The sequence below is a fragment of the Paenibacillus sp. MER 99-2 genome (assembly GCF_023714095.1).
Taxonomy (GTDB): Bacteria; Bacillota; Bacilli; order Paenibacillales; family Paenibacillaceae; genus Paenibacillus.
The window spans coordinates 1-57,671 of record NZ_JAMAUZ010000012.1; the positions used below are offsets into that span (position 1 = coordinate 1).

Below are 57,671 nucleotides of genomic sequence, written 5' to 3' on the forward strand. Positions count from 1 at the left end.
AAGATGAGATTTCCCAGTATGTAAGACCCCTTGAAGACGACGAGGTAGATAGGCTGGGGGTGGAAGTGCAGTAATGCATGGAGCTGACCAGTACTAATCGGTCGAGGGCTTATCCAATTAGCACGTTCTAGTCGCAGACTTTCGTTTCGAATCTAGTTTTCAGAGAACAACACTCTGGATGTATTATATTCCCTGATAGCTCAGTTGGTAGAGCACTCGACTGTTAATCGAGTTGTCACAGGTTCGAGCCCTGTTCGGGGAGCCATATGGAGAGGTGTCCGAGCTGGCCGAAGGAGCACGATTGGAAATCGTGTAGGCGTCACAAGCGTCTCGAGGGTTCGAATCCCTCTCTCTCCGCCAGATAATTTTTTTAGCAAGGCCCGTTGGTCAAGGGGTTAAGACACCTCCCTTTCACGGAGGTAACAGGGGTTCGAATCCCCTACGGGTCATTCTTTTCTTCAAAAAAAGAAGTTGATTTTAATAGCGGTTTTATGTTAAGATCATAAATGTGTTATTCGGAGGCTTAGCTCAGCTGGGAGAGCATCTGCCTTACAAGCAGAGGGTCGGGGGTTCGATCCCCTCAGCCTCCACCATATATCTTTTATAACGACGCGGGGTGGAGCAGCCCGGTAGCTCGTCGGGCTCATAACCCGAAGGCCGCAGGTTCAAATCCTGCCCCCGCAATTATACTTTCTTACGAAAGTGATCTGGAACCGTGGTGTAGTTGGCCTAACATGCCTGCCTGTCACGCAGGAGATCGCGGGTTCGAATCCCGTCGGTTCCGCCATATTTCCCACATGAGGAAACTGTTCACTAGATCTGATATAAGGCACCGACGCCCAAGGTAAAGTGTAACATTTAAGTTTGAACTTTATTATGGCTCGGTAGCTCAGTCGGTAGAGCAGAGGACTGAAAATCCTCGTGTCGGCGGTTCGATTCCGTCCCGAGCCACCATTTATAACTTAATACGCCGGTGTAGCTCAACTGGTAGAGCAACTGACTTGTAATCAGTAGGTTGGGGGTTCAAGTCCTCTCGCCGGCACCACTTATGGAGGATTAGCGAAGTGGCCAAACGCATCAGACTGTAAATCTGCTCCCGTACGGGTTCGGTGGTTCGAATCCATCATCCTCCACCAGTTTTTAGGGGCATAGTTTAAAGGTAGAACAACGGTCTCCAAAACCGTTGGTGTGGGTTCAATTCCTGCTGCCCCTGCCAATTAATTTTAAAAGTATAGTATATATGGCGATCGTGGCGAAGTGGTTAACGCACCGGTTTGTGGATCCGGCATTCGGGGGTTCAATTCCCCTCGATCGCCCCTTTGTTTTGTCTATGGGGATTAGCCAAGCGGTAAGGCAACGGACTTTGACTCCGTCATGCATAGGTTCAAATCCTATATCCCCAGCCATTATGCGGAAGTGGCTCAGCGGTAGAGCATCGCCTTGCCAAGGCGAGGGTCGCGGGTTCGATTCCCGTCTTCCGCTCCAAATTAATACGGCGCCATAGCCAAGTGGTAAGGCACAGCTCTGCAAAAGCTTTATCCCCAGTTCGAATCTGGGTGGCGCCTCCAGTTATTTTCTCAGTATGTGAAAAGAATATGTGCCGGCGTGGCGGAATGGCAGACGCGCTCGACTCAAAATCGAGTGGGAAACCGTGGAGGTTCGAGTCCTCTCGCCGGTATAACGTAGAACCCTATGGATTGCACTTGCAATTCATAGGGTTCTTTTTGTAAAGAGAGAATACTTAATGTTCAATGATGTGTAAGTTGAAACTATATCCGTTCAGTCATTTCTGTTGTCTGTATATTGACGTAATCTGGCATTGGGTATATTATAGATAAGTAAAGTCCTTAATCAACTTGAATGCTCTACTTATATTAACTAATAATGATGTGGGTACAAAGGAGTTATCATTGATATGCTGCTGCATCTAATTAAAGATATAATGACTCCTTTATATTTGTATTTGTATTCATATTCATATTTATATTTATTAAAAAAAAACATCTGAGCTATAAGTAGGAAAGATGAAGTTAATTCGAAAAGTTTAAATATCATCAAGTTTCTAAGTCGTAGAGTCTCTACGTGGTAAAGCCTCGAAGCCATACAATATCAACTTCATGACGTCATGAAATCATGTCTGAGTTATTTCCTTATATGAATCCTTGTACAAATATGAGTTAAATCAATGAAGTGGATCTAATAATCTGAATGAAGAAATGGAGTGTGTAGAGATGACAGAAGTGATACCAAGCAAAGAATTAGATATTACCCAAGGATTATTTGACCTTTCTGTGTGGGAAGAGGCTTGGAAGAATAGACCGAGGAGTCCCAAATATAAAAAGCCAAGCGCCCCTTTTGATACAGCAGAAGCTTTTGAGAGATGGGCTAAAGAGTATCATCAGCAATCCTTTACAACAGAGGGGAAAGCACGCTCTGAGCGCATTATGGGATGGATCGAGAATCAAGGTGTAGATTTTGAAGGAATGTCGGTTTTAGATATTGGGGCAGCTTCTGGCATTTTCACAATCCCGTTCGCAGAGAAGGGTGCAAGCGTAACCGCGGTCGAACCTTCTGAGCTACTCGTTTCCTTGATGAAGGAGACAATTCCAGCAGCTTTGACATCCAAGATTGAAATCGTGTGCGAGCGGTTTGAAGAAATATCTATTGAGCAAAAAGGGTGGAGGAAAAAGTACGATGTTGCTTTTGCATCGATGTGTCCAGCTATGTCCGATTGGGAGACGATTGAGCAGGCCATTAATTCTGCCCGTAAGTATGTGTATATCAGTACGATGGCTGGACAACGGGAGCACACACTGATTGATGAACTAAGAAAAGTGCTTCAGGTGGAGACACCATTTAAACCAAGTGATATGGGATTCATTCAACAGTTGCTCTATCTGAGGGGTTACTCCTATACAACGCTAATTACCAAGGAAGTGAATACCATTGAACTGCCTGTGGAAGAAGTTGTACAGAAGCTACCTGAATGGCTGAATACGTATGGTCTACCAACGGACGAACAATCCCTTAGCTTGGCTGAGCAATACATTAGAGAGACATACAATAAAGGAACGGTGACGTTCTTAAGAGGAGGACGGTTTGGTAAAATTCTGATTCAGTTGGAGCAGCCAAACATGAAGGTTCTCACAAACAAATAAAATAAGTATCTCATAATAACAATGATTGTTATTGAAGAATATCAAGTAAGTAATGTTAATGAGTGTTATTAAAATAAAAAAGGAGCAGATGATCTGCTCCTTTGATCTGCTCCTTTTTGCTTTCATTTCCGACCCTTTCCGTCATCTCCGATCTCCAATAACGAACAGACGGTATACACGTATTGTGATGAGATAGATTAGATAGCCGCACCGAGTGTATCTCCTGACTGTCGCGTCGGTGTAATGATTTTGGCACCAATGCAAACTTATTTTCCTAATGAGCGGCTTTCTTGTACATAGCCAGCACGACGTTTACGTTCCCGGTATTGTCCAGGTGTGATACCCTCCCACTTACGGAAAGAACGAATAAAGTTCTGAGGGTTGTTATACCGGAGCCGAGCCGCAATATCCTTTACCGTTAAATCGGTCTCTTCTAACCACTTCTTCGCTATCGTAAATCGATGCTTGGTGAGGTACTCACTGAAGGAGCACCCTGTTTCCTTGCGAAATACACCACTTAGATAATTGGCATTATAGTGGAGAAGGGTAGCACACTCCTCTAATGTAAGATCTGTATCATAACTCTGCTGGATAAGAGCAATCATTTTCTCAGAAATATGTTGGTACTGCGCATACTGTCGTTCTTTGAGAATAGTTATAATTGGCATGATAATACGTTGAGTAAACCATTGTTCGACTTCAGCTGCAGACTGTAGTGTAAAGAGTTCTTTGAATATACTGCCCTGTCCGGTTGTAATCTGCCCGAGGGGTATGCCGACTTCCTGCATCATTAACAGAATACGTGTGAGCAATCGCATCAATATCAATTGATACTCATCTGGTGTCGATTCCATATGAAATACATACTCAAGTAGCTGATGGAGCATAGAATTAGCTTCAGCGTCATCTACGGAATGCATCGCTTGAATTAATTCATACTCGAATGACTCCGGGTAAGCCAGTGACCAATGAGAAATATGAGTCTTAACTGTTTCATATGGGATAATAACGCCAGTTCCTAATTTGAGACGATGCTGGAGAGCCTCCATAGCCTCATTGTAAGCTTGATGGACTTCCAATAGGGTAGAATAAGGCTGACTGATGCCGATGCTTACCTGTAGACTGAGTAGATCTTCAACTCGCCTTTGCAGTTGCTCAGTTTGAGCATATAGTTGCTTCGTAAACTCATCTGGATCAGATTCATAGGTTCCAATGGCGGTTACAACCGTCTGCTCGATTAAGATCGGAAGCAGTTGCATCTCGGGCAAGATGGTCTCCTCTAGCATGTTTTGAATAGCAAACAGGAGCAGTTCCCGGTCTTGTGGGCTATATTTTGTATGATTCACAAGATCTGCTTGTATCGTTATAACGGAAATATGTTGCCATTGCTTGAGCTGAGAGGCATATCCTTGTTCATTCAAGATGTGTTGTAGCTTAATGGGTGGATATTTTCCCAGAAATATATTCATTAAGAAATGGCTACGTGTCTGCATCACATAATGATTCAACTTGTGCTCAAGCTGAGAACGGGATGCGGATAATTGAGAGACCCCAGCTCTGATCTGTTCGAATTCATCCATGGAGAGCGCCGATTTCGCCCCTTGCAGTGAACCTGTAGCTGTTGCCGCTACTTGATCATGAATACCAATTTGAGAGAGAAGTCTACGAATAGGTGTGTGCATTCGCTTTGAACCTAGCCAGGAAAGCAGTAGAGAAAGAAGTAACATTCCCATACTGATATACATCGTGTGTAGTGCGACTTGAATATACTCACGGTTCAGGACATTCATTGGCGTAATCAGAATATAGCTCCATCCTTTTAATGGGGATTGGGCGTATACCATGGAATAGTGCTGATCTGACGTGCGCAGCTCACCGTAGGAGGAGGATGCTGGAAGCGAGGCAGGAGAGAGCTGCTCACTCAAGCTTACTCCAGTGTCACTATAAATTAAGCCAGTCGCTGCTAAAGGCTTACCCATGTAGCTTGGGTCTGGATGTGCAATGATACGTTGTTCACGATTAATTATGATTAGTCCTGAAGTGGATGAACTCGCATCCACTGACTCAATAGGCGTCTGTAGTGAACACGCAGGTATTCCAGCAATAAGCGCCGAGTTTGTTGAATCATTTTTCGTTTGGATCGATCTAGCTAGTGCAATGTGATAATTACAGCCAGAACTCTTCATCCGCTCTTGGTTGTTAAAGACAGAGGACGGGACAAGTTGCCAACCTGATGTGAGCGTATTTGACAATAAGTCTTTCATAGGTAGAGACAGTGGGAAATCCGTATTCAGATAAAGGCCTGCATGATCGATAAGCCAATCCTGAGTTTGGTTAACAAGTGTAATATCCATTAACGGCTCCCAGGATCTCATATGTTGAAACTCGGATTGCAATTTGTTCGCAATAGCCGGCTTTGGACTTAGTTGAGGTGAAGCCAGAGATTGTACAGTAAGTGGAGAGCGAGTTGCCTGATCCAACATATAACTTATAGTAGCCAGTTTGTGTTCTACGTTAGATTGCATTTGTGAAAGTAGCTGTTGATGCGCTTGAATACGATGTGACTCCATCTGATGCGAAGAATAGAGAAAAGCAGCAATTCCGGTTAAAAGAATGGGTAACGTGCTTAGCAGAACGCCATACACTATCATTTTATGTAAATAAGTTAAGGATCGCACAGGTCATCTCCTGACGTAAAGGGTGGTCATATTCCTATTTTAGTAAACGCTTACAATTAAAACAATCTAAATTTAGATTATATGGATAAAAAAGTAATATATAATGAGGGTTGCGTTGGATATTTCACTTCTAGGGCTATTACGTAGAAACGCAAACTCATCATAAACGTAACTCAGAGGTAAGGACTGGTATCTGTAAATGGAAGGTCATGTAGGGCTCGAGTACGGGTAATAAAGGGATAAGGAGGCTTGGGCGAACCTTGTCAGATTAAGGTCTGATATAGGTATAGCCAAAGGTCGAAGATGATCCCCGACCTGAGTCTAGGATGAAAAACCGTCCACAGTCTGTTTTGAAAAGTCTCAAATTCCCCTAGAATAAGGACATAAGGTTAAACAAGAAACAAACGCACTCGGAAAGGGCGGTGGAAAACATAATGAGATGGAATAAAGGAAACGGCTGGGCGATTGTACTGATTGCGCTAGGCGCACTCATCCTCTTCGGAAAGTTAACACCTTTTCTAGGATACATGATGGGATATCTGATTCCGATTCTGATGATTGCACTGGGGTACTACGGAGTGAAGCGTGGTAACACAACGCTAGGATGGATCGTACTGATCATAGGTATCTTTGCACTGATCGGTAAGTTATCTTGGTTGCTGGGACCAATTATCGCAATCGGGTTGATTATCTTAGGGGTATCGATGCTTGGGAACAAACGCAACAGTCATCGCCGTTACTAAGATTTCACGATTATGAGAAGGAGGACAGAATATAATGAGTGTATTTCGTCGAATGCGGGATATTACCGTAGCTACGTTGAATGAACATTTGGAGCAAAGTCAGGATCCAGTCAAACTGATTGACCAGTTTCTGATCTCGACCCGCCAAGACATCGGTGAAGCTGAGAAGCTTCGTCATCAATATGCAAGTCACACCAGACAGATGAAACAGCAAGCTGATCAGGCAGCATCGATGGTACACAAACGTGAAGAACAGGCTTCAATGGCCTTAAAAGCTGGTGAGGAGCATCTAGCCAAACTTGCTCTCCAAGAAAAAATTCTGCATGAAGAAAAAATGGATCAGTACAACGAATTGTACGCCCAAAGTAATGCGGCATTACAGGAGCTTGATGAACAGATTGATCAGCTCAAAGTAGAATATCAAAATGTCTACAGTAAGCGCCAATATTACTACGCACGGATGCAAACGATTCAGTTACAACAACGAATGAATCAGAGAAGTCACTATAATAACGGACAGAATGTCCCACGTATGTTCAATCGATTGGATGATCAAGTCTCTGATCTTGAATATGAAGCACAAAGTTTACGGGACATACGCCGTATGGGCCAGGATGGATCTGGATCAGCAGGAAGCATGTCTTCCGGAGCGCTGGATAAAGAGCTGGAAAGGCTAAAACAGAAGTTAAACAATGACAAAAAGGAGTAGTTAAAATGAGTAAATTATACCGCTCAACGCGTAATCGGATGCTGACAGGTTTGATCGGCGGCATCTCCGAGAATCTCGGACTCAGTACCACGCTGCTACGTCTCATCTTCTTCATCAGTATTTTCGCTACGGGAGGTACATCACTGCTCATCTACTTCATCGCTGCATTGGTGGTGCCGAAGGAACCCTACTACGCTGATCCATACGATCACGTAAGAGGACACAAGTAAACGAAAGGAGTAAGCACATGAGCAAATTATACCGCTCAACGCGTGACCGAATGTTAACCGGTTTGTGTGGCGGGATATCCGAATCCATTGGCATGGATTCCACACTACTTCGGATCATCTTCGTCATCAGTATATTCGTAACTGGCGGTACGTCGTTGTTAATTTACTTCATCGCAGCATTGGTAGTTCCCAAAGAACCCTATCCACCATATGATCCATACGGATACGGTTCAGGTCCTGGCAGAGGATACAACAACTATGATCATCAGCCGCCAAGAGGCCCATATCAAAATAACCCGAACCATTCAGGTCATGGAAGCTTCGGACCTGGCCCAGGGTATAACGGTAGACCGCAATCTGATCCACGTTCCTATGATAACAATGCCTACGGAGCTGGGGCACATCAAGAAAGTGATCTGGACTCCATGATGAAAGATATTGAGAAAAAAGCACTGAAAAAAGAAGTTGAAGAGCTTCGCCAAAAATTATCTCGTTACGAGAAGGGAGAAAAGTAAAATGGGAGTATTTAAACGGATTAAGGATATGACGAAAGCATCGGTTAATGATATGTTGGATAAAGTGGAAGACCCAATTGTAATGTTGAATCAGTATCTGCGTGATATGGAGGCTGAAATTCATGAGGCTGAGGTAACTGTTGCCAAACAAATGGCAAATGAGCGCCGCATGAAGCAACGTTTGGATGAAGCAGAGCGCACATCTGTACAACGTGAGTCTCAAGCTGAAGCTGCTTTGGCTAATGGTCAGGAAGAAGTAGCTCGCAAATTGCTGGAAGAGAAAATCTATTTTGATCAAAAAATTACGGAATACAGCGATCTTCATGCACAATCAGAAGCACAAGCCAAAGACTTGTTGCAACAGCTTCATGACATGAAAGATGAGTTCTACAAAATGCGTAACAAACGCAATGAACTGGTATCTCGTGCTCAGATGGCTAAAGCGAAAAAGCAAATGTCTCAAATCAACAGCTTGCACAGCATTGAAAGCGGAGGCGCATCACTTGGATTCCACCGCATGGAAGAAAAAATCATGCAAATGGAAGCTGAAGCTGACGTAATCCGTGCACCGTATCGCAACACACAATCCACGTACACTAATCCCGTGGATGCGGAAAAACAGTTCAAAGTTGATCAACAGCTGCAAGCTTTGAAAAACAAAATGGGCAATGGCGCAAAAAATGATGCAGGCAACACTTCAAAAGAATAACTGTTCGCTATGCAAACAATATGATATTCTATAAATCGTGAATAGAGAACGGTTTGTAGAGCAAAGGTTAAGCCATACGGGACCTCAGCGCCTGGTATGGCTTTTCCATCGAATAGAGAAGATTACGTTTACAGAGGAGGTGCGGTGGGGATGAATAAGAAAAATCAATGGCTTGCAGTGTTAATCATTGTGATTGGCGTCTTAATGTTATTGAATCAAAATATGAACTTTCTAACTCTTGCCGCACTGATCCTGCTGACGTATGGAATGGTTCAAGTTCAAAAAGGTGTTACACGTAAAGGGTATCGATGCTTGGGAATCGGTGCAGCACTATTGTTGCTCGATAATTTGATGATTGTATTTTTGATCGTACTTGCCTCACTCGCTTTTTTCTATTCCAAAACAAAGAAGATTCATCTGAACGAAAATGTTATGCGTAGACAAAATTTCTTGGCACGGTACTATTGGGATCAACAGGCTTGGCGGTTACAGAGTATGAGTCTGTGGCATGCCATGGGGGAAGTTAACGCAGATCTATCGCTATCTATTCCGGAAGAGAAACAAACCATTGTATTACTTCAGGGTGTCATGGGTAATGTTCGATTGACCTTGCCTGAAGATTATGGCGTTGAAATTGAAGCATTCGTATTGTTTGGCCGCGTTAATCTAAATGGCGAGCAGGACAGTGGGATGATGAATAAAATAATATGGAGAACTCCTGGCTATGAGTCCAGTGAACATAAAGCAAAATTCGTAATTTCTTATATTGTTGGCGACCTAAGCATCAGTAATCCGTAGTAATTAAAAAGAACAAAGGAGGAGACCTGTATGAACACAAAACGACATACTGACATGGTAACCCGAAGTATGCGTGAAGGGATCCTCCTTGTTTTCATTGTGCTCGCGGTTGTCTTGTATGTACTATATACATATGGTTATCTGGCTCCGTTTGCAGGCTGGAGACATCTGATCCAATCCGGTGTGGCATTGTTACTGTTGTTAATTGGAATTGGAGCTGCATTTGGTTTTTACCAGAGCTACCGGGTGAAGCGAAGGCTAGAATTGTTAAGGGAAACATTGCTGCAATGGGAAAAAGGTTCTCTCTCCCGCACGGTGCCTGATCTAGGTATGGACGACGTTGGGCGTCTAAGCGAGCAGCTTGGGCGGATCGGGAAGAAGTGGGAGGATCAGGTTACCTCACTACAGCGACTATCTACGAACAATGCACAGCTTGCTGAACAAGCAAGAGTTACGGCCATTGTGGAAGAACGGCAGCGTCTTGCAAGAGAATTGCATGATGCGGTATCTCAGCAGTTATTCGCCATTTCCATGACAGCAACAGCGGTTGGACGGAAAATGGAAAAGGATTTTGAACGTGCTCAGCGGCAGGTTGCTCTAATCGAAGAGATGGCTTCAGTGGCTCAGTCAGAGATGCGTGCTTTATTATTGCACCTGCGTCCAGTCTATCTGGAAGGCAAACAGCTAGAGCAGGGGTTGAATGATCTGGTCATGGAACTGAAGACGAAAGTGCCTATGGACATTGTTCTAGAAATCGATGAGGATATTGACCTGGTTAAAGGAATTGAAAATCATCTGTTCCGTATTGTTCAAGAAGCGATGTCTAATACATTACGTCATGCAAAGGCGGAGAAAATGGAAATTAGGCTACAGCGACGGACAGATGCAGTTAGAGTGTTAATTCGTGATGATGGTCAAGGCTTCGATCTGGATGAACAGAAGCAGGCTTCTTATGGTCTAGCGAACATGCGTGAACGTGTGACAGAGATCGGTGGAGCCATTCAATTTGTAACAGCACCTGGTAAAGGAACACGGATTGAAATTACGATACCTTTGATGAGCGATGAAAGTGAGGAAGGACATGTCAATGGAGGAGACGGAAGTGGACACACAGTCAGAAACGTCAATTAAGGTGCTGCTCGTGGATGATCATGAAATGGTTCGGATTGGTCTCGCCGCAGTTCTTGATACGGAGGATGGCATTGAAGTTGTTGGTGAAGCAGGAAGCGGGGAAGAAGGTATTCGGTTAGCACAGGAGTATAAGCCGGATGTTGTTCTGATGGATCTAGTCATGGAAGGTATGGACGGCATTGAAGCTACTAGACAATTGCTGAAAATGTATCCTGAATGCAAGGTTATCGTTCTGACGAGTTACTTGGATGATGAGAAGATGTATCCGGTTATTGAAGCTGGGGCGTTCAGTTACCTGCTCAAAACCTCCCGAGCTAACGAGGTGGCTGATGCCATTCGTGCTGCAGCACGTGGCCAATCCGTACTGGAGTCACAGGTAGCGTCCAAGATGATGAATCGCTTCCGTCAACCTCAAGCCGCAGCACCGGCTCATGAAGAACTGACGGATCGTGAAATGGATGTCCTTCGTTTGCTCGCCCAAGGGAAATCTAACCAGGATATTGCCGATGATCTGATTATCGGGATCAAGACGGTTAAATTTCATGTGACCAACCTGCTCGCGAAGTTAGGCGTAGATGACCGCACACAGGCAGCAATATATGCTTATAAGAATGGACTTGCTGAGTAAGGGCGTTGGAAATGTGATGATGGATAGAGATGAGGATCAGGTGGTTCTACTATTCAGGCTATCAGATCTACACGATAAGCTTAGCGAATTATAGAAGAGTTAGGTAAGAAAGTCCGATTAACCAGGAATATTGGTTGATGGGGCTTTTTTTGTATGCAATAAAGCGTTTAGTACGAAGAGAAAGCGGGCATGCTGTTGATAGATTCATAGAATAGAAAACGAGCGGGGGATTCAGCATGTTAAAACGGTGGATGATGACAGCTGTACTAGCAGTAGTAATCATTATGTTAATTGGTATTACTCAAGTATACGCAGAGAAAAGTGTATCTGAAGGTGAGAAGTTAGAGCAAATGCTGAACACGGCAGGTGCTGCTATAGAACAAGTCGATCGCTTAGTACTTAAATGGCAGGGTCAAGGTAAGGGAGATGCACAGGAGATAGCGTCGTTACTCGCTGATGAGCTACAGCTCGAGAAGCCTGAATTAGTACGTCAAACAGGGCATGATGTATATCGCAGTGAACTGAAGGTGTCAAACGAAGGCGTGGGCATTCTGGTCAACGTTGTTGTTACAGGGGAAGCGGAATATTATACGATTATCCAGTTATCTGGCGATGAAGAGAGTGATATGAGTGTGTATCTCCATCTGCATGAACAGGTGGAGCGTTTGCTTAAAGAGGTCGGTATTAAAGCAACGTGGAACTTTTCCGTACAAGGTACAGGGGAAGAGGCTATTGTAGGAGCAGAAAATCCTAACAACGTTCAAGTACAAGCGATTACAACAGTTAGACACATTGAAGGAGCATTATCAGATAAGCTGAAACTGAGTGCAGTGGAGCATTATGAAGATGCCAGCACAACTAGTGTATCTTATGTTGTTCCTGAGTTATCACTGGCTGTAAACAGTGGTTTGCATCAATTAAACATGCAGCTGGCAGTTCATCAAGATGATGTGTTAGGAACGAACCGCGTTACTATGGGTTTTCCTCTCATTACGATTGAGTACTGAGTATTTAGTATTGAAATGTATTGGAATGTGGAGTATTACGCTTTGAGTGCATTGAGGATATCGTTTGAACCACGGTGATCTTGGTTAAGGAGTATTCATACCATGAATGGAATATTTATAAATGAAGTTTTAATGATAAGTTTTTGAAAATAGTTGTACAAGACTGCCAGAAATTAGTGCATCGCCCTAGTTGATATGCTAAAATGGCATCACATCCATGAAGGAACATGCTGGTAATTGACGTTTGTATGTTGTGCATACTTAACACCATTACATAGCTCGGGGAGTTCTTTGGCGTGTGTTCTTCCCCGGAAGAAAGAGGAGCCTATGGTCGAAAAACGAATGCAAGATGAAGTGCAGACACCTGGCGCAGTATTTTTCATTTTTGGAGCAACGGGCGATTTGGCTCGCCGGAAGTTATTTCCGGCCATTTATAGTCTATACCGTGAGGGCAAGCTAGCCGATGACTTCGCGGTTATTGGTGTAGCACGGCGCCCGAGATCACCAGAACAATTCCGGGAAGACATCCATGAATCCATTCGAGAGTTCTGTCGTTATCCAGCTGGAGAGCCGGAGGAATGGGATGCTTTTGTCCAACATTTTGAATACAAATCACTTGATATTAATAATGTCGATGGTTTCAGGGAGCTGCGCGAGCAGACAGAGGCTCTGGAAGCCAAGTTCAACACGCCGGGGAATCGGTTATTCTATCTAGCACTTGCGCCAGAGCTATTCGGCAATGTGTCCTTCAGTCTGAGGGATGGCGGGATGCTGGAGAGTAAGGGCTGGAATCGGCTTGTGATCGAGAAGCCCTTCGGATATGATCTGCAATCAGCTGAACAGTTGAATGAGCAAATTCGTGAAGTATTCCGGGAAGAGGAAATCTATCGAATCGATCATTATTTAGGTAAGGAAATGGTACAAAATATTGAGGTTATCCGCTTCGGTAATGCCTTTTTTGAGCCACTCTGGAACAACAAGCATATTGCGAATGTTCAGATTACACTTGGTGAGACAGTTGGAGTGGAAGAGCGCGGAGGGTATTATGACCACTCTGGTGCGCTGCGTGATATGGGACAGAACCATATGCTGCAGATGTTAACGATGATTGCTATGGAGCCGCCAAGCCGGTTGTTCCCCGAGGACATTCGAGATGAGAAGGTTAAGGTACTGCGTTCACTGCGTGCTTTTGCCACAGATGAAGAGGTAAGCAGTAATGTGGTGCGTGGACAATATACGAAGGGAGAGTATCGAGGAAAGCAGCTTCCAGGGTATCGAGAGGAGGATAAGGTTGATTCAGATTCCACTACGGAAACTTATTTTGCAGCACGTGTGTTTGTTGATAATTTCCGCTGGGCTGGTGTACCGTTCTACATTCGGACAGGCAAGCGTCTTCCAGTGAAAACAACCGAAATCGTAGTTGAGTTCAAATCGATGCCAAACAACGTATATCTCGGCAAAAAATATAAACTAGAACCAAACTTGCTGGTCATTCGTGTGAACCCGATGGAAGGCATATATATCAAAATTAATGCCAAGAAACCGGGCTCGGATTCAGAAATTCAACCACTTGCGATGGACTTCTGTCAAAGCTGCATGATTGGCATCAATTCACCGGAAGCATACGAACGATTGCTACATGACGCGGCAGAAGGAGATTCGACGTATTTTACCCGTTGGGATGAAGTCGCAACAGCGTGGTCATTCGTGGATCGAATCGCTGCTGCATGGGCTGACAATCATGGGGAACTTCATACGTATCCAGCAGGCACCTGGGGGCCTGAAGCAACAGATAAGCTGCTTGAGCAGGACGGTTACCACTGGTGGCCAGTGAATGGTCAAGATGAAGACCGAGTGATTTGGCAAGTGAATAATTAATGAGCTAAAGCTTCATAAGCTGAGATTCAGGATGTTCGCTACTGTGCGAATGTCTTGAATCTTTTTTAGAGTGAAGAGAAAACATGTATGAATGTATGAAGTGGATCGATTTTAAATGACGGTATAGATTGTTAAGGTAGATGCTTTACTGAGAGAGGTATGGTATGCGTGAAAATGTGTGGCTTAGAAATAAGAGGCATATGTTGAATGGGGATATACGTATACTGGTGAGGAAGAGAAGGTGTAGGAAAGAGCAAAATGGTTGAAATATAATTACTTAAAATAATTTGTTGACAAAAAGTAAGTAGATAACTTATACTCAATTCAACAGATAAAGAAATTACGCAAAATAAAAACAAAGATGCGGCTTAACCATTGACGTTAGTCAGATGAAGCGCACATGAAACAGAATTGCAACGAGTAGGGGTACACGTTACATGAAGTTCATGAAAAAAAATTTGGCATAATATCTTTAATCTAAGAATACCAATTTGTAAATATTGAATGGAGGAAAAAGTAATGTTGGATGTAGGATTGTTGTTGATTCGTTTGGTGATTGGTTTGTCATTTATGGCGCACGGTGCTCAGAAGTTGTTTGGCTGGTTCGGTGGATATGGGATTAAAGGTACGGGCGGTTGGTTTGAATCCATGGGTATGAAGCCTGGTGTGTTGGTGGCATTGCTGGCAGGGCTCGCAGAATTCGGCGGTGGATTGCTGCTTGCACTTGGTCTGCTTACACCAGTTGGCGGTATTCTCATCGCGTTAACGATGGTGATTGCAATTGTGAAGGTTCACGGTGCTAACGGTTACTGGTCTACACAAAATGGATTCGAGTATAACCTCGCGATTCTGGTCGTTGGTGTAGCACTGGCACTGACAGGTGGCGGACAGTACGCCTTGGATGCTTTGATTTTCTAAATCGTATAAATGAAGAAGGAATGGAAGTACCTGGAGGCTAAACCGGCTGAAGGGTGCTTTTTTTCGATATGTAAAAGTGAGAAATCTGCGGAACGTAATCGGTTATTTTCACTACAGATTATGGTACAATAGGAGAGTTGGGTTTAGAATCAGTATTACCGTATAAAAGGGAACACAGATCTGGAGAGGATGAACTCCATTGTAATGGTGTAAAATGAATCTAATGTGCCGATGACGTTGCGGCAGAAGTTAATGTACAATCAACCGGCTTTGCCGGATTTGCATAAAGATTGAATGATAGACCGGCTCAGCCGGATTAAACGTGAATGAACGGATGAAAGGGATAGAAGCTATGAGCAAAGCTGCAGATAACATTCTTCAACAAGAAGTGGACAAACGCCGGACGTTTGCCATTATCTCTCACCCGGATGCGGGTAAAACAACTTTAACCGAGAAGCTACTGTTATTCGGGGGAGCGATTCGTCTCGCGGGTACAGTTAAGGCACGGAAAGCAAGCAAACATGCAACAAGTGACTGGATGGAAATTGAGAAACAGCGTGGTATCTCGGTAACTTCTTCCGTGATGCAGTTCGATTATTTGGATCACCGGGTTAACATTTTGGATACTCCTGGTCACCAGGACTTCAGTGAGGATACGTATCGTACCCTGACGGCTGCGGATAGTGCGGTCATGTTGATCGACGTGGCGAAGGGTGTCGAGGCACAGACGATTAAGTTGTTCCAAGTATGTGCGAAACGTGGCATTCCTATCTTCACATTTATTAACAAATTGGATCGTGAAGGACAAAGCCCGTTTGATCTGATGGAAGAGCTTGAGAATGTCCTTGGTATCCGTTCTGTGCCGATGAACTGGCCAATTGGCACAGGTCGTGATCTGTGTGGTGTATATGACCGTATGAAAAACCAAGTGGAATTGTTCCAAGGTGACGATCACTCGACGATCAAAGTGCAAAAAGTGGATGGATACAAAGATCCAATTATCCGCGAGATGGCGGGAGAGTACCTGCATGATCAGTTGTGCCAGGAGCTTGAGCTTTTGGATGTGGCTGGGGATCAGTTCGATATGGAAAAGGTACAACGTGGTGAATTGACACCGATCTTCTTCGGTAGTGCGATTAACAATTTCGGTGTGCAGACGTTCCTGGAGAACTTCCTTGAGCTGGCACCGAAACCTGAACCTCGCCGTAGTACAGCGGGTGATATTGAACCGACCAATGAGAAGTTCAGTGGTTATGTGTTCAAAATTCAAGCGAATATGAACCCGGCACACCGTGACCGGATTGCGTTCCTGCGGATCGTATCTGGTAAGTTCCAACGTGGAATGAGCGTGAAGCACAACCGTGTAGGGAAAGAGATCAAATTGTCTCAACCACAGCAATTCCTTGCGCAAGATCGAGATATCGTTGAAGAGGCATATGCTGGAGATATCATCGGTCTGTTCGATCCGGGAATCTTCCGAATTGGCGACTCGCTAAGCCAAGGCAGTGAAGTTGTGTTTGACGAATTGCCGACGTTCTCGCCAGAGATTTTCGCCAAAGTAACCGTTAAAAACGCACTTAAACATAAACAGTATCAAAAAGGGATCGACCAACTGACGGAAGAAGGAACCATTCAGGTCTTCAATACCGTTAGCTTCGACGAGACATTGCTCGGCGTAGTAGGTCAACTTCAATTTGAAGTATTTGAGTACCGGATGAAGGGTGAATATGGGGTAGATGTGCAGTTGCAGCGTATGCCGTATCAATTCGCACGTTGGATTGTGGACGAAAATCTTGATTCAAGCAAATTCCGTATTAACTCCACGCTGGTAAAAGATAAAAAAGGCAATTACGTTGTACTCTTCGAGAATGAATATGCGATGAGAACAGCGATGGACAAAAATCCGACGGCTAAATTCTTGGAAACTGCGCCTTAAGTTAAGCCTAACTGTGTAAATTTGTTTTATATCATGTAGTATAAGCAAGTGCGGTGTGTTAGCACTTGGCACAAAAGATTAAGATCCCTCCGCCGGTTGGTGGAGGGATCTATTGTTATCCGCTTACCTTAGGCAGGGATGACCTTGCCGATAAGGGAAAGCTTTCTTTTGCAGACAGAACAAACGTATTGATGGTTACCTTCCCTCATGGCCTCGATTATCGAAGCGGTTGTACGGGAATGGTGTGCAGATGCTCCTGCGCGATCTGAATCAGTTCCTCCTGTTTGGCAGGTTCTGTGTTCTTCCAGATCATTTCGAAAATGGCGCCAAGTCCAGGTAAAGCTGCCTCAGGTCCGTCAACGGAACCTTCAATCATCTCTCGGAGCTGATCATCACTTTTGTCATGAACCTTATGAACAATCGCGTCACGCAGGCTTAATGTAATTGGCATCGCAATTCCCTCCTCGTATATTCGGCTGCTCCTATATTGTTCCCTGGGAAGCGTGAGCGCATTCAAGTTTGTCAGGCTTTGTGGTATACTACGAAGGATTATTAAGAGGTTGTTCAACTGAAAACCGACCTTTTTGAACACATATACGAAGTAAGCATGGCATGTATTTTAGATCACAAGAAGGTTCAAAATAATGTGTAGTGCTGAAGTGCAGCGGGAGGTAAGATCCTAATGGCAAAGAAACAGTATGCTGTGATTGGCATGGGACGATTTGGATCAAGTGTAGCCAATGCATTAAGTGGAATGGGGTTCGATGTGCTGGCGATTGATGCAGATGAGCAACGGACACAGGAAATGTCTAATGTGGTGACCCATGCTGTCTCAGCTGATTCTACAGACGAAGAAGCGCTACGTGCGCTGGGCATACGGAATTTCGATGTTGTTGTGGTGGCAATTGGTGAAGATATTCAGGCAAGTATCCTGACTACGCTAATTCTGAAGGATATGGGTGTACCAGTTCTTATTGTAAAAGCGCAGAATGAGCTCCACGGTAAAGTATTGCAAAAAATTGGTGCGGACAAAGTTATATATCCTGAACGGGATATGGGTCTGCGTGTAGCGCATCATCTGACCTCGCCAAACATACTGGATTATATTGAGCTGTCTGAGGATTACAGTATCCTGGAGATGAGAGCCTCTGAGCAAATGATCGGGAAAAACCTGCTTGAGCTGAACATTCGGGCACGGTTCGGATGTAACGTGATGGCGATTCGTAGTGGCAATTCGATGAACATCTCCCCATATGCCGATGATCGGATTGAGGATGGGGATGTACTCGTCATTGTAGGGCATAAGGATCATCTGACGAAGATGGAACTGGCCTATCCGAAGTGAAGAGATGGGAAGGATGGAAAGATGGATATTGTATCACCGCAAAATGCACGTGTGAAGGAATGGGCTCAGTTGCTGGAGAAAAAGCATCGTACCCGTCAACATAAATATATCATTGAAGGCATTCATCTGGTTCAGGAGGCGCTGCGCGCTGGCGCTGATCTGGAGTGTATCGTCTATGATGGAGAGCAAGGCGTACCGTACGAACTTGCTGGATTCGAGAACCCTCTTCAGAAGGTTGAATGGGTTAGTGTAACGCCTGCCATTATCGCCAAATGTACGGATACAATGACCCCGCAACCCGTATTCGCGATTGTTCGGAAGTCGAAGGAACCGATGCAGAACCTGCTCTCTGAGACGAGGAATCTGGTCGTTGTATTGGATAATGTACAAGATCCGGGTAATGTGGGAACGATTATTCGTAGCGCAGATGCTGCAGGTGCGGCTGGTGTCGTACTGGGGACAGGCTGTGCGGACGTTTATAATCCGAAAACGATTCGTTCGACGATGGGCTCATTGTTCCATTTGCCGATTGTTGAAGGATCACTGGAGACGTTGTTGCCTGAAGCGAAGGCGGCTGGTGTGAAGCTTGTGAGCACGTCTTTGCAGGCAGAATACTCATGTTATAGTTACGATTTTACGCAGGCTGTGTGGCTTGTCATTGGCAATGAAGGCAAAGGCATCTCGGAGTCCACCGCACGTTTAGTGGATGATGCCATTACGATTCCAATGCAGGGACAAGCGGAGTCGCTGAATGCAGCGATGGCTGCTACCGTTCTATTGTTTGAGGCGATGAGGCAGAGGTTGGTGTAGGAAGTAGTTGCAGTATGAAGTTGTGTATATGCACATAATGCGTTTTTGATATTTAAAGATCAAAAAGCCGCCTAAAGGCGGCTTTTCTTGTGTTTATTTTTCCATTCCGTTTCCTAAACTATAGCTCAATTACTTTCGTTGCAATATTGGCGCAGAACTCACTGTCATGCTCGACAAAGAGAAGCGTTGGCGCAAACTCTAGCAGCAAATTTTCAATTTGCATACGCGATATAACATCCACGAAATTGAGTGGTTCATCCCAGATGTGCAGGTGAGCTTGCTCACTGAGACTTTTGGCAATGAGTACTTTCTTTTTCTGACCGGCGCTAAAGCTCGAAATATCCTTCTCCAATTGCAGTCTGGAAAAATCGAGTTTTCTCAGAATGGATTTAAACAGGCTCTCATCAATTCCTTGATTAGACGCATAATCAGATAAATTACCGCTAAGATCGGAAGTATCCTGCGACACATAGGAGATTTTGAGCTGAGGGTCTTTACGAGAAAGACCTGTATATGAAATATTCTCACCACAGATCAATTTAAGCAGGCTTGATTTACCCGATCCATTCTTACCGTATAGAGCAATACGATCTCCTCTTTCAATCGTAAAGCTTACATCGGTACACACCGTATTAGAGCCGTATGCGATCGTTACATTCTCTAATTCGACCAGTTCATTCTTGTGAAAATCGAGCTGATGAATCTGTAAACGTTCTGCGCTTTCCAGATTTTTAAGTAGTTTAGACTTTTCTTGGATGGCAGATTGCTGTCTCTGTTCGATGTTTTTGGAACGTTTCATCATCTTGGCAGCCTTGTGTCCGATATATCCTTTATCTACTTTGGAACCAGAATTTCTGGTGCCATTCTTGCTCTTCTCCACTTCATGCGACCATCCACCCGTCCGTTTGGCTGAGTCGGATAAACGCTTGATATCCTTCATTAGTTTCTCATTACTGGCGAGTTCGAACTGATCTTGTCTTCTTTTGTTCTCCCACCAGGCGGAGAAATTCCCCTTTTGAATCTCGATGTTTGTCTTGTTGATGGACAAGATATGATCTACACAGTGATCCAGAAAAGATCGATCGTGAGATACCAAGATAAACCCGCTTTTATTGCGGAGATACTCACTCACGATTTTCCGCGCATGTAGATCCAAATGGTTAGTGGGCTCATCGATAAGCAGAAATTGATTATCCTTCAGGAACAAGGCTGCAAGCATGACTTTGGTCTGTTCCCCCTGAGATAAGGAATCGAAAGTCCGATATAGAATATCTTCCGATACTTTCAACAGGTTAAGCTCACGCGCGAGTTGCCAATGTAGATAGTCAGGATAAATGTCCTCGACGATATCGAGGGTCATCATGCTCTTATCCTTTACCTGGAAAGGGAAGTATTCGAAGTCAACCTGCGCTGAGACCTGCCCACTGTACTCGTATTTACCAAGCAGCAATTGCAGAAAAGTTGTTTTGCCTCTCCCGTTCCTGCCGGTAAATCCTAATTTCCAATCGGTGTCTAGCTGAAAGCTTACATGTTCAAATATATTATCGTAACTGCCATCATAGGCGAAGGTAAGGTTAGTAACATTAATTAACGACATAAAGATCATCCTTTTTATGTGAAATATAAAAGTTAGTCCGGCAGAGTAGCTACCATGACATGGATTGCTTCACTTTTACATTTGAACATAATCAGAATTTCAGATTGTCTCTGAAATGAATGACTTTATCTAATGTTTGAGAAATTTTTAGGTTAGTCAAAATTTTCCGAATATCCTAAAGATGAAAAACACAAAAAAGGCCCATTCTCCGGTGCCTTTTTGCGTAACATCAGCCTAAATATACGTTGAAGATACATGACGACTAAAGTTTAGCGCCAGGTGTTCTCTATATATAGGAGGATAAAGTGCCGGATTCTGATTAGTTATGTTGTGAACCATGCCAATGTTGATGTTTGCTGACAGGTTCACATAAACATCTACGATTTCTAATTCAGTCATCACACGATCCCCCTTTAAAAGCTTAACAATTTAATACAGAGAACGTAACATGGATTATAACTACGGGTCAAGGTATGAGTGTCCTGCTACCGTAAGGGAGGACGAAAATTCTATCACTTGATCCTCCGAACTACTACAGATTGTAATGGTTATAAAATTTCAATCTGTAGTAGTTCGTCAGCAGTACAGGAACTTATCAACGTCAAATTATTTAATTTACGGCTGTTTAAAAGCAACAAATGAAATATAAAAGGCTGAAATAATTCTTTACTGTTCGTTCTAGAAATGATATGCTAACAGCAAGTTAGATCTAACTGTTTTTTTTGCACATTAAAGAACGATCGTTCTAAAAACTAAATTACACTAATCCAAAGAATAAGAGGGAGAGAATATCATGAAATACACTGTAATTACAGGAGCAAGTTCAGGCATTGGATATGAAACGGCGTTGGCATTTGCAGCACGTGGTAAAAACCTGATTTTGGTAGCCAGAAGATTAGATAAGCTGGAAGAGCTTCAATCAACCATTCAAGGTATTGATCCTAAAGTAAATGTTATCGTTCAACAAAGTGACCTGTCTGTAACCACAGAGGCGTACGCACTTTATAACAATTTGAAGCAATATGAAATTGAAACGTGGATCAACAATGCAGGGCTTGGAGAAGGATCAGTCATTGCTGAACAGAATTTGGATAAAGTGGAGACCATGCTGCGTGTTAATATCGAATCTTTGACCATTCTCTCTACATTGTATGTACGAGATTATGCGGATGTCGAAGGTACTCAATTGATTAACGTCTCTTCCGCACTCGGATATGCAATTGCAGTGGGCAGTGTTGCGTATTCTGCATCAAAATACTACGTTAGTGCCTTTACAGAAGGTCTTGCCAAAGAACTGGAGCTGAAAGGTGCAAAGCTAAAAGCGAAGATTTTGGCACCAGCGATCACGGAAACAGAGTTCGTGCAAAAATCAATAGATGCTGAAGCTTTTGATTACAAAGCAAATATGCCTAAGTATCACACAGCCAAAGAAATGGCTGGATTCATGATGGATCTCTATGAACATGATGACGTAGTCGTAGGAATTGTAGATCAGAACTATGATTTCCACTTGAGAGGCGCAATATATCCAGTTATTTCAGAATTAAGTTAATTATCATAAATGTAAATTCAATAAATTAGTAATAAAGAGGAGTGTTTTAATTGGAAAAGATCTGGAGTAAAACGAAAATTGGCAATATGGAACTGCCTCATCGACTAGCGATGGCACCCATGACACGCAGTCGAGCACAAGAAGATGGTACACCTGGAGAATTGGCGGCACTTTATTATGCTCAGCGTGCAACTATGGGACTCTTGATAACGGAAGGTGCACAGCCTTCTGATGACGGACAAGGTTATTTGTGGTCACCTGGTATCTATACGGATAAGCATATTGAAGGATGGAAAAAAGTAACGGACGCTGTGCATGAAGCTGGCGGATATGTATACATCCAATTAATGCATGCCGGCCGAATGTCACATCCGGACAATACCCCGCATCATCGTCAACCGGTCGCTCCATCTGCAATCGCACCGGGTGTAGAAATGTTTACGGCCACAGGCATGCAGGATATCCCTGTTCCCCGGAAATTGAGTCAAGAGGATATTCAAACCACCATCGAAGATTTCCGAAAAGCTGCAGCTGCGGCGATCAAAGCAGGGGCGGACGGTGTTGAAATTCATGGAGCTAATGGATATTTGATCAATCAATTTTTAGGAGAGAATTCGAACACACGCACAGATGAGTATGGTGGATCTATCGAAAATCGTGCTCGCTTCGCGATTGAAGTAACGAAGGCCATCGTGGAGGAAATAGGCGCAGCACGAACAGGATTCCGTATTTCGCCAGGGACACCGCTGGGTGGAATTCAGGATGGTGAACAGGGTCCTGATCTGTATCGCTACCTTGTGAAGGAATTAGCTCAATTGGATCTAGCGTACCTTCATATCATGCATCTTGGAAATGAGAATCTTCTGCATGACATTCGTTCGATCTGGCAAAATCCATTATTGGTCAATCGGGCTGGAAGAACGTTGGAGGATCTCAGTGTAGATTTAGATCGCGGTCTGGCTGATCTGGTTCCAGTGGGTGTATGGTCTTTGGCTAATCCAGATTTAGTGGCACGACTTCAACAAGTTGCGCCACTAAATGAAGCAGATTCAACAACATTCTTTGGTTCGGGAAGTAAGGGCTACACAGATTATCCTACGTTGGAAGAATTAAAGTCGCAAGAGGGGCTACACTAGCACAAAGCATGTAACGTGATGTGGCGTACAACTGAACATTGTGCGCCATGTTCCTACTCTATAAACAAAGGAAGAAGATGAAGGATGAGAGCAGCCCAAATACAGAAATACTCCAAAAAAATCCAAGTGAGAATCAATGATATTGACGTACCACAGATCCACGGCCATGAGGTTCTTATCAAAGTAAAAGCTGCGGGTGTAAATCCGCTGGATATTTTAAATATGAATGGCAGTGTTCGGATGATTGCCGACTATACGTTACCTTTAACTTTAGGGAATGAACTATCAGGTGTCATTGAAGCCGTTGGTGATGATGTGTTGAATTTTAAAGTGGGTGATTCGGTGTATACCCGGTTGCCTTTGAATAAAATTGGTGCTTTTGCAGAATATGCGGCTGTGCATGAGGATGCATTATCCTTAATGCCAGAAAATCTATCTTTTATCGAAGCTGCTGCCGTGCCCCTTACGGCCTTGACCGCGTATCAAGCATTGCATGATGTACTCCGGGCTGAACCGAACAAAAAACTGTTTATTCCTGGAGGAACCGGGGGATTCGGAGCGATGGCCATACCGATTGCCAAGTCCATGGGTTTAACGGTTATTACAAGTGGCAGCGAGAGAGGCAGAGCACGTACACTATCAATTGGAGCAGATCAATTCATTAATTATAAGACGGAGCATTATGCTGATATTCTGTCGGATATCGATTATGTAATTGATACCTTGGGTGCGAATGAAATCAAAGCCGAACTGAGCATTTTGAAGCCACAGGGCAAATTAGTTTCGTTGAAAGCGGGACCTAATTATCGTTTTGCAGTGGACAGTCATTTTCCGATGTGGAAAAAAGCATTGTTTGGTCTTGTAGGTGCACGTCTGGATTCTTTAGCGCGTAAGAATCAAAATGAATATCGCTTTATGTTCGTGCATTCCAGTGGCAGTCAGTTACAAGGAATCACAACCCTTATAGAAAAAGAAGTTATCAAGCCCTCCATTGATTCAACGTATACGTTTGATGACATTGAAAAGGCATTAATTAAAGTATCCACGGGTCACTCCCAGGGTAAAGTAATTCTGACCTTTTAAATACCCAACGAGAACATATTATTCCAGGTTTGTTTTCTGAACAGGAGGGAAGCTAATGGCGAGAAGCAAAGAGTTTGAAGAGTCTGTTGTACTAGATAAAGCGATGAGACTTTTTTGGGAACAAGGCTATGAGAATACGTCTATGACGGATTTGGTCAATCATATGGGAATTCATCGTAGAAGCTTGTATGACACATTTGGCGACAAACATACCTTGTTTCTAAAGTCAGTAGATCTGTATGATCAGAAAATGAGCTTCGCCCTTGCAACAGGCGTAAAGTATTCTCAGACCGCAACGGAAGCACTTCAGTTTATATTTTCTTCTTTAATTTATGGAGAAGAGCATGCAGCATCAGGCTGCTTGCTCGTTAATTCGACGGTAGAATTAGCCGCAAGGGATGACGATATGAACAACCGATCGATTGAGATGTTTGCAAATACAGAGAATCTAATCCAGGACATTATTTTGTGGGGACAACAAGAAGGTGAATTCACAGCGGAGTACAACGCCGAGGAATTGGCGGAATATCTGCATAATGTAGGCGTTGGGCTAAGGGTGATGGTCAAGACTTCGATGACCAAGGAGAAACTGCTTCGTATTGCTATTCTATCCATGGATCACATACTGAAGTAGTCTATATTTCATCTCTATATTAGAATGATTATTCTAATATTAGCATTTCATTTAAACACATTTGATAGAAAGAGAGGCAGGCAGCAAAATGAGAAAGACAGTTCTAATTACAGGGGTATCGGGTGGGATCGGTAAAGAGTTAGCAGATCGGTTTGCCAAAGGCGGACATCACATTGTGCTGGTAGCCCGCAGCGAAGATAAAATATTGGATCTTGCACAGGAGTATCGGAAAAAATATGGCATTCAGGCGACGGTTATTGCTAAAGATATAGCGGCACCTGGGGTACCTCAGGAGATCTTCAATGAACTAAAGGAAAAGGAAATTGTTGTTGACTATCTTGTCAACAATGCAGGTTTCGGTCTATTCGGGACATTTATGGAGACGGATATGGAACAAGAAGTGAATATGATTGATGTCAATATTAAGGCTTTAACGATCATGACGAAGCTGTTCCTGCCGGGTATGATCCAACGTGGATACGGCGGTGTGATGAATGTGGCTTCATTGGTAGGTTTTTTCCCTGGACCGATGATGTCGGTATATTATGCAACAAAGGCATACGTGCTATCATTCACCGAGGCATTGGAAAATGAAGTGAGCGGAACTGGTGTTACGGTGACCGCACTATGTCCTGGCCTGACATCCACCGGGTTTGTTGATCGTTCAGGTATGGGGGTTTCGAAGATGCTGCAGGATCCGATCATGGAAGCGGGACAGGTCGCGGAAGAAGGATATCAAGGCTTCTTGCGTGGCAAGACGTTAATTATGCCTGGTGCTCGGAATCGATTCATTGCCTTTATGCCACGCTTGTTACCGCGTAAGATGATGACTCGCGTGATTAGATCCTCACAAGACAAGACAGGACATTAAACTTTAAAAAAAGGAGCTGGTTGAGATGATTTTTTATGATTCCCCTCAGGAATGGACATATCCAATCCATCTCAAGAATTCCATGACATAGATGAGGCATTTCATTGGCTGGCAACCGTAAAATGAGAAGGTAACAAAACATCATATGCATAAGTCAATGGTGTGCTGTAGTAATAATGCAATCAGGTTTCCCCCGATTCTCTCGTTTCACTGTGTCCTTCCTCGTCCTTCTTACGACAAATATACACAAAAACAGGAGGGAAGCTGAAGGGCTCAAATTGGATTTTTTCAATCTCGAATAGTTCAGCTAATCGTTTCTTCATATGAAGTGAGTACTGGTATAACACGAACATACCTCCAGGTCGGAGCGCTGTATGGATTTGTGACAGGATGTTTTGTCTCATTTCTCTGGAAAAATTAAAAAAGGGCAGTCCGCAAATGATCCAATCCAACTGGTGCACATTTTCTTGCTGGATCCTTTTTAATAGATAGGATGCATTCGAATGGAACATGAATTCAGGATATGTTTTCTTCAGATTACTTCTCATTTTGGGGTCTCTCTCAAATAAAAACACGGTTGCAGATTGCGGCAATTGCTCTCTCATGAGACGTGTGATAGCTCCTGTTCCTGGCCCCAGCTCAGCAATGGTTCTAATCTCATCCCACCTTACAGACTGGACGATTTTGTGGGCTAGAAATTTGGAAGTGGGTAGGACACTTCCCACTCGTTTGGGGTTCTTTAAGAATCCTTGTAGGAAAAGAAGGGGTTCGGGTGTTTTCATCGCGGTATCCTCCATTGTTGAATTCATGATGTATCACTTGATGTTAGAAGGCAAGCTTAATTGGAACGTAAATAAGTTGTGGGTATGTTGAAGTGTCAAGGTGCCCTGATGTAACTCCGCAATATTTCTTGCAATCGAAAGACCCAGACCAGACCCTGTTTGAATGCCTTCGCTGCTTCGAGAGTAATCAACCTTATAAAAACGATCAAACAATTTATCTTTTTGCTCCGTTGTGAGCGGTGCACCTTTATTCTCGACTTGGATGGTAATCTGCTCATGATGCACACTCATTCGAATATGAATCACACCGGGTTTAAAGGAGTACTTCAGGGCGTTAATGAGAAGATTATCGATAGCGCGCGCAATCTTATCACTATCCACGTAGGCCATAATTGGGGCATTACCGATCTCTTTCTCGATATGAATACCATTCTCCTGAGCTAAAGGTTCGAATTCAAACAACAACTGGTCTAAGAGCTGATATAGGTCAACCTTTTTCAGATCCAATTGGGTATCTACTGAGGTCAGACGTGTGTATTCGAATAAATCATCAAGTAGCTTCTTTAAATGCGTTGCTTTGTTATAGGTGTTCTGAATGAAGCGGTCATACTCTGTTTTGTCTTGAAAGGATTCTGTTCTAAGAAGCTCAATATATCCGATTATGCTGGTAAGCGGTGTGCGTAGGTCATGAGAGATACCCGTAATCATGTCCATCTTGGATTTCTCCAACTCACGTTCTTTGATCATTTGTAGCTGCAACTGTTCAGTCATGTGATTAATGTTGGAAGCGACTCGACCCAGCTCATCTTGTCGATTAACGGGTACCCGGTAGTCCAGATTACCCTCAGATATGAATTGAAGTCCTTGCTCCAAGCGAATAATATCTTTAACCATTCGACGAGTTAATAACAGAAAGGTTAGGATGAAAGTCAATATAAAAATCGGAGTAATGACATACGGAAGCGAATTACGGAACCAAGCCTGCTCCCAAGCTTTAAAAACCTCGATAGAAAGGAAAATGAGCATATTATTAAAGCCAGCAGCAGCAATGGTACTCAAAATAACTCGAATCAAAATGTTGATTTGAATTTTTTTCTTTCGATTTCGATGTAAGGGGTTAGATCGTTTAATCAATTTTATAGCCCACTCCCCATACTGTTTTAATATACTGAGGTTCTCTCGGGTTCATTTCCAGCTTTTCTCTTAGATTACGAATATGAACCATCACCGTATTATCCGAATATCCGTAAGGTTCTTTCCACACGGTTTCGTAAATCTTCTCGGAGCTAAATACTTGTCCAGGATGGCTGGCAAGCAACACTAGAATGGAAAACTCCAGTGGAGTTAGTGAAATGTCATTCTCTTTGAGCTTCACAGAATGTTTACTTGTATCAATAACAAGATCCTTAATTAGGATAAGAGAATTGAATTCTGCTTTGCCAATCAGTGTTTGACGCCGAAGCTGAGCCTTAACACGAGCCAGTAATTCTAATGGATTAAACGGTTTGACCATGTAATCGTCAGCCCCGGTAGTCAGCCCCGTTATTTTATCAATGTCTTCTTCCTTGGCGGATAACATAATAATGGGAGTGGTGGATACTTCTCTTATTTTGAAGCAGGCTTTAATTCCGTCCATAACGGGCATCATAACATCCAGTATAACGAGCTGTACTGATGTTGTTTTGATAATATTCAGAGCTTCTTCACCATTGGCTGCTTCAATGACGTGATATCCTTCGTTACGTAAATAGACATGAATGACATCTCGGATATCGGGTTCATCATCAACAACGAGAACGGTACTCATACTTCAACACTCCTTTTATGACCTGTTATAAATAAAATCAATATTCCTTATAGAGAGGATAACACCAGTGTAAGCGATAGCCCAGGATGTTTAAATTGTTTCCTTTTTGCGACAGACATAAACGAACGCAGGAGGGATATTCATAGGCACTAATTCTATTTTTTCGATGATAAAGTGTTCGGATAATGTTTTTCTCATTTGAAGTGAATATTGAAAGGCGATGAATAACCCTCCAGGTTTGAGTACCTTATGGATCTGTTCTACCAACGTATTTCTTAATTCAGGCTCAAAGTTGAAGAAAGGCAACCCACTAAAAATATAATCCAGTTGCTGAACGCCTTCTTGATTCATGGACTCTACTAATCGAGCTGCATCTGGATAACAGGAGAATTCCGGGTATGTGGTGTGCAGATTATTCCTCATCGTTTCGTTCATCTCAAACAATAATACTTTGGTACGATCCTGCGCCTGTTGATGAATATAACGTGTGATGGCACCTGTACCTGATCCGAGTTCGGCGACTGCTTTTGCCTCTAGCCAAGAAGCTTGATTCACCATTTTTTTGGCGAGAAACCGGGAGCTGGGCATGATGCTGCCAACATGTTTAGGACTTTGAAGAAAGCTCTTCAAAAATAAAACAGGGTTATTAGAATTCAATTTGGGTTCCTCCATGCAAGTCATGATATGTGATTTAATCCGGTCAAAAATGAAATAATTGAAGCGTAGATAAGATGGGAGCGCCAAAGTAGGTTCCAGCCGTAAAATAGGTTATGCTCCAAAGCAAAGCACTGGAATATGAGATGAGAGCAAATTTTCTATACTGTACGCCGCTCAGTCCAATGACCAAAGGGAGAACATACCGTACGATTGGAATGAACAAACCAATACACATCGCCCAATTGCCGCGCTTATTCAGAATCAGTTCTGCCTTGACGAAGTGCTTGTTATGTTGAAATCTGTGTTTTATCTTGGATCCAAATAACTTTCCTGCAAAATAAGCGAAGGTAATGGCCGTTAATAGTCCTGATAAAATACAGAAGTATGTGATCCATGAATTGATAACACCCGTGTGGCTCAAAATGGCACCGCTGATAATTGTGATCTCATTCGGGATTGGAATGCCGAAAGGCCCTAACGAGAAGGCAAAATAAAAAATCAGATATCCATGCTGCTGAAGTAACTCTAAGATCGTATTACTGATCATTGTTTTGCCTCCTCTCTTGTCGATATAGCAATCATAGTGAAAAAAACTAAGGAATTAATGAGTATATTTCTGAAGAAAATCTAAAGAATACATAAGTAAAACCAAACAACTACACAGAAAAAAAGCCCTGCCAGGTACTGGCAAGACTTGATAGTGTGGATAGTCAGGAGCATTGATGAAGTGGCAAAGTCACAATCATAATGTTGTTCTCGTCATTTAATGTTAACGTGCCACCTTGCAATTTGATCATCGTTCTGGCGATATGAAGACCCATTGCAGTTCTGGTATATATATCTGATGCATTGCTAGATGATCTATGCTGCTGCGTATGATCTATATGCTCACTGTTTTCATTAGAATGGGAGTAGAGATTGCCTTCAATTCCAATGATGAGCTGCCTGTGATCTATTTTGAAGATTAGGCGAATGATGCCTGGATGAGCAGAGTGTTTGAGCACATGATACAGCAGATTATGGAGTGCCATTTCTATTTTTTCATGGTCGATACAGGCCATAACAGGAGAAGGCGGAAATTCTTTTTCCACCATAAAGTCATCCTCACGCGCTATCGATATGAAGTCAGCAGTGATTCGCTTCATAAGATGAACTACTTCGGTTTCTTTTAAATTCAACTGGTGATCATGAGAGGATAGTCGGGCATGTTGGATTAAATCATTCATTAGATTTCGAAATTGAAAGGCTGCTGTATGTGTTTCGTGTACAATTCGCATATAATCTTCTTGGTTCGGAACTGATTTAGATTTTAATAACTCCATGTTTTGAATTATTCCTTTTAGAGGTGCGTAAAGCTCATTGGATATGTCTTCAATCCATTCCCTTTTGGCGGTCTCGCGCTCACGTTCCCCGATCATTTGTTCCTGTAATTGCTCCACTATGGAATGAAGTTGAGACGAAATTTTTCTTAATTCAACAAGCTGAAATGGAGGCACCCGGTAGCTCAAGTCCCCTCCCGAGATGATGTGTATCGCGTTGTCCAAAGTGGCAATTTCTTTAACAATGCGATGGGTCAGAATAAAAAAGGATATGACAAAAAAAGTAGTAAATAGGATAGGAACAAGGTATGTCAGATGAAATTGGAACAGATACAGCTTGGCTAGATGATGAAATGCGGTAAGTGGCAGCAGGGATATGAAGGTCATGAGAAAGGCTATCAGAAAACTGAAACCAGAACGGATAAGGATATGGAATCGAATACTATGCTTGCGATAAATCCATGGAAATTCTGTCACCGTTCATCTCACTCCAATCGAATCGATTTAACACGGGTTGAGAGTGAATAGAGGGTTATTCCAGCCAATCGGAAACAAAGCTCTCCAACCAGGATTCCACCTGCAATATCTACGACGACATGTTGTTTCACCAGTACGGTAGACATCATAATAAGAATGGAGAGGGTGGAAGTCATCGTCCATATCACTCGTCCAAATACTTGGGTTCCTCTAAGGATCAGATAACTGGTGAGCACATGAATACTCGGAAAACAGTTGTAGGGTTGATCGTTAAGGTAGATGTAATTAACCATCATGTAAAGAAAGCCTTCTTCACCCTGGATGTTTGGGCGCTCAATCGCTGTCTGGAACAGAGCGAAGAAGACGTATGAGATCACCAGACCGCTGCAAAGTGCAATTAGCGTTTGAAAATAGGTTCGCTTGTCCTTGAATGCAAGTGCTATTAATGCACCTGTAATGAACGGGTACCATAATACATAAGGAATGATAAAAGATGGGACAAAGGGGATCATGGGATCGAGTGTTGTTGCAAGACTATAGACATGATCCCCCGGTCGATTTAGTATACCGTAGAAAATATTTAATAGTGGAACTGCTGCTAGCCAAAGCAGGGAAAGCCAGGTTGATTTAGTGGAGGACTGACTGAAACGGTTCAAGTGCTCAACTCCTATACAGATTTATCAATGTATCGGGTTCAAGAGAAATATCATTCTGGACAACGGGATACCAAGCGGACAAGATCAAGTGTAAGCATGGGAAGTGCCATCCCTGAAGGATAAGCTAAATATCGTGAGTGCCATTCCGGAGAGAATTTTTCTTTGTACCGACGCAATCCTTCAAATCCATACCAGTACCCACCATATTGGAAGACCAGACGAGCTAATTTTTCTTCACGATGTGAGTTCTGATTCTCACCGACGCTGGAGAGAGGGGACATTCCGAGATTAAAGTAAGAATAACCTTGTTCTTTGGCCCATTCGATCAATCGTACAAATAGCACATCCATCGTGCCGTTTGGTGTATCATTCAGATGGCGCATCAAGTCAATAGAGATGACCTGATTACGACTATAGGATGGAGCGAGTGTTGCAAAGGCCAGAATACGGCCTTGTGCATTACGAAGTAGTGTTAAGGGTGATCGCTGGATATAGGCTTCGTTGAACCACCCTAATGAGTACGTTTTTTCTTTACGATCGCCAAGCCACTCGTCCGAAATCTGACGCAATTCAGATAGTAACTCTGATGTATATGGCGGGGATAATACTTCAAAGATCTGTCCTTCGCGATCTGATTTATTTATAGCTGTGCGTAAGTTTTGTTTGCTTTTCCCACTTAATGTAAAGGTATCTAGAGGTACTAAAGCTTCTTCGCCTAATTTAAAAAATTTATAGCCATTCTCATGATAGATGGATAGATATTCAGGTGTGGCCTGATAAAAAACAATGGTCAATGCATAGTGATGCGCATAGTTCTGAAATTCTTGAATCGCAGCACCAACAAGGTTTTTATTGCCGATTGGATCACCAAGTACAATGAGTTTCTGACGTACTTGAGCGTAGGGAATCAGAACCTGATCATTTTGAGCCCAGTAAAAATTTTTGTCACCCAGATAGAGGAGATGCGTTAACAGATTACCCTCTTCTGTGGCGATAAACTGAGTGAATTTCTCGATATCTTCTTCAGCAGGGCGCATTTCTGTATAGACAGACGGACGCAATGTGAAGACAAAAGCCAGCACAATTAAAGCCCCCATTAACCCACCAAGCGCTGTTAATACATAATCATGAGGGTGCAGCACCCATTCTTGAGCCGGCAGAGGCAAATGTTGCAGAATAGCTGGATGTAGATGTGAACCTATAATGTAATACGACAACGATGAGACTAGAGCAAGAATCGTCCAGATCCAGAAGCTGCGTGCAGATATACGGACACTTTCTCGATTAAACTGAGTAGGGGATATCCACAGAATGAAAGCCACGGTCAGTAAAATAAGAGCTTCTTCGTAATCAAAGCCTTTGGCAAATGTGAAAATAGCTCCTGCTGATAACAAAGCTCCAGTCCATAAGTAAGCTCGGCGAATACGCATGGATATCCCTCGTGAGATGACGATAAGCATGATACCGATGGTTACGGACAATTGTTCAGATAAGCGCATCAGCGATAAAGGTAACAGATGTTCCATGAAGCGCAAGCGATTCATAAGGCCTGGTGTAACCGCAGAGAATAGTAGAAGGACACCGCTAGCAAATACGAGCTTGCCAAGCACCCATGCACCCAGATCACTAAGCAAATTGAAACGGGACGGCCAATTCCAGAATCTGTCCCAAATGTTACGTATAGCATTGAAACAAGTCTTCATCATTTCAAGCCATTGCTCACGGTTTGGGCTCATCTCAAGCCCAGCCAACAACAGACCGATGAGCCAAGGAATGACAAAGTAAAACATGCGGAACAACAACAAAATCATTAGTGCTCGTGAAGGCTCAACACCTAATGTTTGCAGCCCAAGCAGCGCGATCAGATCAAAGGCACCAATGCCGCCTGGAGCCATACTAATGATTCCCGCAATGGCGGCTACAACGTATACCCCGAATACTGGAGCGAACGGTAAGGGATGCATATCAGAAAAAGCAAACAACCAAAATAATGTTCCAGCACATGCCCATTCCAGAACAGAGCAACCGAGTGAAGCAATAACCATGTTCCAAGGTAGCTTTCCATTGCCTTTATTAAACCATTTTGCGAATAGGGAGGATCGTTGCATGAGTAAGAAAAATGGCAAGTATAATGCAACTCCCCATACGCCGAGCCGAAGCCAGGGATGTTGTTCAAGTAGTGGTTCTACAGGAAAAATACCGATTAGTGCAAGACCACCCAGCAAGGACAGACCTACTAATAAGATAGGTGATAAAAAAAGGACAGCAGCCCCCATTGTTTTCATCGGAATACCGCTTTTCTTATAAAGAAATGCACGTAATCCTACACCGGTAAGACCTGCGAACCCAACCATATTATTAAATGTATTAGCGATCCAGGCATAGCGATAAGTGGTTATCCAATGAATATCGAGCTTAAATTGTTTTCGAATTAGAAAATCATACGTGCTCATGACAGATACGGCTATAAACGAAGCAATGATCAGTTGAATGATGACATGAACTGGCTTCATATGTACTTCATGAATAATGCTAGCTATGTTAATACGCTGAATCTCATGTCTACCGTATACATAGATGATGACCAGAATCGTTACAGGAATGAGCACTCTGATTATTTTGGATTGATAACAAGCTTTTAGAAACTGAAATAATTTAAGGTTTTGAAGCAAATCTTTCATTGTGTCTTGGACTCCACCTTTATGAAAAAATAGAATTTTAACGTTTATAGGGCACGAGTCACGGATATTTTGCGAGCTTCCTGCCGTACAGGAATCATATTGAAAAAAACTAAGGATTTCATGGGTATATTTCTAAAGAAAATCTGAAGAATTGGAGGAGTAGATTGAAACCGTAAGTTATCTGGATGGAAAGTCGAATATCCGAATGGGAAATTAGTTGTATATTAAGGAGACTTTGAGATGAGCATAGAAGCATTCACGCGTGAGATGGATATGGAGAATCAGTTGAAGGCGGCCTATGATGAGCGCTGGTATAGGTTAATGGAGCTGATGGAGCAATTAGATTCGGATGACTTAGCAAAGTTATCTAACCCGTTCTTAGTTAAAGTATTGCCGGCCTACAGGAAGGCTAAGAGAAAGGTTCTTTTTGTAGGACAAGAAACGAATGGTTGGGATCCGTTCCAAACGACTTTACAGACTTTTGCTAATGATGACAAAGAGATACAACGAGAGAAAATAGTAAAGTTTCTGCAATGGATGTATGAGGATTTGCGATATCACCGTAAGTATGACCATACGCCATTCTGGAAAGGAATGAGAAGGCTCTACCGGGTGATCTCGCCAGGGGTGGGGGATGATGGATTTTTGCATACTGAATTAGTTCGGTTTGATTACGCCAATACAAGACCACCACATGCAATTGAAAGTTTGCTTCAACAGGAGTACAATGTCTTGCCCATGGAAATTTCAGCGCTTGCACCTGACGTTGTCATATTTTTGACGGGGCCGTATTACGATAATAGGCTGATAGAGACATTTAGTCGTGTGGGGAACATCGATGAGTCTTTGAGGTTCGAATCCATTGAGGATATTGGAGCCAATGTGTTGTCACGTGTAGTGCATTCGACATTGCCGTACCATACATACCGTACCTATCATCCCAATTATTCGTTGCACTATAAGGAGAAAACAATATTTGTATTGCTTGAAAAAGCGTTAAGCGAACGAATTCTTGATTAATAGTTTGAAGCATCAGAATTATTAAACAGAGATCGCGCGTGGACTCGCACTCATTATACTCGTAGTTGCTATTGTGGCTATTTATAACTGGAAAAGAACTTATCCAAGACAAAATGCAAGCTTATCCAACACAAATGGTGGGGTAATCCATCTTTGCTGTTACAGGGTAGGCTTTTTCCTATGTCTCATTAGCTAACGAAGCAACATGAATATGAATTCTAAAATATAAATCGAACGATATGGGCTCGTTATGCCAATATATAGTGAATAGAGGAGAGGGGCTGGCTGATGAGAGAGGAACATGAATACATAGAACTTGTAGCGTTAACACGGGCTGGTGATGATGAAGCCTATGGAGAGTTGTATGAGAGAACGGTAACAGATGTGTACCGGACTGTCCGGTTTCTGATTAATCATGTCTCTGATACGGAAGATTTGGTGCAGGATATTTATATTCATGCGTATCGGTCGTTGGATCGATATGATTCAGGGCGTGCTTTTCGTCCGTGGCTTATGGGTATAACGATGCGTCAGGTGAAAAATTATCGGCGGCGAAAGCTGACCCAATTTCGGTTCAATCAGCGGATCGAGAAATCAGACACGGGTATGGAGATTGATTTCTCTGTTGATCTGATCAGTAAATTGGCACATCAGCCTCTGCTTGAACAAGTACGTCGGTTGCCGTACAAATTGCAGCAGGTGGTGACCCTGCACTATTTAAACGAATACACCCAAGAAGAAATTGCCTGGATTCTAGATATTCCGATCGGCACCGTAAAATCTCGGATTCATGCTGCACTGACTAAGTTACGCCAGAAGAAGAGTATGATCTATTCATTTGAAAATAGGAAAGGTGGAGGATTGGCATGAAACTGGAGGATGAATTACGTTCGGCCTATCGCAAGGAGACAAGGAAGTGGTCTAACCCGTCGGAGGGAAAAGAAAAAATGCTGAAAGCGATCCGAAGTAAGTCCATGGGAAACAGGCGTCCACGTAAATGGATAGTCGCAGCCGTGATTGCGGCGGTGTTGATCATTCCTACTGGAGCATATGCAGGTTACACCTATCTTGCAGATGATATCTATGGTTCTGAACAAAACATAAGCGTGTTGGGAGGTACAGCGGCCGACTATAATCGTTTGGAAGCGAAGCTGCAGGAAGCCAAGGCGTATTTTAGTGACGATGAGTTCACGCAGTATATGAGTCTACTGAAACAGCTGGGTCAGATGGCTCTAACTCACGCTGACCCACAAGGAGACTTGCATCCGGAGCAATGGAGCACAGTGGATCAGGAGAAGTACAACCAACTGGCAGCAAGTTTGGAACCTTTCTTCGAACGGTTAGAAGGTGCGAGTGAAGAAAAGGAATTGATGGACCGTCAACAATTCCGTACTGAAACATACAAGGCGGCCGAGGAGATGCTTTCGAAGGAAGAGTTTATTGAATTTCAAGTCTTGTTCGAGAATATGGAGAAGTATGAAGCCATTGTTGTGGACGAGAATGGTAGCATTCATGAGGAACGATTATCAGCAGAACAGAAGCAGGATTTTGACCAAGTGCGAAAGCAATTTTATTCGTATTTAGATCAGATCGGTTATAGTGTGCGATAGGAAGAGGACAGCGTGAGATGAACGAAGAAGTGTAGCAGTTATATACAGACTGACTGGAGCCGGGCTGGTTATGCCTTCTGCTCCAGTTTTTTAAGTTGAAGTTTCTAATTTACACTTTGCTTTTATTTAACCAATAAACCCTTTAGACTTCGTGCATCTTAAAGTGAGCTTGATTTACATATATGCAACCTTGAATTGTTGGCACTCGTATTACAGTGGAATGAATTCTTCGAGGACGAACTCAGATGTTTCTGTGGCATGGATGTGTTTTGGGATGCGATAACGGGTTTAGTAGAGATGCCGCAATCATGAGAGAATTACTTCAGCAATTGAATGTTAAACACCCAACATGGGGGGGGGGATGTGGAGTATGGATCATTTATAAAAGATGACATGAGCAATGGTTGAAAGGGTGTAATCGTAATGAGCAATGATCATGTAAATTGGAATAAAGCATTCGAAAGAGTAAATGATTTTGCGAGTTTTCTTAAAGTAATTGAGAACTGGGGCAAATTATATGATGAGTGGGAGCAATATAATCCTTACGGTATGATCGCTATCTTATCTACTTGTCTAGAACATATCGGTCTTAACTTTTTAGATGATGAAATAGATGGATTGCATGAGCATTTACGTGATGAGCAGATTCAATTACTGATCAGGATCGGTAGAAGCTTAGAAAAAGCTCAGTCAGAAACGGAAGCTTAAACCTAACAAAGCGTCTAGACACAATATATAACGATGAGAAAGGGGGATCAGTATGAGTAGTCCAGAAGCAAATGATATGTCTAATATCTATGAGAATCTGGAGAAGATTGAGAATCGAGAAGATATAGTTCGATTTATTTCCTCTTTAGTAGATGATCTGAAGAACAATTCGAAGGATTGGGCGAACATTTCACTGGAGGATTATTTAAACGGAATGGCATCATGGATTGAGGATATGGATGGGCTGTACCCAGAATCCGAGAGAGAACAATTGGAACAATTAGATTGGAAGCTTATTGCAATGGTCTTATATACAGGAAGTCGATACGAGTAGACATTATGGTGGAGAACCAAGGTTAGAGAGAAAGAGGAGGTAACTTGAATGCACAGATCTAAACTGATCGTTGAGGAAGAAACTGAACTGCTTGCCCTCCATAGAGTATTACTTGAAGCGAAATTTAACCTAACTCCTTCTGATAACGATATACAGGCAAGTCCGTATACTGCCGAACTGGCTCAGCGTGTATTGAGAACGATTGTAGAGCTCCAGTCCGCTACAGATATAAATAAGATCGAACGTTGGTCAAACTGGTTAGAGCACAAGAAAGAGTGGATTTGGGAACGTTGCTTGTCTTACATGTTAAAAATCCAACCATCTCATTGGATAAGGATGGATTATTCGAAGAAATGTGACTATGTCCAGTGGTTGTTCAGCCCTTATGATCTTCATGAAGTAGATGTGGAACGATTTATAGGTGAAGTTGAGAAATATAGGCAAGCGATTGATAAAGGACATCCGATTTTTCTTAGAAGTTTCGACCACGCTACCAACGTGATGTTAGATGAGCTGGAACAAAAGTTAGATAGGAAGCTGCCTCAAGGCTACAGGACATATCTAAGAAATCATAATGGAGGTAAAGTGCTTGTTCATTACTGTACGTTTGCAGTGGAGGAATTAAATGAGGTTATCCCATTACACGTTATATTTGGTGTTCATGTAGAGAAACGATATGATCTTGCGTATTGGAATACGTTCAAGGATGAATTTCCGACTGGGCACATTCTCATTGGAGAAGCTGCTGCTGGAGGCAAGATTTTGATGGACGATCTGGAGAGAATTTATTATTGGAAGGATATGAACTATGATGATCCTACCCGTAATGAGGGGCTTTATAAAATTGCAGATAACTTCAACGCATTTCAAAGAACCTGGAAAAGAATGATCAAAACGATTTGAGCAACTAAGCAGGAAATGAGGCACTCCTTTATGCATCCTAAAGCGTTTATACAAACCATTTATCTTGGTGATCGTGGTTGTAAGCAAATCATTATGGATGGCTGGAACTCCGAAGTGAGAATACAGGTGACCACAGTATCTAGAGTTAGAACGACTACGTGGAATTATTACTCAGATGAAGACATTATTAATGGGCACATTGTGTTCTCTAATGTTGAGTCCATCCGGATGGAGCCGAGTGGCTATATTCCTAACGATAGCATTACTGAGTTGAAGGTGGAAGAGCTGGGCAATGGCATGTTTCTGTTCACTTTCTCAGCGTATTCAGCAAAGGGTCAAGATTCAATTGAAGTGATAACAAGTATAGTGGCTAGCGGAATTCATCTGGAAGACCCCATGAAACCAGGTGTGAAGACCTTAGAATGAAACGAGTTACATTGTAGAGAATTCAAAGTAAATATTGAGATAAGTATGTAAGGAGACAACACCATGATCGCAGATTATCTATACATAGCATGTGAGAGTGAATATTATACCAAACCTGATTGGCAGGATTGGGCAGATGGATGTAAACAGTTAGAACAATTGGAGTTGTATTCACATGAATGAAATACTTAAATATCTAACCAAAGATAAAGATACGATAGAATACCTGACATTTTTTGTTTTACTTGAGAAAATAAAATACATCCCGCCGATTCTAGAATATTGTGGTGATGATTTTGTGGAATATATGATGGAACTTCTCCCACGAATTGATGACAAATATGACCGAGCTACATTAATTGAGACGATCGTTCAATCGTATTATTGGGATGAGATCAGTGTTAAATATTCTGATGAACTTTTCAATGAATATATCCGATGTATACGTGATCATGCTACGAGTTTAGACGATATTATATCTTGCTTAAATGGATTTGTTCATGCTGGGGTGCGTAAACAAGAGATCGTGATTCAATTAATAAAACATGTGGATAAAGAAAAGACCATCACAATCCTTTCCCGATTTGAACTGGATGATGTGACCGGATCGCCAGGAAAGGAATCAAAACTACTCAATGAGGCCAAAGAAATCTCTAGTATAAGATGGCGTTCTGGGATCATTGCACAATTTCTGTTACTGGTGCATCCACATGTCAGAAAATATGCCGGCGTAAGCCAAATTACGTTCTTGTATGATACTTACCATGGCGTTTATGCGGATTGCTGGCCTAGAGGATTGCTTCCTAATCAAAAAGAACTCTTGCTGAAATCAAAGGTGCTGTCAGCAAGAGAAATAAGCGTTCTGGAAACATTGGAAGAGTTGATTAACTCGCAAGAGAAGGATTTGGATTCACCTGAAGTGAAGCAATTGTACGATGCATTTTTTGCAGGCAAAGATCCATTGGAGGTTATTTTTACATTACCAAAGTGAATGGTGTAATTGTATTATTTTTGAAAATAAGGGTTAGGAGCGAAATACCGAACGACGAATTAAACCTCGTCGATTCGATCTCGCTCCTGGTCATATAGTGTTAAGCATCAACATTAAAATTTCGCTATAATCCACATAACATAACAATGAAATTTCCACAAAATATAAATTAAATTTCAACCTAATATTAATACAGTTACTAGCTTAGCTCCATCTTAAAGCCACTTATCAGCCCATCGTTCCACGGCACTTAATGCCCTTCCGAGCTCTGTCCCTTTGCGAGACAACATATATTCTGTCCGAACCGGACGTTCTGTAACCACATGACGAACCACGAGTCCTTCTTCCTCAAGTTCCTTCATTCGTTCATTCAACACACGTTTGCTCAAGTCAGGGATATAAGCGTGAATTTCACTGAAACGTTTGGGTTCTTCCATCAACGCATGAATAATGAGGGCTACCCATTTGCGGCCAATGATCTGATAAGATTGTTCCACTTTTTCGCACATTTGCTTGGCATTCTTATCCTCGCTCATAATTGTACTCCTTTAGTTTGGTTATGCTTATTATAGCATTAGTATACTTATTGTAACCTTGGTGTCTAGTTGCTTTATGTATAAAAAGTCACATGCCAATTGTTATTAATGTTACCACATAAAGCGTTATCATCAAATAAAAACCCTGTAAACACTGGTGTTCACAGGTTCGACATGATTATTGACGAATTGTGACGACAGGTGTAATATGGGTAACGTTAATTCAAATGGTTACAATTTATAACCTACAAATGAGTTGTGGAGAGAAGGAATGTTCCATGTTAAATTCAGGCCGGATATGTAAACGGAGGCAAGGCGGGTAGCATGCCCACTTATTCCGTCTTTTGTCATGCTTGGATTTGAACATTTTGCAACATCATATACTATACTGCACAGAGCACAGGAGGCACTCCAATGGATGCAATGACATTTGTCCTGTTTGGGGCAACAGGCGATTTAGCAAAACGCAAGATTTACCCTGCATTATATAATTTGTACATGGATCAAAAAATGCCGAAATCCTTTTCCGTTATCGGTCTGGGTCGGCGTGAATTGTCAGATGCAGACTTTCAGGCAAATGTTGAAAAGTCATTGCATGAATTTTCACGTCAAACTCCGGAGGAAGCGTCCCAAGTACGTGATTTCATTGGGGCTTTCCGCTATTGTTCTCTAAACAATACGAAGCTTGAAGATTACACCAAACTGCTTGAATTGGTTCAGCAGCGTGAACAAGAGCTTAGCATTCCTGAGAATCGCATGTTCTACATGTCGGTAGCACCGGAATTCTTCGAGCCGATTGCACTGAATATCCAAGAAAGTGGACTCGGTAACACGAAAGGCTGGAAGAAACTGATTATTGAAAAACCATTTGGGCATGATCTGCAATCTGCACGTGAACTAAATGAAAAGCTTAGCAATACCTTTGCAGAAGAAGAAATTTATCGGATTGACCACTTCCTCGGTAAACCGATGGTTCAGAATATGGAGACGTTAACTTACGCGAATCCAGTGATTCAGGCTTTGTGGTCTAACCGCTATATTGCCAATGTACAAATCACAGCAAGTGAAACCGTTGGTGTTGAAGAGCGTGCTGCGTATTACGACCAAAGTGGTGCACTGCGTGACATGTTCCAAAACCACATGCTTCAGTTGCTGATGATGATCGGCTTGCATTTACCGAAGCGTTGTACACCAGAAGAAATTCAATTCAAGAAACGTAAGATTGCCGAGTCTCTTCGTCCACTGACGAAAGAGAATATCGCTACCGAGGTTGTTCGTGCTCAATATGCAGCAGGCAAATTGCAAGGTTCTTCTGTTGTTGGTTATCTGGACGAGCCTGGAATTCCAGCTGGTTCTCAGAATGAAACCTATGTAGCGGCAAGATTGTGGGTTGATGATCCATTCTGGAGTGAGGTTCCTTTCTATATCCGTACAGGTAAACGTATGGCTGAGAAATCCACTCGAATTGTCGTTGAATTCAAAGCTCCACTGAAAACAGGGCATGAATCCGAGAACACGATGGAGCCGAACCTGTTAACCATTGAAATTGGACCAGGAGAAAGCATCTCTCTTCAATTAAATGCGAAGAATCCATTGAACCATGGTGAAGTGGAACCAATGAGCATGACGTTCAGCTCAGGCAAACGCAATGTGCCGGAAGCTTATGAAAATTTGATCTTTGACGCTATGCGTGGAGACTCCACTTTCTTTGCACACTGGAATGAAGTTGAGCTGGCATGGCAATGGGTTCAACCAATTCAAGAAGCTTTCCAAGAAGGAAGTGTGCCACTGGATACGTATGCAGCAGGCTCACATGGCCCTGAGTCAGCAGATCGCCTGACCGCAGAGAACGGCTTCCGTTGGTGGTAAGGATAGCAGGTCTAAGGTCTGATCAATAACTTTTGCCCAAGCTAAAGCCAGAACAGCCTTTTAAGGCTTACTAAGCGTTATGACATAATACAACGCAATTTAACATTAATGATTTCAATTTCTATAGAAGAATGATTTCAAAGTTCCAATTTTGCGTAAGACCTTCCGCGTAACTTTACCTAGAAGGCAGTGAAAATTTTTGAATATAGATGTCTTCAGTTGAATTAACTTTTGGAGTATCGCCGTAGTGTAGGGAACGGAATTGATCGAAAGAACGATCCGTAACCGCAACGATTGATGCGGATTCAAACCTTAATTTTATACTGAGCGCAAAAGAAATTTAAACATAGTTCACATTACAGGAGGATTTATCATGAAACTTGGACTCGTTGGATTAGGTAAAATGGGATTGAACCTCGGAAGAAACTTGATTGATCACAAACATGAAGTCGTAGCTTTTGACTTGAACACTGAAGCTGTGAAAGAAATGTCAGAATACGGCGCACAAGGCGTATCTTCTTATGCAGACATGGTTGCATCTCTTGAATCTCCACGCGTATTGTGGATTATGGTTCCTCACAACGTCGTTGATGCAGTATTGGCTGAGATTAGCCCACTTCTCTCCAAAGGCGACATCATCATTGAAGCGGGTAACTCCCACTACAAAGAATCGATCCGTCGTTATGAAGAGTTGAAACCACAAGGCATCCATTACATGGACGCAGGTACTTCCGGTGGTATGGAAGGTGCACGTAACGGTGCATGTTACATGATCGGTGGCGACCCAGAAGCATGGGCAGTGGTTGAACCAGCATTCAAAGATACTTCCGTTGAGAACGGCTACCTGTATGCAGGTAAAGCGGGCAGCGGTCACTTCCTCAAAATGGTTCACAACGGTATCGAGTACGGTATGATGGCTTCCATCGGTGAAGGCTTCGACGTATTGGAGAAAAGCGGTTTTGACTTCGACTTCGAGCAAGTTGCACGTGTATGGAACAACGGTTCCGTTATTCGTTCATGGTTGATGGAATTGACAGAGCGTGCCTTCTCCAAAGATGCGAACCTGGATGAAATCAAAGGTGTTATGCACTCTTCTGGTGAAGGTCGTTGGACAGTTGAAACAGCATTTGACCTTCAAACGGCTACACCTGTTATTGCGCTGTCCTTGTTGATGCGTTATCGCTCCCTGGAGACAGATACGTTCACAGGTAAAGTGGTAGCTGCGCTGCGTAATGAGTTTGGCGGTCACGCTGTCGAAAAGAACTAATTCATATATTTTAGCCATGGTAGCCCATGGAAACCAAGTGTACTCTTCCACTGATGTAGTGGGAGGGTGCACTTTTTTTGTCGTTCATAAACGCGTTCATTTGCCAACTTATCATATCAGAGGTGCTGTCCTTCTTTTTCGGGACAACAGTGCATAAGGATAACATATACCTAGTCGTATTAAACAACCTCGTATAGCTCATCCCGCAGGGGAGGGACACTCAAATGATGAGAAGAAGATGGCGAAGCCGGAGACGCCGTAAGCCGCCAAGTGGCAGGCGTAAAATGTGGTTGATCATTTTATTAGTAACAGCTTTTTGTTTAATGCAGGGGTTTGCTTATGTGGATAAGAAAATGAAGCCCCCTATTATGCATCTAGCCAAGATTAGGGTGAAGCAGATCGCCACCGAAGCGATCAACAAAGCGATTACGGCACAGGTTGCCGAAGGCAAGACGACGGAAGGTTTGATCGATTGGAAGACCGATACTGCTGGAAAAGTGTCTGGTTTTATGCTGAACTACAACGAGCATATGCGAATCACCGCAAGTACCATGAACATTGTACAGTCCACCCTACAGAATGTGCATATGTTAAAGGAGAAAATACCACTGGGGCAAGCGTTAGGCAGCCCTGTGATGGCATCATTTGGCCCCAATATTCCCGTTCGTATTGAGCCTCAGGGAGCGGTAAAAGTAGACCTGAACACCCGTCAGCAAAATGCCGGTATCAATATGATCTTGGTCGAAGTATACATCCACATCATTGCAGAGGTTGCCGTGGTGGTGCCATTTGATATGGAACCTGAAACGGTGGATACGGAGATCCCGATCTCGTACCTGCTCGTTGTGGGCGATGTACCGATGTACTACTATGATAATCAAGGCAAGCCTGTAGGCAGCAATGGCAGCCAGGCTCCAGCTATCGCACTCCCATCAGGTCATTCAGGGGTGTCAAGTGGGGGAGGGGTCACATCCAATCCGGGGAATAGTCCATCGACGAACCCTTCAGCTCCTTCGCAGCAGCAAGCCCCATCTGGAGGCTCACAGGGAGGCGTGTTTGACCTGGAGCATGAGATGCCAGAGATTGATGGTACACAGCCTAATATGAATGGAAATCATTAAGTCTAAAAGAAAAGAATCAAACCCAAAAGAGCCTTAACATAAGGCTCTTTTGGGTTTGACTTGTAGTATTTCAACATTTGACTGTTTGGCGTGTTAATCATAACTCTATTTACTTTTATTTTTCTTTTGTTTACGCTCTTCTCGCTCCCAATGAGATAACGAGGGATAGGGGTCGAACGACCATTCCGTCAGACCACTATCCCGATAAATACCGTAATGGAGATGTGGAGGAAACTTGCCTTGGGTTCCTGGTTTTCCGTAACCGGAACTGCCTACCCAACCGACGACTTGACCTGGCGTTACGACTTCGCCGATATGGGCGTTCTTGTCAAAGCCAGATAGATGTGCGTAATAGTGGTAGTGATTATTCAAGTCCCGAATACCAATCCGCCAACCGCCGAATGGATTCCAGCCTTTGATCTCCACAACGCCATAGCAGGTGCTGCGAACAGGAAGACCGTGTGGTGCGAAGATATCTGTACCTTCATGAATTCTGTAGCCACCCCAGCTTCGTTTCGTGCCCCATGTGCTACGATAAGAGTAATTGGTACCTAACGGGACGGGAAAAGCATGTCCAAATAGATCAAGATTATCGAAATGCTCGTATAACTTAGCAAATTGCTGAATGCGTTGTACCGATCTGGAGTTGTGATAATACTCCCATAAAGCGATGCTAAAATCTTCTTGACGGTTTCCATACTTCTGAATGACACTAGCAATGCTGTAGAGCAAATCCTGATCGTTGTTGGGGTCTGCAATACCGTCTCCTGAACCATCTCGACCATACCCGTTAAAAAATAGAATCGATGCCGGCTGCTGATCTGTTTCATCCGGGTTTAACCAGCCTCTCCACGCTGGAGACGTCATATAGATGCCTGACAGCCGTTCGGGATGCTTGCGATCCTTCGGATGCGCACGTGTAATGGTGCGTTCATATTGATCAATCGCAGCTAATCTGTACCAAGGAATTCCGGATACCTGCCCGATACTTTCATATAAATTGCGGCGTGCAGCGAAGATTTCAGCAGGCTTTTGTTCTGCAACCTGGTTCTGGGCTTGTGATGTGGTTATGGAGGGTTTACCATGGACATCTACAGGCAAGAGTGGGAGAAGCAAGGTGCCTGCGAGAATCGTTTTAATCCAGAAAGTGTAGGTAAACCGCGATGTGAAGCGATCTTGCACAGGGAAGCAGCCCCTTTCCGTAGATGATGAACACAACTGCCGAGTGAAATAAGCTATATCCTAGGTTCTTCAAAAGTCGTGATTTTATCCATGTAAGGATTTTGCATATAAGAGTTGTCATGCACAAGATGAGACAAATGGGAGTTTTTCCAACGCTTTCATGGTATAATATGTTCCGAGCAACAGCCTAACTTCAGTAGAAAGAAGGTTTACGCATTGGCTAAACGTGTTAAAGAACCGAAACCGGATTGGATTCGGATCAAGTTGACCACCGGCGATAATTATCAGGAAATGAAAGAGATGATGCGTTCCAAAACGCTGCATACAGTATGTGAGGAAGCACGCTGTCCCAACATTTATGAATGCTGGGCCAATCGAACGGCAACTTTTATGATTTTGGGCGATATTTGCACACGGGCATGCCGTTTTTGTGCAGTCAATACCGGCTTGCCAACGGAACTAGATTTACAAGAACCAGAACGGGTAGCAGAGGCAGCGGAACAGATGAATCTGCAGCACTGTGTTATTACCAGCGTAGCTCGTGATGATCTGAAGGACGGCGGGGCTACAATCTTCGCAGAGACGGTGAAGGCTGTGCGTAGACGTCTACCTCTTTGTAGTGTTGAAGTGCTCATTCCAGACTTCTTGGGCGATCGTGAATCATTGCAGATTGTTATGGATGCCAAACCGGATATTTTGAACCACAACATTGAGACAGTAGAGCGTCTGTCAGATAAAGTACGTGCGAAGGCGAAGTATAAACGTTCTCTGGAACTGCTTGCTCGTGCCAAAGAAATGCAGCCAAACATCCCAACAAAATCAAGTATTATGCTGGGTGTTGGAGAGGAATATAATGAAATTCTGGCAACGATGGATGATCTTCGGGCGGTAGATTGCGATATTATGACGATTGGTCAATACTTGCAGCCTTCCGAGAAACATCTGTTTGTTGAAAAGTATTATCCGCCAGAGGAATTTGCTGCACTGAAACAGGAAGGCTTGAAACGTGGATTCAGCCACGTGGAATCCGGACCGATGGTGCGTAGTTCCTACCATGCGCATGAACAGGTGAAGTCAGCTACCAAACATGCGGAACAGGCGGCAACACACGCATGATGGAGGATACATGATGGATGATATAGAAGTGCAAGAAGGAAGTATAGAACAGGTTCAAGACACGGTGCAAGATAAACCGGAGGATAACGCCCAACAAAATTCACAAGACAAACCTCAAGAAAAGATCATCGTTCAAGTTGGTGGGAAAAATTACGAAATCGTACAGAACCACAAAGAAGGATGGAACGCTGAGGTTTTCCGTGATCGATACAGTGAGGTATTGGAACGGTACGATTATATTATCGGAGACTGGGGATATAGTCAGTTACGTCTGAAGGGCTTTTACAGAGATAATCATCCCAAAGCTACGAAGGATTCAACGATTGCCAGTTTGGTGGACTATATTAATGAATATTGCAACTTTGGTTGTGCGTACTTTGTTCTACAAAAGAGCAAAGAGCAGCCACCAGCCAAAGCAAAAAGCGGCTCTTAGAAGAGCCGCTTTTTTGTTGCTTTTTACTATGATATAACTTTCATTAAAATGGTCAGGAGTACAGCTAGTCCAGAAAGGCTGTGCGCACTCGATTCCAGAACGGGTAAGGGCGATACCGCGCAAAACTAACTTTATGACTAGATACTTGGCAACGTACAGAGATAAGATCCTCAACCATAACGTTAACGTGATCAATCGTCATCAATAGACGCTGATCCTTCCGTGAGAAGATATCACAGTGATGGTGCTTCGGCAAAATAACCGGTGAACCCAGCGTTCGATAAACGCGATTGTTAATGGAAGCAATCTCAGCGATCTGGATTGCATCAATTGTAGGATGTACCATGGCACCACCAAGTGCCTTGTTGTATGCCGTACTACCCGAAGGCGTCGATACACAGATGCCATCCCCACGAAACATTTCGAAAGTAACGTCATTAATATCAACCTGAGCAACGACGGTACCATCTACCCCTTTTAACGTAAATTCGTTTAACGCAATATAAGAGGAATTGCCTGACTTTTTATGAATCTCCAGCTCCAGTAACGGATATTGCACAATGCGGGGTTTGAGATGATCCGAATCCCCTTTTCCGCTCATCAGTCTTACCAGTTCTCTTAATTCTTCCTTCTTCCAGTCGGCGTAAAATCCGAGATGACCTGTGTGAACCCCAACAAAAGCAATGTCCGGGATCCGGTCGATGAAGTTATGAAACGCCTGCAGCATCGTACCATCGCCTCCGATAGAGACAACAATTTCGGGTGATTCTGCATCCAGCTTGAATCCTTCCTCTTTGGCCAGCGCGTGAAATTGCTGACTGAGATCAATCGATAACTGGTCTCCGCGGTCTTGAACATAGTATCTCAAGATGAAAGCTCCTTTGTGGTCATTATACTACCGATGATAATCAATTCCGGAGAAGAACACAACGTTGGATTGATATTCCTGCCAATAAAGATGGAGAAACGGGTTATCTTTTTACAGGTCTGTCTGAAAATAGAGAAACCATTAGGGAGCAGAGCAGCAGCAAGAGCATCACGATCCCGAGGGTGATTAGACCCGTTATAACAATCGTCCCCCAGTGCGGGGTGTATGTAAATGGTAAGAAATCAGGGACAGTCGGAGCAAAAGCAGGCAAATCCATAGAAGTTCCCATAATTGGTACCCACAGCAACATCACCAATAGTGGTGCGATGAGTGCATGGATGACTCTAGCCAATAGGAAAGGTCCATAACGCATAGGTGTGTTGCTCAGTATGCTCATAATCTGTGCGTGAACAGAGAGTCCGCCCCAAGACAATACAAATGCTGCTGCCGCCGCCTTATACATCAGGGGGATGCTTGCTCCTGCGGTTCCGGCTTCTTTGGCTCCCAAAGTCACTTCAAATAACCCGCCTACAAGGCTCTGGGACAGAGCTGGGGGCAGCCCACCATGAATTAAAACTGATTCCGTCCATTGGTATAACACACCCAGCCAGCCTGTTTGTACCAATAGTTCCATGATGACGGAAAAGAATACAACTAACCCTCCAACGATAATAATAAGTCGAAGGGATGAGGCGATCGCCTGGCGCAACAATTCGCCAAAAGCCCGACCATCCGCCATACGTGCCTGATGCATTGCCTCAATGGCGAGCTTCAGCTTATTTTTATGTATGTTTTTTGGATGTGACGGGTAAACTGTGGATTCGTTATTTGAGTGCTTATTCGAGTGTCCTGGTCTTCTGCCATGGAAACGCATCAGTAGTCCGACGATAAATGCGGCTGCATAATGTGAAGCAACCAACACGGGTGCAATTGCGACATTATGGAAGAAGCCGACAGATACGGCACCGATCATGAAAATGGGATCAGATGAGGTGGTGAAGGCAACGAGGCGTTCTCCTTCCTCACGTGTAACCAACTTCTGTTCCCACAACTGTGCAGTCAGCTTGGCTCCCGTAGGATAACCGGATGCGCAACTGACGGCGAATACGAATCCGCCACTACCCGGTACACGAAAAAGTGGACGCATAAGTGGGTTAAGTAACGTACCGAGGAAATGAACAATTCCAAACCCGATGAGCAGCTCTGACAAAACTAAAAATGGGAAAAGGGAGGGGAATAACACGTCCCACCAGATGGCAAGTCCGCGTACACCCGCTTGCCACGTTTCTGCCGGAAACAGAATCATGAGCATGCAGAGGACGAGGAGAGCAAATATAAACATGACATGGGTCAGTTTTTGCAGCTTACCTAGAGCAGACATGATCCCTCTCCTTTTTAGCAAAATGGCTTTTTGACAGAATAAGGTCTTGTGCGATCAATATATGAGCTTAAGCGGACAAACAGTACAAATGAATACCTATGGGCAATAGAAAGCGCTTGCAAAAATGGCTGTATTTTTAAATGATGTATGCTAAAATAAAAAAAACGCCTGAACGTCACCTCAATCTGCTAACGGGTGAATTCAATTCGGATGGAGTGATGATTATGAGTCTTGTCACCGGAGTCCTAGTCTGTGCTTTTGTCTACGTTATACGTGCGTCGCTTGTACGCTCTGAAGAAGAGGACTGGCGAAGCTATTAATGAATAAATGATGCGCTGAACCTTAGGTTTGGCGCTTTTTTTGTTGTTATGATCTAGTCGCGAGCAAGTCCATATTAGGTTGTCATCCGCGAAATTGTTAAATAATAATCCATATCTTGTGTGATGTTAGATAGGACTTTTGGTTTTTTTTTGATAGAATGAGGATTAGGGTGTATGTAGCCTTGTCTATAATTTTAGTTCACAATTAAGCATAGGAGTGTAATATATGCCAAAATTCGACACAACTAGTGTGGGGGCAAATCAATGAAACCTACGCTAAGTATTTATGAAAATCTCGGCGGGGAACAAGGTGTACGCGCTTTGGTAGAAGCCTTTTACCCGATTGTTATGCAGAATGAGCAGTTAGCGCCATTGTTTCCTGAAGATATTCAGCCAGTGATGGATAAACAGTACATGTTTTTATCTCAATTTTTCGGGGGACCTGCCTTGTTCTCTGAGGCCTATGGTCATCCGATGATGCGCGCCCGCCACATGCATTTTGAAGTGACGGTTGAACGAGCTGAAGCATGGCTTTCGTGTATGAATCAAGCGTTGACACAGATCGGTGTTGAAGAACCGTTGCATTCGTTTATCTTGCAGCGTTTATCGGGACCGGCACATCACTTTGTGAACACGCCTTAGTTCCGATATACAAGCAAGCAAACGGGAGAGGGATGGAATGAGTGGAACTAGAACCGCTGTATAAGGTGAAAATAACATGTCATTATTGTGAAAATGAGTTTGAAACTTCACGGGTAAGACCTAGTTTGAAGAGACCTTACCGAACCGATTCCGACTTCTGCGCCTATTACAAACTAGAGAACCCGGACTTTTACGTTGTGCGCATCTGTCCTGAATGTGGATTTGCTTCGACAGAGAATTCAACGGAACGACTAAGTGATACACAGCGGCAAAACTTCAAAAATCAAATCGGTAATCGTTGGGAAAAACGAGATTATAGCGGGGCACGGACGATTGATCAAGCACTTGCAACGTATAAGCTTGGGTTGTTGTGTGCGCAAGTGATCCAAGAGAAGGATCGTGTCGTTGCAGGTTTACTTCATCATATTGCCTGGCTGTACCGCTACCGAGAGGATCATGAGCAGGAACGTCGATTTCTTGAGTTTAGTTTAGACTCGTATGTGAGGGTGTTTGAGCGGGAAGGCACAGGTGGAAATGAAGCCAGATTGCTCTATTTGCTGGGGGAATTAAATCGTAGGATAGGTCGCTTCCATGAGGCGGTCAAATGGTTTGGAAGAGTCATTCAGGACAAGCGTATTACAGATGCAGCCATGATTCGTGCTTCAAGAGAACAATGGGCCTTACTGCGCGAACAGATGATTTCTGGCAAAATGGAGCTGCCTGAAGAGATGATTGAAACCGAAAAAGGGGCTACTAAGCGTAGCCCCATCTAAGCATCAATCGTAACTGAATTCAATTAATTGCGAATAGGACGGCTGGACAGCAGGTAGTCACTATCGTTGTCAATCACCGTCATACTCCCGTTACAACAAGGAAAGACCAGCAATTTCTTCTTGCCTTCACGGATGCGTACTAGCTCTTTCGGTTTAAGGGGCAGCAGCACATTGCTTGCATGGCAGAACGGGCATTGCTGTACATAGATGTCCCCCATCACAATGTCATAAGGCCAACTGTTCTCAAAAGGAATCATTCCTGTTCGCCTTCCGAGGCTTTTTCGGATGCAGTTGGCTTGGACGCTTCAGCTTTGGCTAATTCGGCAATTTTCTGCAGCAGGATATGCTGGGGCATATGCATCAAGTGTTCCAGTGGCACACCAAGGGATTCCGCTAATTTTACGGCTGTGTCAGCCGATACTTGTAAAGGTTTCATCACGTTTACCTCCTAAAGAATAGCTTAAACTATTCCTCTAGTATAGAGATACAGTCTTCATAAAACCAGTCTTTATTCAGGTAATTACATTTGTGTTGAATGAAAAATGGAATCACAGCCTTCATAGGGTTCATTGTTTCGTCATTTGTTATTCAATCTGTAGAGAGAGGTGCCTAATTAATGAAAACACCATTACATCCCGTATGGGATCTGGAGTCCATCTTTAGTGGAGGTTCTTCCTCCGAGTCATTTGCTGCATACCTCGTTGAGCTTGAGCAGGATGTTCGCAACCTTCAGCAACTACTGAGAGAAACACCAGTACCAAGCAATCTGGAAGAAACCAAAACATTTGATCCGATTTTGGAATTGTTGCAGAGCTGTTACATTCGAACTTCCGAAGGATCAGCTTTTGTATCATGTCTTTCTTCACAGAATCAGAAGGACAAGAAGGCTACACAGCTTCAAGGAGCGATTAGTTCCCTTGCAGCGATGCTGAACAGCAGTAAGTCCCAGTTTGATAACAAACTCAGTGAAACAGAAGACCACGTATGGGAAGCATGGATTGCTCGGGATGACATTGAGCCACTATCTTTTGTCCTGAACGAAAGTCGCACACAAGCTCGTGAGAAGCTGTCACCTGAACTCGAAGGTCTTGCCCTTGATTTAGGTGTGGATGGTTATCATGGCTGGGGCAAATTCTATAACACCATTGTAGGAAAGATTAACATTCCTTTTGAGCAAAATGGAGAAACGGTCATGCTGTCAGCAGGGCAGGCTTCCAACAAGCTTAGTGACAGTGATCGTACTGTACGCGAAAAGGTTTTTGCACAATGGGAAGAGGCTTGGACTGACGTCGAGGATTTTTGTGCGGATACGCTGAATCACCTTGCCGGCTTCCGTCTGAAGTTATATGAGAAGCGTGGCTGGGATGATATCCTCAAAGAACCTTTGGCCATTAACCGCATGTCGCGTCAGACACTCGATACGATGTGGAATGTTATTAACGGAGCCAAACCTGCATTGGTTCGGTATTTGGAGCGCAAAGCGAAGCTTCTTGGTGTAGAAAAGCTGAGTTGGAGTGATGTCGATGCTCCTGTTGGAAAATCGGGTGGCAAAGTGACGTATGATGAAGCTGCGATTAATATTGTCGAACAGTTCGCGAAGTTCAGTCCCAAGCTTTCAAAATTTGCTGAAATGGCGTTTGAGAAGCGCTGGATCGAAGCTGAAGACCGTCCTGGTAAGCGTCCAGGTGGCTTCTGTACATCTCTGCCGCTGAGCAAAGCGACGCGGATCTTCATGACATTCTCTGGGACTCCATCAAATGTTTCGACACTCGCTCACGAGTTAGGACATGGATACCACCAGCACATCATGGAAGAGTTGCCTGCGCTGAATCAGCGTTACGCGATGAATGTAGCGGAGACGGCGTCTACTTTTGCTGAGTTGATTGTTGCAGATGCACTTGTTCAGGCGGCGACGGATGAACAAGAGAAGTTGGCTTTGCTGGAAGATAAAATTCAACGCAGTGTAGCCTTCTTTATGAATATTCACGCTCGCTTCTTATTCGAAAATCGTTTTTACGAGCAACGTAAAAAGGGACTTGTTAGTGCTGACGAACTGTCCAAATTAATGGTTGATGCTCAGCAGGAAGCATTCTGTGGTGTGTTGGCATCCGATCATCCACATTTCTGGGCATCGAAGCTGCATTTCTATCTGACAGGTGTACCTTTCTATAACTTCCCGTACACTTTTGGTTATATGTTCAGTGCAGGAATCTATGCTAGAGCACAGCAAGAGGGAACAGCCTTTGCGGATAAATATGACGACTTGCTGAGAGATACGGGTCGGATGACGGTAGAACAATTGGCACATAAACATCTGGGAACAGACCTAACCCAGCCTGAATTCTGGCAAAATGCCGCCAATTTAGTTGTTGCTGATATTGAGCAGTTCCTTGAGATGACGGAAAATCACCAATAAGCACCATAAAGGTTGTTCAACAAGCCCACTTTTGATTAAGCCCTTTTGAACATGCATGTATAGACTATGGTTGATATTTACCGATATGAAATTGCGATTTATATAACGTTATAAGACTGCTAGCCCAATGAAATATGATGGGGTGGCAGTCTTTTTTTCTGACATGACAGATGCGATTATTTTGTCGCAATACAGAGAAAAAACTCAGTTTTAAGCGGAAGAATGGCAATTAATTGTGCAAACCATAGTAATAAATACCCAAGTTTGTTTGATGTTGTTGAATGACCATATATATTGTCATATAATGAGTCGTAAGTCCTTGTTACGAAGGGATGAAGTGCATAAAGGAGGAGCAATATGGTAAAAATTGACCAGCTTTCATTAGCACGACAGTTAGATCTGGTGTTCAAAGAGCTAGATAATGAGTTGGCAGGGTTAGATTCAGGTGTAGTTTTTGTGCAAATACGAAATAACGTAATTGGGAAATTTGGAATTCGACATAATCCGATAACTGGACGGAATGGACAGTTGGAAGTGGAAAATGAGGGATTGAATGAAGCTCAGCGATCTTCTTTCCGGGTTATGGCATTAGAAACATTGAAATTCAAGAAGAACTGGACGCATGGAGAAATTTCTTACGATTTTACAGTAAGACAAGGCATGATTCTGGTAGATGCAACGATGGAATCCAATTACAATATGGCTAACTTAATGATTCGTTATCCTAGGACTAATACATACAAGGATTCAGGAATGGAATCAACTTCCTAAGCGCCAGCATAACCAAAAGCGGCACTTCTGAAGAAGGCCGCTTTTAGCTTTATCAACTTAAGCATGCGTTCGAGTTCTTAAGAACGACCCGATAATTGCTGCTCAGCGATTTGTACCAGACGTTTAGTAATGTAACCTCCCAGAGATCCTGTCTCACGGGAAGTGTAGTTACCGTAGTATCCATCTTGTGGAATGGTTACACCCAGCTCTTGCGCTGCTTCGATTTTCAATTGTTGCAAAGCTGCTGTTGCTTGGGGAACAACCAGATTGTTAGAGCTGTTTCTATTACCTTGGTTTTGGCCTCCGTACATGTGTGTCACCTCCTTATGGGTTGGTGATGTTAGTATGGTTAGAGAATGCAGAAATATACATGATATGGCGAAAGGGAAATTTTAGGGGTTAATGATGTGAAGGATATATGCAAAAAGCCGATCCAATATGGATCGGCCTTCTTGCTGTATAGGTAAAATAAAGAACGTACCTCTGTGAGGTATGATGAAGTCATGATAGAGTTATTTCTTCGTTACATTATTCTACTGGAGGAACAACTTCAATCCGTGTAACCAGCTCTACTGGCTGCTGTGGTTCCAGTCGAATTAATCCCGTTTGCTGATCTGATAAAGGCAGATTCGGGGCATCGGAGAGCCAAGTGTAGGGCTCAATGCACAGGAATTGATCGGATTCACCTTTGGTATAGAGAACCCAATGTTTGAAGTATCGTTCATCTGCTGAATAATTCAGCAGATACCCATCCTGACGACGGAGCTTGGCGATGGCTGGTTGATGCTCGTCAGCCTTGAGAAGTGTATCCCAATTCCGTCCTTGCATATTAACACCTTCGTTCAAGGCAGACCATTCACCTAACTCAGCAATATCACCTGTAGGTAGCTGTTCCTCATTCTGTGAATATAAACCTGATACAGGCAGTTGAAGTGTCCATTCGGCAGGTGCGCCGTCAAGGAGGAACCATGTATGATATCCCATTCCAAACGGAGCAGGAGTTGAACTCAAATTGGTCACGCGCAGATGCTGACTCAGGACGGCATTTTGCAGCCTAAACGTCATCTCTAGCTTGAGTGGAATAGGAAATTGCTCCATCCAGTGCTCTTCGTTCTCGGTAAGTAATTCCGTAGTGATGGCACAACCATCTTCATCCTCTTCAATGTCACTGACACACCAGGATTGCGTGCGATGGAGACCATGGATGTGGTTGTCGTTGGCTGTGTTCTGATCGAACTGGTAATGGACGCCCTCATATTCGAATTGTCCGCGATGAATTCGACCAGGTGGAATGAGAAGCGGAACACCGAAGTGATACGGTTTCTGCAGATAAAATGCAAGCTCATCTTCTTCTGGACTGCGGACGACATCGCGTCCCTGCACGAGATCGCGAATCGAGATGATATTATTTCCAAGACGCGGTAGCAGGGTAATCTCCAATTCACGGCTATGTAGGATATACGTGTCGTAACCATTCCATTGGCCTTTGGTCACTTGTTTCATATCGATGCTCCTTTTCCCACTTGAAATCTGTCTGCAAGCGGCTATCATAATTTTCCGCTGCAAGCGTGTCATTGTGTACATGCCAGCAAATCTGTAAGCATTCCACATGAATGCGTGGAATAGGGGTTAAGCCATTCCATTTCCATCATAACAGATTTCAGTGGAGTGGGTAAAAAAAGCTCGTTCTTAAATTTTGACAATCCGTGTGGATCGCATTAAGATGGTATTCAGATATAGGCGTATTCACGAGTTGAATAACTTAAAGCGATGATAGGGACAAGTAAGTGGAGGGCACTCTCTTCAGAAAGCCGGTGGGTGATGTGAACCGGTGTGAACTCTTTGCCGAATGGGCCCTTGAGTGCAGTGTTGAACCGGGTAGCTGATATTGGCTTGATCCCGCAGTAGATTCTGACGTATATTCCACGTTACGGAACAATGAAGGTGTTTCCTTGTTGATGAATCGATGTGCGTAAGTACAGAGAATCTACTTATCAAGGGACACGAATAAGGGTGGCACCACGGTCTCACGTCCCTTGCGGGCGTGGGATCTTTTTGCGTCCGCGGAGAATAGATGTTTTACCAGGATTAACCCAAGTCAGAGTCAAATTCGAGGAGGCATTACGTTTATGAAAACAGTATTATCTGGCATTCAGCCGAGTGGTAAACTTACGCTTGGTAACTACATTGGTGCGATCAAAAATTTTGTGAAGCTACAGCATGATTATCAATGTCACTTCATGGTGGTGGATCTTCATGCCATCACTGTCCCTCAGGAGCCTGCTGCACTCCGTGAGCAATCCGAGGCGGTAGCTGCATTGTTCATCGCCGCTGGCATTGATCCGACCAAATCAAACGTATTTTTGCAGTCCCATGTGCCTCAGCACGCTGAGCTGGGATGGTTGATGACAACACTCACTTCCATGGGTGAACTTGAGCGTATGACTCAATTCAAAGATAAGTCTTCAGGCAAAGATTCCGTTGGAGCAGGACTGTTTGTATATCCATCTCTGATGGCAGCCGACATTCTGCTATACAA

The 57,671-nt window shown here is 43.4% G+C and carries 57 protein-coding genes, 15 tRNA genes, 1 rRNA gene and 1 other annotated feature (1 of these 74 running past the window's edge); of the genes, 54 read left to right on the top strand and 19 right to left on the bottom strand.

Annotated features, from left to right (window positions below; translation table 11 throughout):
- From M3636_RS26780 to M3636_RS26860, 17 genes are all read left to right on the top strand, one after another.
- Positions 1-117 (top strand): 23S ribosomal RNA (locus tag M3636_RS26780); the annotation flags it as partial.
- A 72-nt stretch (positions 118-189) separates the two neighbouring features.
- Positions 190-265: transfer RNA gene (locus M3636_RS26785), tRNA-Asn, on the top strand.
- A 3-nt stretch (positions 266-268) separates the two neighbouring features.
- Positions 269-360 (top strand) — tRNA-Ser (locus tag M3636_RS26790).
- 17 nt (positions 361-377) lie between these two features.
- Positions 378-449 (top strand) — tRNA-Glu (locus M3636_RS26795).
- A gap of 68 nt (positions 450-517) precedes the next feature.
- A tRNA-Val gene (locus M3636_RS26800) sits at positions 518-593 on the top strand.
- 17 nt (positions 594-610) lie between these two features.
- Positions 611-684, top strand: a tRNA-Met gene (locus M3636_RS26805).
- A 25-nt stretch (positions 685-709) separates the two neighbouring features.
- A tRNA-Asp gene (locus M3636_RS26810) sits at positions 710-787 on the top strand.
- 91 nt (positions 788-878) lie between these two features.
- Positions 879-954, top strand: a tRNA-Phe gene (locus tag M3636_RS26815).
- A 15-nt stretch (positions 955-969) separates the two neighbouring features.
- A tRNA-Thr gene (locus tag M3636_RS26820) sits at positions 970-1,045 on the top strand.
- Positions 1,046-1,050: 5 nt separating this feature from the next.
- A tRNA-Tyr gene (locus M3636_RS26825) sits at positions 1,051-1,136 on the top strand.
- A 6-nt stretch (positions 1,137-1,142) separates the two neighbouring features.
- Positions 1,143-1,216: transfer RNA gene (locus M3636_RS26830), tRNA-Trp, on the top strand.
- Between the two features lie 27 nt (positions 1,217-1,243).
- Positions 1,244-1,316: transfer RNA gene (locus M3636_RS26835), tRNA-His, on the top strand.
- Between the two features lie 15 nt (positions 1,317-1,331).
- Positions 1,332-1,406: transfer RNA gene (locus M3636_RS26840), tRNA-Gln, on the top strand.
- Between the two features lie 4 nt (positions 1,407-1,410).
- A tRNA-Gly gene (locus tag M3636_RS26845) sits at positions 1,411-1,485 on the top strand.
- 9 nt (positions 1,486-1,494) lie between these two features.
- Positions 1,495-1,568 (top strand) — tRNA-Cys (locus M3636_RS26850).
- A gap of 31 nt (positions 1,569-1,599) precedes the next feature.
- Positions 1,600-1,678: transfer RNA gene (locus M3636_RS26855), tRNA-Leu, on the top strand.
- 553 nt (positions 1,679-2,231) lie between these two features.
- Positions 2,232-3,158, top strand: a complete 927-nt coding sequence (locus tag M3636_RS26860; protein ID WP_251384557.1) for a class I SAM-dependent methyltransferase — start codon at positions 2,232-2,234, stop codon at positions 3,156-3,158.
- 266 nt (positions 3,159-3,424) lie between these two features.
- Here the strand turns inward: M3636_RS26860 and M3636_RS29875 are convergent, their stop codons facing one another.
- Positions 3,425-5,836 (bottom strand): helix-turn-helix domain-containing protein, encoded by a 2,412-nt coding sequence (locus tag M3636_RS29875; protein ID WP_251384558.1) that lies wholly within the window; start codon positions 5,834-5,836, stop codon positions 3,425-3,427.
- A gap of 434 nt (positions 5,837-6,270) precedes the next feature.
- On the opposite strand from M3636_RS29875, the gene M3636_RS26870 reads away from it, so the two are divergent.
- From M3636_RS26870 to M3636_RS26925, 12 genes are all read left to right on the top strand, one after another.
- Positions 6,271-6,579, top strand: coding sequence for a LiaF transmembrane domain-containing protein (locus M3636_RS26870; RefSeq protein ID WP_128103535.1), 309 nt, complete (start codon positions 6,271-6,273; stop codon positions 6,577-6,579).
- A 34-nt stretch (positions 6,580-6,613) separates the two neighbouring features.
- A complete protein-coding gene (locus M3636_RS26875; protein ID WP_128103534.1) occupies positions 6,614-7,288 on the top strand; it encodes a PspA/IM30 family protein in 675 nt (224 codons plus the stop codon).
- A gap of 5 nt (positions 7,289-7,293) precedes the next feature.
- A complete protein-coding gene (locus M3636_RS26880; protein WP_128103533.1) occupies positions 7,294-7,518 on the top strand; it encodes a PspC domain-containing protein in 225 nt (74 codons plus the stop codon).
- Between the two features lie 17 nt (positions 7,519-7,535).
- Positions 7,536-8,033, top strand: coding sequence for a PspC domain-containing protein (locus M3636_RS26885; RefSeq protein ID WP_251384559.1), 498 nt, complete (start codon positions 7,536-7,538; stop codon positions 8,031-8,033).
- 1 nt (position 8,034) lies between these two features.
- Complete coding sequence (locus M3636_RS26890) at positions 8,035-8,742, top strand: PspA/IM30 family protein (protein ID WP_128103531.1); 708 nt, start codon at positions 8,035-8,037, stop codon at positions 8,740-8,742.
- Positions 8,743-8,892: 150 nt separating this feature from the next.
- Complete coding sequence (gene liaF / locus M3636_RS26895; protein ID WP_145408746.1) at positions 8,893-9,540, top strand: cell wall-active antibiotics response protein LiaF; 648 nt, start codon at positions 8,893-8,895, stop codon at positions 9,538-9,540.
- A 30-nt stretch (positions 9,541-9,570) separates the two neighbouring features.
- Positions 9,571-10,671, top strand: coding sequence for a sensor histidine kinase (locus M3636_RS26900; RefSeq protein ID WP_128103529.1), 1,101 nt, complete (start codon positions 9,571-9,573; stop codon positions 10,669-10,671).
- A complete protein-coding gene (locus M3636_RS26905; RefSeq protein WP_128103528.1) occupies positions 10,628-11,299 on the top strand; it encodes a response regulator transcription factor in 672 nt (223 codons plus the stop codon). The genes M3636_RS26900 and M3636_RS26905 overlap by 44 nt, the downstream gene beginning before the upstream one ends.
- A gap of 236 nt (positions 11,300-11,535) precedes the next feature.
- On the top strand, positions 11,536-12,306 hold the full coding sequence (locus M3636_RS26910) for a YwmB family TATA-box binding protein (protein ID WP_251384560.1): 771 nt from the start codon (positions 11,536-11,538) through the stop codon (positions 12,304-12,306).
- A gap of 327 nt (positions 12,307-12,633) precedes the next feature.
- On the top strand, positions 12,634-14,184 hold the full coding sequence (zwf, locus tag M3636_RS26915) for a glucose-6-phosphate dehydrogenase (protein ID WP_251384561.1): 1,551 nt from the start codon (positions 12,634-12,636) through the stop codon (positions 14,182-14,184).
- 519 nt (positions 14,185-14,703) lie between these two features.
- Positions 14,704-15,102, top strand: coding sequence for a DoxX family protein (locus M3636_RS26920; protein ID WP_251384562.1), 399 nt, complete (start codon positions 14,704-14,706; stop codon positions 15,100-15,102).
- 352 nt (positions 15,103-15,454) lie between these two features.
- Entirely contained in the window at positions 15,455-17,038 is a 1,584-nt protein-coding gene (locus M3636_RS26925; RefSeq protein ID WP_251384563.1) for a peptide chain release factor 3, read from the top strand.
- A gap of 217 nt (positions 17,039-17,255) precedes the next feature.
- Here the strand turns inward: M3636_RS26925 and sspI are convergent, their stop codons facing one another.
- Entirely contained in the window at positions 17,256-17,489 is a 234-nt protein-coding gene (gene sspI / locus M3636_RS26930; protein ID WP_056698227.1) for a small acid-soluble spore protein SspI, read from the bottom strand.
- Positions 17,490-17,720: 231 nt separating this feature from the next.
- On the opposite strand from sspI, the gene M3636_RS26935 reads away from it, so the two are divergent.
- The gene (locus tag M3636_RS26935; RefSeq protein ID WP_145408742.1) at positions 17,721-18,383 is read left to right on the top strand and encodes a potassium channel family protein; all 663 of its coding nucleotides are present in this window, start codon (positions 17,721-17,723) and stop codon (positions 18,381-18,383) included.
- A 21-nt stretch (positions 18,384-18,404) separates the two neighbouring features.
- Positions 18,405-19,193, top strand: coding sequence for a TrmH family RNA methyltransferase (locus M3636_RS26940; protein ID WP_251384564.1), 789 nt, complete (start codon positions 18,405-18,407; stop codon positions 19,191-19,193).
- Between the two features lie 118 nt (positions 19,194-19,311).
- Here the strand turns inward: M3636_RS26940 and M3636_RS26945 are convergent, their stop codons facing one another.
- Entirely contained in the window at positions 19,312-20,790 is a 1,479-nt protein-coding gene (locus tag M3636_RS26945) for an Lsa family ABC-F type ribosomal protection protein (protein ID WP_251384565.1), read from the bottom strand.
- A 793-nt stretch (positions 20,791-21,583) separates the two neighbouring features.
- On the opposite strand from M3636_RS26945, the gene M3636_RS26950 reads away from it, so the two are divergent.
- The 5 genes from M3636_RS26950 to M3636_RS26970 all read left to right on the top strand — a co-directional run bounded on the left by M3636_RS26950 (position 21,584) and on the right by M3636_RS26970 (position 26,066).
- A complete protein-coding gene (locus tag M3636_RS26950) occupies positions 21,584-22,342 on the top strand; it encodes an SDR family NAD(P)-dependent oxidoreductase (RefSeq protein WP_128103498.1) in 759 nt (252 codons plus the stop codon).
- A 50-nt stretch (positions 22,343-22,392) separates the two neighbouring features.
- The gene (locus M3636_RS26955) at positions 22,393-23,478 is read left to right on the top strand and encodes an alkene reductase (RefSeq protein WP_251384566.1); all 1,086 of its coding nucleotides are present in this window, start codon (positions 22,393-22,395) and stop codon (positions 23,476-23,478) included.
- Positions 23,479-23,562: 84 nt separating this feature from the next.
- Positions 23,563-24,561, top strand: coding sequence for an NADP-dependent oxidoreductase (locus tag M3636_RS26960; RefSeq protein WP_251384567.1), 999 nt, complete (start codon positions 23,563-23,565; stop codon positions 24,559-24,561).
- Between the two features lie 55 nt (positions 24,562-24,616).
- Entirely contained in the window at positions 24,617-25,195 is a 579-nt protein-coding gene (locus M3636_RS26965; protein ID WP_128103495.1) for a TetR/AcrR family transcriptional regulator, read from the top strand.
- Positions 25,196-25,283: 88 nt separating this feature from the next.
- Entirely contained in the window at positions 25,284-26,066 is a 783-nt protein-coding gene (locus M3636_RS26970; RefSeq protein WP_251384568.1) for an SDR family NAD(P)-dependent oxidoreductase, read from the top strand.
- Between the two features lie 182 nt (positions 26,067-26,248).
- On the opposite strand, the gene M3636_RS26975 is transcribed toward M3636_RS26970, so the two are convergent.
- The 8 genes from M3636_RS26975 to mprF all read right to left on the bottom strand — a co-directional run bounded on the left by M3636_RS26975 (position 26,249) and on the right by mprF (position 34,445).
- Positions 26,249-26,848: a class I SAM-dependent methyltransferase gene (locus M3636_RS26975; protein WP_251384569.1), complete on the bottom strand. Its 600-nt coding sequence runs from the start codon at positions 26,846-26,848 to the stop codon at positions 26,249-26,251.
- Between the two features lie 33 nt (positions 26,849-26,881).
- Positions 26,882-27,982: a sensor histidine kinase gene (locus M3636_RS26980; protein WP_251384570.1), complete on the bottom strand. Its 1,101-nt coding sequence runs from the start codon at positions 27,980-27,982 to the stop codon at positions 26,882-26,884.
- Positions 27,975-28,655, bottom strand: coding sequence for a response regulator transcription factor (locus M3636_RS26985; protein ID WP_056702257.1), 681 nt, complete (start codon positions 28,653-28,655; stop codon positions 27,975-27,977). Before M3636_RS26985 ends, M3636_RS26980 begins: the two co-directional genes overlap by 8 nt.
- 90 nt (positions 28,656-28,745) lie before the next feature.
- Positions 28,746-29,327: a class I SAM-dependent methyltransferase gene (locus M3636_RS26990; RefSeq protein ID WP_251384626.1), complete on the bottom strand. Its 582-nt coding sequence runs from the start codon at positions 29,325-29,327 to the stop codon at positions 28,746-28,748.
- Positions 29,328-29,355: 28 nt separating this feature from the next.
- Positions 29,356-29,859, bottom strand: coding sequence for a DedA family protein (locus M3636_RS26995; protein WP_251384571.1), 504 nt, complete (start codon positions 29,857-29,859; stop codon positions 29,356-29,358).
- A 163-nt stretch (positions 29,860-30,022) separates the two neighbouring features.
- Positions 30,023-31,108: a sensor histidine kinase gene (locus tag M3636_RS27000; protein ID WP_251384572.1), complete on the bottom strand. Its 1,086-nt coding sequence runs from the start codon at positions 31,106-31,108 to the stop codon at positions 30,023-30,025.
- Between the two features lie 8 nt (positions 31,109-31,116).
- On the bottom strand, positions 31,117-31,764 hold the full coding sequence (locus tag M3636_RS27005; RefSeq protein ID WP_128103489.1) for a phosphatase PAP2 family protein: 648 nt from the start codon (positions 31,762-31,764) through the stop codon (positions 31,117-31,119).
- Between the two features lie 50 nt (positions 31,765-31,814).
- Positions 31,815-34,445, bottom strand: coding sequence for a bifunctional lysylphosphatidylglycerol flippase/synthetase MprF (gene mprF / locus M3636_RS27010; RefSeq protein WP_251384573.1), 2,631 nt, complete (start codon positions 34,443-34,445; stop codon positions 31,815-31,817).
- Positions 34,446-34,685: 240 nt separating this feature from the next.
- Between mprF and M3636_RS27015 the strand changes: the two genes are divergently transcribed.
- The 8 genes from M3636_RS27015 to M3636_RS27050 all read left to right on the top strand — a co-directional run bounded on the left by M3636_RS27015 (position 34,686) and on the right by M3636_RS27050 (position 40,437).
- Complete coding sequence (locus M3636_RS27015) at positions 34,686-35,465, top strand: hypothetical protein (protein WP_128103487.1); 780 nt, start codon at positions 34,686-34,688, stop codon at positions 35,463-35,465.
- Between the two features lie 288 nt (positions 35,466-35,753).
- A complete protein-coding gene (locus M3636_RS27020; protein WP_251384574.1) occupies positions 35,754-36,335 on the top strand; it encodes a sigma-70 family RNA polymerase sigma factor in 582 nt (193 codons plus the stop codon).
- On the top strand, positions 36,332-37,075 hold the full coding sequence (locus M3636_RS27025) for a DUF3600 domain-containing protein (protein WP_251384575.1): 744 nt from the start codon (positions 36,332-36,334) through the stop codon (positions 37,073-37,075). Before M3636_RS27020 ends, M3636_RS27025 begins: the two co-directional genes overlap by 4 nt.
- Before the next feature lie 423 nt (positions 37,076-37,498).
- The gene (locus tag M3636_RS27030) at positions 37,499-37,783 is read left to right on the top strand and encodes a hypothetical protein (protein WP_251384576.1); all 285 of its coding nucleotides are present in this window, start codon (positions 37,499-37,501) and stop codon (positions 37,781-37,783) included.
- Positions 37,784-37,835: 52 nt separating this feature from the next.
- A complete protein-coding gene (locus tag M3636_RS27035) occupies positions 37,836-38,117 on the top strand; it encodes a DUF7660 family protein (protein WP_251384577.1) in 282 nt (93 codons plus the stop codon).
- A gap of 48 nt (positions 38,118-38,165) precedes the next feature.
- The gene (locus M3636_RS27040) at positions 38,166-39,020 is read left to right on the top strand and encodes an SMI1/KNR4 family protein (RefSeq protein WP_251384578.1); all 855 of its coding nucleotides are present in this window, start codon (positions 38,166-38,168) and stop codon (positions 39,018-39,020) included.
- A 30-nt stretch (positions 39,021-39,050) separates the two neighbouring features.
- Positions 39,051-39,446, top strand: a complete 396-nt coding sequence (locus M3636_RS27045) for a DUF6258 family protein (RefSeq protein WP_145408733.1) — start codon at positions 39,051-39,053, stop codon at positions 39,444-39,446.
- Between the two features lie 175 nt (positions 39,447-39,621).
- Positions 39,622-40,437 (top strand): hypothetical protein, encoded by an 816-nt coding sequence (locus M3636_RS27050; protein ID WP_251384579.1) that lies wholly within the window; start codon positions 39,622-39,624, stop codon positions 40,435-40,437.
- A gap of 215 nt (positions 40,438-40,652) precedes the next feature.
- On the opposite strand, the gene M3636_RS27055 is transcribed toward M3636_RS27050, so the two are convergent.
- On the bottom strand, positions 40,653-40,973 hold the full coding sequence (locus M3636_RS27055) for a winged helix-turn-helix transcriptional regulator (protein WP_056702287.1): 321 nt from the start codon (positions 40,971-40,973) through the stop codon (positions 40,653-40,655).
- Positions 40,974-41,387: 414 nt separating this feature from the next.
- Here M3636_RS27055 and zwf (M3636_RS27060) point away from each other — a divergent pair, with 414 nt between their 5' ends.
- The 3 genes from zwf (M3636_RS27060) (at position 41,388) to yunB (ending at position 45,230) form a co-directional block, all read left to right on the top strand.
- Complete coding sequence (gene zwf / locus M3636_RS27060) at positions 41,388-42,842, top strand: glucose-6-phosphate dehydrogenase (protein ID WP_251384580.1); 1,455 nt, start codon at positions 41,388-41,390, stop codon at positions 42,840-42,842.
- Positions 42,843-43,215: 373 nt separating this feature from the next.
- Positions 43,216-44,109, top strand: a complete 894-nt coding sequence (gene gnd / locus M3636_RS27065; protein WP_128103476.1) for a phosphogluconate dehydrogenase (NAD(+)-dependent, decarboxylating) — start codon at positions 43,216-43,218, stop codon at positions 44,107-44,109.
- 224 nt (positions 44,110-44,333) lie between these two features.
- Entirely contained in the window at positions 44,334-45,230 is an 897-nt protein-coding gene (gene yunB, locus M3636_RS27070) for a sporulation protein YunB (RefSeq protein ID WP_251384581.1), read from the top strand.
- Positions 45,231-45,335: 105 nt separating this feature from the next.
- On the opposite strand, the gene M3636_RS27075 is transcribed toward yunB, so the two are convergent.
- Positions 45,336-46,412 (bottom strand): M23 family metallopeptidase, encoded by a 1,077-nt coding sequence (locus M3636_RS27075; protein ID WP_251384582.1) that lies wholly within the window; start codon positions 46,410-46,412, stop codon positions 45,336-45,338.
- 216 nt (positions 46,413-46,628) lie between these two features.
- On the opposite strand from M3636_RS27075, the gene lipA reads away from it, so the two are divergent.
- The gene (gene lipA, locus M3636_RS27080) at positions 46,629-47,528 is read left to right on the top strand and encodes a lipoyl synthase (RefSeq protein ID WP_128103474.1); all 900 of its coding nucleotides are present in this window, start codon (positions 46,629-46,631) and stop codon (positions 47,526-47,528) included.
- Between the two features lie 10 nt (positions 47,529-47,538).
- Positions 47,539-47,961 carry a YutD family protein gene (locus M3636_RS27085; protein ID WP_251384583.1) on the top strand — a complete coding sequence of 141 codons (423 nt, stop codon included), beginning with the start codon at positions 47,539-47,541 and terminating at the stop codon, positions 47,959-47,961.
- A 64-nt stretch (positions 47,962-48,025) separates the two neighbouring features.
- On the opposite strand, the gene M3636_RS27090 is transcribed toward M3636_RS27085, so the two are convergent.
- Positions 48,026-48,829 carry an NAD kinase gene (locus M3636_RS27090; RefSeq protein ID WP_128103473.1) on the bottom strand — a complete coding sequence of 268 codons (804 nt, stop codon included), beginning with the start codon at positions 48,827-48,829 and terminating at the stop codon, positions 48,026-48,028.
- Between the two features lie 103 nt (positions 48,830-48,932).
- The gene (ylbJ, locus tag M3636_RS27095) at positions 48,933-50,210 is read right to left on the bottom strand and encodes a sporulation integral membrane protein YlbJ (RefSeq protein ID WP_251384584.1); all 1,278 of its coding nucleotides are present in this window, start codon (positions 50,208-50,210) and stop codon (positions 48,933-48,935) included.
- Between the two features lie 584 nt (positions 50,211-50,794).
- Here ylbJ and M3636_RS27100 point away from each other — a divergent pair.
- Positions 50,795-51,172, top strand: a complete 378-nt coding sequence (locus tag M3636_RS27100; protein WP_128103471.1) for a globin domain-containing protein — start codon at positions 50,795-50,797, stop codon at positions 51,170-51,172.
- A 41-nt stretch (positions 51,173-51,213) separates the two neighbouring features.
- Complete coding sequence (locus M3636_RS27105) at positions 51,214-51,945, top strand: DUF2225 domain-containing protein (protein WP_128103470.1); 732 nt, start codon at positions 51,214-51,216, stop codon at positions 51,943-51,945.
- Between the two features lie 23 nt (positions 51,946-51,968).
- Here M3636_RS27105 and M3636_RS27110 read toward each other — a convergent pair whose 3' ends face one another.
- Positions 51,969-52,202, bottom strand: a complete 234-nt coding sequence (locus M3636_RS27110; RefSeq protein WP_056702306.1) for a hypothetical protein — start codon at positions 52,200-52,202, stop codon at positions 51,969-51,971.
- Positions 52,199-52,381 (bottom strand): YycC family protein, encoded by a 183-nt coding sequence (locus M3636_RS27115; RefSeq protein ID WP_128103469.1) that lies wholly within the window; start codon positions 52,379-52,381, stop codon positions 52,199-52,201. Before M3636_RS27115 ends, M3636_RS27110 begins: the two co-directional genes overlap by 4 nt.
- Before the next feature lie 180 nt (positions 52,382-52,561).
- Between M3636_RS27115 and M3636_RS27120 the strand changes: the two genes are divergently transcribed.
- Both M3636_RS27120 and M3636_RS27125 read left to right on the top strand, forming a co-directional pair.
- Positions 52,562-54,361, top strand: a complete 1,800-nt coding sequence (locus M3636_RS27120) for a M3 family oligoendopeptidase (RefSeq protein ID WP_128103468.1) — start codon at positions 52,562-52,564, stop codon at positions 54,359-54,361.
- 357 nt (positions 54,362-54,718) lie between these two features.
- The gene (locus M3636_RS27125; RefSeq protein WP_128103467.1) at positions 54,719-55,132 is read left to right on the top strand and encodes an O-methyltransferase; all 414 of its coding nucleotides are present in this window, start codon (positions 54,719-54,721) and stop codon (positions 55,130-55,132) included.
- Between the two features lie 77 nt (positions 55,133-55,209).
- Here M3636_RS27125 and M3636_RS27130 read toward each other — a convergent pair whose 3' ends face one another.
- Together M3636_RS27130 and M3636_RS27135 are read right to left on the bottom strand one after the other, a co-directional pair.
- Positions 55,210-55,443, bottom strand: coding sequence for an alpha/beta-type small acid-soluble spore protein (locus M3636_RS27130; RefSeq protein ID WP_024634588.1), 234 nt, complete (start codon positions 55,441-55,443; stop codon positions 55,210-55,212).
- A 217-nt stretch (positions 55,444-55,660) separates the two neighbouring features.
- Positions 55,661-56,635: an aldose 1-epimerase gene (locus M3636_RS27135; protein ID WP_145408761.1), complete on the bottom strand. Its 975-nt coding sequence runs from the start codon at positions 56,633-56,635 to the stop codon at positions 55,661-55,663.
- Positions 56,636-56,893: 258 nt separating this feature from the next.
- Positions 56,894-57,172 (top strand) — a binding site (T-box leader).
- A gap of 89 nt (positions 57,173-57,261) precedes the next feature.
- On the opposite strand from M3636_RS27135, the gene trpS reads away from it, so the two are divergent.
- Positions 57,262-57,671: the start of a tryptophan--tRNA ligase gene (gene trpS, locus M3636_RS27140; protein WP_251384585.1), read on the top strand. Its footprint extends 583 nt past the window's final position; 410 of the gene's 993 nt are visible here — the first part of the coding sequence; its start codon is at positions 57,262-57,264; its stop codon lies beyond the right edge, outside the window.

What these genes read in the sequence shown, in the direction of transcription:
- liaF (WP_145408746.1), top strand. Translation starts at nt 8,893, where the DNA reads ATGAATAAGAAAAATCAATGGCTTGCAGTGTTAATCATTGTGATTGGC.
- M3636_RS27035 (WP_251384577.1), top strand. Translation starts at nt 37,836, where the DNA reads ATGAGTAGTCCAGAAGCAAATGATATGTCTAATATCTATGAGAATCTG.
- M3636_RS26905 (WP_128103528.1), top strand. Translation starts at nt 10,628, where the DNA reads ATGGAGGAGACGGAAGTGGACACACAGTCAGAAACGTCAATTAAGGTG.
- M3636_RS26870 (WP_128103535.1), top strand. Translation starts at nt 6,271, where the DNA reads ATGAGATGGAATAAAGGAAACGGCTGGGCGATTGTACTGATTGCGCTA.
- M3636_RS27055 (WP_056702287.1), bottom strand. Translation starts at nt 40,973, where the DNA reads ATGAGCGAGGATAAGAATGCCAAGCAAATGTGCGAAAAAGTGGAACAA.
- M3636_RS26950 (WP_128103498.1), top strand. Translation starts at nt 21,584, where the DNA reads ATGAAATACACTGTAATTACAGGAGCAAGTTCAGGCATTGGATATGAA.
- M3636_RS27130 (WP_024634588.1), bottom strand. Translation starts at nt 55,443, where the DNA reads ATGTACGGAGGCCAAAACCAAGGTAATAGAAACAGCTCTAACAATCTG.
- M3636_RS27030 (WP_251384576.1), top strand. Translation starts at nt 37,499, where the DNA reads ATGAGCAATGATCATGTAAATTGGAATAAAGCATTCGAAAGAGTAAAT.
- M3636_RS26985 (WP_056702257.1), bottom strand. Translation starts at nt 28,655, where the DNA reads ATGAGTACCGTTCTCGTTGTTGATGATGAACCCGATATCCGAGATGTC.
- M3636_RS26975 (WP_251384569.1), bottom strand. Translation starts at nt 26,848, where the DNA reads ATGAAAACACCCGAACCCCTTCTTTTCCTACAAGGATTCTTAAAGAAC.
- M3636_RS26995 (WP_251384571.1), bottom strand. Translation starts at nt 29,859, where the DNA reads ATGATCAGTAATACGATCTTAGAGTTACTTCAGCAGCATGGATATCTG.
- M3636_RS26945 (WP_251384565.1), bottom strand. Translation starts at nt 20,790, where the DNA reads ATGTCGTTAATTAATGTTACTAACCTTACCTTCGCCTATGATGGCAGT.
- M3636_RS27115 (WP_128103469.1), bottom strand. Translation starts at nt 52,381, where the DNA reads ATGAAACCTTTACAAGTATCGGCTGACACAGCCGTAAAATTAGCGGAA.
- M3636_RS26935 (WP_145408742.1), top strand. Translation starts at nt 17,721, where the DNA reads ATGGCAAAGAAACAGTATGCTGTGATTGGCATGGGACGATTTGGATCA.
- M3636_RS26970 (WP_251384568.1), top strand. Translation starts at nt 25,284, where the DNA reads ATGAGAAAGACAGTTCTAATTACAGGGGTATCGGGTGGGATCGGTAAA.
- M3636_RS26880 (WP_128103533.1), top strand. Translation starts at nt 7,294, where the DNA reads ATGAGTAAATTATACCGCTCAACGCGTAATCGGATGCTGACAGGTTTG.
- M3636_RS26940 (WP_251384564.1), top strand. Translation starts at nt 18,405, where the DNA reads ATGGATATTGTATCACCGCAAAATGCACGTGTGAAGGAATGGGCTCAG.
- M3636_RS27020 (WP_251384574.1), top strand. Translation starts at nt 35,754, where the DNA reads ATGAGAGAGGAACATGAATACATAGAACTTGTAGCGTTAACACGGGCT.
- M3636_RS26990 (WP_251384626.1), bottom strand. Translation starts at nt 29,327, where the DNA reads ATGGAGGAACCCAAATTGAATTCTAATAACCCTGTTTTATTTTTGAAG.
- M3636_RS26920 (WP_251384562.1), top strand. Translation starts at nt 14,704, where the DNA reads ATGTTGGATGTAGGATTGTTGTTGATTCGTTTGGTGATTGGTTTGTCA.
- M3636_RS27015 (WP_128103487.1), top strand. Translation starts at nt 34,686, where the DNA reads ATGAGCATAGAAGCATTCACGCGTGAGATGGATATGGAGAATCAGTTG.
- M3636_RS27110 (WP_056702306.1), bottom strand. Translation starts at nt 52,202, where the DNA reads ATGATTCCTTTTGAGAACAGTTGGCCTTATGACATTGTGATGGGGGAC.
- M3636_RS26960 (WP_251384567.1), top strand. Translation starts at nt 23,563, where the DNA reads ATGAGAGCAGCCCAAATACAGAAATACTCCAAAAAAATCCAAGTGAGA.
- M3636_RS27125 (WP_128103467.1), top strand. Translation starts at nt 54,719, where the DNA reads ATGGTAAAAATTGACCAGCTTTCATTAGCACGACAGTTAGATCTGGTG.
- gnd (WP_128103476.1), top strand. Translation starts at nt 43,216, where the DNA reads ATGAAACTTGGACTCGTTGGATTAGGTAAAATGGGATTGAACCTCGGA.
- M3636_RS27120 (WP_128103468.1), top strand. Translation starts at nt 52,562, where the DNA reads ATGAAAACACCATTACATCCCGTATGGGATCTGGAGTCCATCTTTAGT.
- M3636_RS26890 (WP_128103531.1), top strand. Translation starts at nt 8,035, where the DNA reads ATGGGAGTATTTAAACGGATTAAGGATATGACGAAAGCATCGGTTAAT.
- sspI (WP_056698227.1), bottom strand. Translation starts at nt 17,489, where the DNA reads ATGCCAATTACATTAAGCCTGCGTGACGCGATTGTTCATAAGGTTCAT.
- M3636_RS27050 (WP_251384579.1), top strand. Translation starts at nt 39,622, where the DNA reads ATGAATGAAATACTTAAATATCTAACCAAAGATAAAGATACGATAGAA.
- M3636_RS27025 (WP_251384575.1), top strand. Translation starts at nt 36,332, where the DNA reads ATGAAACTGGAGGATGAATTACGTTCGGCCTATCGCAAGGAGACAAGG.
- M3636_RS26910 (WP_251384560.1), top strand. Translation starts at nt 11,536, where the DNA reads ATGTTAAAACGGTGGATGATGACAGCTGTACTAGCAGTAGTAATCATT.
- M3636_RS26860 (WP_251384557.1), top strand. Translation starts at nt 2,232, where the DNA reads ATGACAGAAGTGATACCAAGCAAAGAATTAGATATTACCCAAGGATTA.
- M3636_RS27045 (WP_145408733.1), top strand. Translation starts at nt 39,051, where the DNA reads ATGCATCCTAAAGCGTTTATACAAACCATTTATCTTGGTGATCGTGGT.
- M3636_RS26900 (WP_128103529.1), top strand. Translation starts at nt 9,571, where the DNA reads ATGAACACAAAACGACATACTGACATGGTAACCCGAAGTATGCGTGAA.
- M3636_RS27040 (WP_251384578.1), top strand. Translation starts at nt 38,166, where the DNA reads ATGCACAGATCTAAACTGATCGTTGAGGAAGAAACTGAACTGCTTGCC.
- M3636_RS27085 (WP_251384583.1), top strand. Translation starts at nt 47,539, where the DNA reads ATGATGGATGATATAGAAGTGCAAGAAGGAAGTATAGAACAGGTTCAA.
- M3636_RS27135 (WP_145408761.1), bottom strand. Translation starts at nt 56,635, where the DNA reads ATGAAACAAGTGACCAAAGGCCAATGGAATGGTTACGACACGTATATC.
- M3636_RS26885 (WP_251384559.1), top strand. Translation starts at nt 7,536, where the DNA reads ATGAGCAAATTATACCGCTCAACGCGTGACCGAATGTTAACCGGTTTG.
- zwf (WP_251384561.1), top strand. Translation starts at nt 12,634, where the DNA reads ATGGTCGAAAAACGAATGCAAGATGAAGTGCAGACACCTGGCGCAGTA.
- M3636_RS26965 (WP_128103495.1), top strand. Translation starts at nt 24,617, where the DNA reads ATGGCGAGAAGCAAAGAGTTTGAAGAGTCTGTTGTACTAGATAAAGCG.
- M3636_RS27100 (WP_128103471.1), top strand. Translation starts at nt 50,795, where the DNA reads ATGAAACCTACGCTAAGTATTTATGAAAATCTCGGCGGGGAACAAGGT.
- zwf (WP_251384580.1), top strand. Translation starts at nt 41,388, where the DNA reads ATGGATGCAATGACATTTGTCCTGTTTGGGGCAACAGGCGATTTAGCA.
- M3636_RS26875 (WP_128103534.1), top strand. Translation starts at nt 6,614, where the DNA reads ATGAGTGTATTTCGTCGAATGCGGGATATTACCGTAGCTACGTTGAAT.
- ylbJ (WP_251384584.1), bottom strand. Translation starts at nt 50,210, where the DNA reads ATGTCTGCTCTAGGTAAGCTGCAAAAACTGACCCATGTCATGTTTATA.
- mprF (WP_251384573.1), bottom strand. Translation starts at nt 34,445, where the DNA reads ATGAAAGATTTGCTTCAAAACCTTAAATTATTTCAGTTTCTAAAAGCT.
- M3636_RS26925 (WP_251384563.1), top strand. Translation starts at nt 15,455, where the DNA reads ATGAGCAAAGCTGCAGATAACATTCTTCAACAAGAAGTGGACAAACGC.
- yunB (WP_251384581.1), top strand. Translation starts at nt 44,334, where the DNA reads ATGATGAGAAGAAGATGGCGAAGCCGGAGACGCCGTAAGCCGCCAAGT.